A 56699-nucleotide genomic window follows, 5' to 3' on the forward strand; every position below is an offset into this window, starting at 1 on the left:
TTCGGCGGGGTCAGCGCGTGCTTCTTCCTGTTCTACAACGTGCCCGCCACCTGGCTCGGCATGCACGGGGACCCGTGGCCCGAGGACGTGCAGAAGCGCTCCTATTTCAACCCCGGAATCTGCGGGGAGGGAACCGACCGCCCCTGTCCGAACCCCGATCTTCCCCTGCCCACCAAGCATTCGGGATACATCAACCACGACGGCGAGCTCGTCCTGCCGGAAGGGGTGACGGTACCGCCGGTCGTACCGATCGAGGGAGCGAACAGCGGTGACGGCGAGTAGGTTCCGGCCTGTGGCCGAGACGAATTCACCGGCACCGTTCTACCGCGCCTCCGGCGGCGAGGTCGACGTGTTCCGGGCGGCCGCGCGGCGCGGGTCCCCGGTGCTGCTGAAGGGACCGACGGGGTGCGGCAAAACCCGTTTCGTCGAGGCCATGGCGCACGACCTGGGACGCGACCTCATCACCGTGGCCGGCCACGAGGACATGACGTCGGCTGACCTCGTCGGACGCTTTCTCCTCAAGGGCGGGGAAACCGTCTGGGTCGACGGACCTTTGACCCGCGCGGTGCGCGAGGGAGCCATCTGCTATCTCGACGAGATCGTCGAGGCCCGCCAGGATACGACGGTCGTCATCCATCCCCTCGCCGATCACCGCCGCGAGCTGCCGATCGACCGACTGGGGACGACTCTTGCCGCCGCACCGGGCTTTCAGCTGGTGATCTCCTACAACCCCGGATACCAGAGCATCTTGAAGAGCCTGAAAGAGTCGACCAGGCAGCGGTTCGTGGCCATTTCGCTCGGCTTCCCGCCCGCGGATGCCGAGGTGGAGGTGGTCGCGCGCGAGGCCGGCATCGACCTCTCCACCGCGCAGGCGCTCGTCAGGCTCGGCGCGGCCATCCGCGACCTCGACGGCTCGGCGCTCAACGAAGTGGCGTCGACCCGCATGCTGATCCTCGCCGGTGGTCTCGTCGCCGAAGGGTTGAGCCTGCGCGCGGCGGTGCAGTCCGCCGTCGTCGAGATCCTGTCCGACGATTTCGCCGTGACGCGCGCCCTCGGCGAACTGGCCGACGCCGTTCTGCCCCGGCCGTGAACTCCGAACACGCCGGCACAGAACGTTTTCGACTCCTTGCCGACTTCGCCGCCGGACGTGCGCTCGACGTCGCCGAGGCGCCGGCAGGCCAACCCGCCTACACGGACGGCAGCGTCGTGTTCGTCTCCGCCGGCGGCGACCTGGTTCGGCAGCGCCGGGAGGTGCTCGTGCAGTGCGCTCTGCTCCGGTGGGGCAGTCTTAGTCCCCGCGTGCTGAAGCGTCTGCGCGGTCGACCCTCGGTGACGCGACGCTACCTGGCCCTGGAGGGCTGCCGGGTGCTGACCGAGCTCGGGCGTTCGGTACCACTGGCAGCCGACCTGCGGCCCGGCCCGGCCTTGACTGCGGGCAGTGCCGAGTCTCTCGACATCGCCACGGGCAGAACGCCGCTCGACGACCCGCCCGACTGGTTCGGAACGATCAAGCCGGCCGCACTGCTGCGCTCCCCCGCGGCCCCTGGTGCTCGTGCGACCGAGGCCGATCTCCGGTTCGCCCTCGCTCAGGAGGATGAGCCGGACACCGACGACGGGGCGGACGAGGACGGCGATCCTCCGGAGAGAAGCCGGATCCTGAAGGTGTTCGAGGCCCCCCTCGGCGCCCAGGCCACCGCGAACTTCCTGCGCAAACTGTTCGGGAGCTCGCGCTCCGGTGACAACGAGGGCGCCGGCGGGGAGCTGCGCGTCGGATCGGTCCGCCGGACGCTCTACGCGGGTGCGCATGCCAGACCGGCGCCGACACCGATCCGATTCACCGGCGCGGACAAGCCCGGCAGCACCATCGGAGTCGGCGGAGCCCTCCATCCCGAATGGGACGGCCACCGCAACCGGTACCGCGAGGACTGGTGCCGGGTCGTCACCTTTCCGTTGACCACGACCGCCGACGTCGCCGCGGCCGGTGTGCCCACCGACGCCGTCCTGCGCCGGCGCCTGAGCCGGATCGGGCTCGGGCCCAGCGTCTTACGGGCGCGGCCCGACGGTGAGGATATCGACACCGAGGCCCTCATCGACCTCTTCGTGGATCTGCGTTCGGGATATTCACCGCTGGAGCACGTCTATACCGAGCACAGGCTGCTGGCACGCAATCTCGGCGTGCTGATACTGCTCGATGCGTCGGGGTCGGCGACGGACGCGGACACCGACGGTCTGGCGGTGCACGACCACCAGCGCCGGGCTGCTGCCACCCTGGCCGCGACCCTCGAGGAACTCGGCGATCGCGTCGCGGTGTACGCGTTTCGCTCACAGGGCCGCCAGGCCGTCCATCTGCCCGTCCTCAAGACCTTCGGGCAACGCTTCGATGCCGTGGGCCGTGCGCGGCTGGCGCAGCTTGCGCCGTCGGGGTACACCCGGCTGGGGGCCGGCATCAGGGCCGCGGGAGACATCCTGAAAAGGGAGGCCGGCACTCCCAACCGCTTACTGCTCGTGCTGTCCGACGGGTACCCGTATGACGACGGATACGAGGGCACCTACGCAGAGGCCGACTCCCGCAAGGCACTCGAGGAGCTGCGGGCCGACGGCGTGGGGTGCCTGTGCCTGACGATCGGGGCCACCACCGACGCCGACGCACTCGAGCGGGTCTTCGGTTCGGCATGCCATGCCGGCGGCGGCACTCTGGCCGAACTGAGCCCGCGGATGGACCAACTGTTCCTCGCGGCCCTGCGGGAACTCTCCGCTCCGAGGCCGTCGCGCGTATATGCTCCCCCCGGAATGCCAAGTAGTTGATATCCCGTCGGCGGAGGTGGCCAGATGCCCGAGGACGTACTGACTGCAGACGCGCACGAGCCGAACCTCGCCCAGCCGTGGGCCCCGCACCGACTGAGGATCTACACCTGGACCGGGATCTTCACCTTCGCGATGTTCCTGTTGGTGACCGTCGGTGTCAGCGTCGGATTCATCGCCCCGACGTTCACGACCGACGTCGTCGTCAACCTGATCTTCGGCATCCCGGTCATCCTGTTGCCGTTCGTGATCCTCTGGAACGCGCCCGGTGAGAGGCGCACCCGACTCGACAAAGCCGCCGAGCTGACGCTGTTCTACCTCCCCTACACGGCGGGCAGTCAGATCGGCTACGAGCTGATGTTCCTCATCGGACACCCGCTCGGGTTGTGGGCGCCCACCACCGACCCCGGGTGGAAATGGTTGTGGTGGCAGTACGGCCTCGCCGACACCCGTTACGTCAGCGGCAACCCGTGGATCTTCGCCCTTGAGGTCGTCGGCGTGCTGACCGGTGTCACCGTGTTCGTCATGTGGACCCGCCTCGTCCGCCCAGCCCTGTCGACGGAGTCGCGTATCCGCTGCCTGTGGATCACCTTCGCCGGGTGCGCCGTACTGATGAGCAGCACGGCGGTGTACTTCCTCGCCGAGGTCGGCGCCGGCTTCACCAACATCGGCCAGGGCGCGTTCGGGCTGGGCTTCAAGTTCATCGGCGAGAACATCCCGTTCATCGTGCTGCCACCGCTCGTGCTCTACTCGATCCATCTGCAGATCGACTATCTGACGCGACGCGCGGGCGCCCGGGCCGCGCTCAGCGGGCAGGCAACCCGAGGATCCGCTGCGCGATGATGTTGCGCTGGATCTCCGAGGTGCCCCCGGCGATGGTGCCTGCGAAACTACCGAGGTAGCGCGTGAACCAGCTCGCCGTGTACTGCTCCGGGGAGTAGGGGTTGTACGGACCCGTCGGGGCATTGCCGAGAAGGCCGTCGATTCCCGAAGCCTCCAGCATGTGGGCGTAGGCCTGCTGTTCGGCTTCGGAACCGAGCACTTTCAGGACCGACACCGCCGGGATGTCACGCTCCCCGCGCGCCGCCTGTCCCAGCGCGGCCGAGCCCAGCAGGCGCAGCGCCTGGAGATCCATGGCGATCGTCGCGATGCGGTCCCGGTCGAGCATCCCGTCGGGCCGATAGGTGACGAGCGCCTGTCCCATCCGGTCGGCGAACGACATCCACATCATGGTCCGCTCGTGGCCCAGAGATCCGTTGGCCACCGTCCATCCACCGTTCAGCGGCCCGACCAGGTTGGCCCCCGGCACCCGGACGTCGGTGAAGAACACCTCGTTGAAGTCGAGGTTGTGACGGTCGTGCACGCTGGCGAACGGTCTGCGCTCCAGGCCCGGCGTATCGGTCGGGATCAGTAACGCGCTGATTCCCTTGTGCCGCGGGGCATCCGGATCGGTGCGGACGAAGGCGAGGAGGACGTCGGCGTCGTGGGCGCCGGAGGTCCACACCTTCTGCCCGTTCACCACGAACTCGTCACCGGCCCGCACCGCGCGCGTCGCCAGCCCGGCCAGATCGGATCCGGCGCCGGGCTCACTCATACCCAGCGACGCCGTCAGCTCACCACGCAGGATCGGCACCGCCCAGCGCCGCTTCTGCTCCTCGGTGCCGAAGGAGAGCAGCGATGCCGCGATGATGCCGACACCCTGCGGATTGAAGCAGTGATAGATGCGGCGGCGGGCCAGCTCCTCGCGGTGGACGAACTGTTGCAGGACACCGGCATTGCGGCCCCCGTACTCGGGTGGATTCCCGGGCAGCAGCCACCCGTGGTCGAACTGTCGTCGCTGCCACCGGCGAGCCCACAGCGGCACATGAGCTGTCGAGCGGGACGCTTCACCGGCCGCCTCCGCCTCGTCGGGCAGATTGGCCTCAAGGAACGCGATGTACTCGGCGCGAAAAGCCTCCACATCGTCGTCGAAGGTCAGTCTCACCGGCTTCCCTCCCCTTCGGCGCGACCCGGCCGAAGATATCAAGTACTTAACATTATGCGCCTCGATGCGCTATGACTGAAGGGGCGAAGGGAGATCACGCATGCTGCAGGGCGAGAAGATCCTGATCACCGGCGCGACCGGGAAGATCGCGTATCCGATCGCGCGCGCCCTGGCACCCCACAACGACGTGTGGGGTGCGGCCAGGCTGCGCGACCCGGCGGACCGGGACAAGTTGGCCACGGCGGGCGTCACACCGCTGGCGCTGGATCTCAGTGCCGGCGATTTCTCTTCGTTGCCAGACGATTTCACCTACGTCTTCCACGCCGCCGTCGACCCGGGGCAGGGCGAGTGGCGGCGCGCGGTCGAGACCAACGCGCACAATTCCGGCGACCTGCTTCACCACTGCCGGGCGGCGAAGGGTTTCGTGCTCTGCTCGACCGGCTCCGTCTACGGATATCAGGGCCGGCGCCCACTCACCGAGGACGACCCACCCGGCGTTCCGCTGCGTGCCAATTACAGCTTCTCCAAGGTGGCCGCCGAAGCGGTGTGCACCTGGATCTCCCGGCACTACGGGATTCCGTTGACCATCATCAGGATCTGTTCGACCTACGGGCCCGAAGGCGGATCGCCGGCAGACCGACTCGAAGCGATCCTGGCGGGCAGGCCGATTCGGCTCCACCCCGACCGGCCGAACAATTACAACCCGGTCTACGAGGACGACTACGTCGAACTCGGCATCCGGGCGATGGAGGTGGCCAGCACACCTCCCGAGGTCGTGAACTGGGCGGGTAGCGAGACCGTCAGCGTCGAGGAGTACTGCGCCTACCTCGGCGACCTCGTCGGGATGGAGCCCGTGTTCGAATACAGTCCGGACGCGCACACCCCGTTGTGGCCCGACGTCACGCACATGCACGCAGTCCTGGGCCGGACGAAAGTCCCGTGGCGAGAAGGCTTTCGCCGGATGGTCAGCGCACGCCACCCCGAGCTCACACTTACCGACCACACGACGAGTTGAGGAATTCGATGGAGCTACCCGGAACGCCGTCCGACACCGTCGACGGTGTGCTGACCGCAGGCAGCGGCGACGTCAGCACGGTGTTCGTGTCCATGGCGACCCGCCATCCCGAGGGACTCGATGCCGACTACCTGCGTTGGCACACTCTGGACCACCGTCCCGAGCAGCACCGGCTCAGCGCCGTGCGGGCATCGCTTCGCCTGGTGTCCACCCCCGACTGCCGCGCCGCCCGTTGGCCCGGGGACGAACGGTTCGACGCCGTCGACCATGTGATGACGTACTTCTTCTCCGATCCCGCAGGATTGCAGACGTTCAACGAATTGTCCGTCGCCCTCGGCGATGCCGGTCGGAAATTGCCGCTGCTTCCGCCGGTCGAACGGGGTGTGTACACGGTGGGTGAAAAGTCGGCCGCACCCCGGGTGAAGGTCGGCGCGGACGTCCTGCCGTGGTGGCCCGTCCTGGGGGTGATTCTGCTTCTCGAACGCCACTCCGCCGCGGCCGACGGACTTCTGGAGATCGACGGGGTCGCCGGCGTCTGGACGACGTCCACGTCGGTGACGCACGGAGCGTTCGCCGGCGCGCCGCAGGGCCAGCACCTCACCTACTGTTTTCTCGACGACGACCCGGTGGCGACCGCCCACCGGATGGACGGGGCGTTGCGGGACCGCTGGACCGAGACCGGGCCGCTTCTGGCCGCGCCGTTCTACCCCGTGACCCCGCACCAGTGGGATCGCCGTGTGCCCTGACGAAGGAGACCCATGCGCATCGGCCTGATGGTCGGATCCGACAAAGAACGTGCGCGGCCCGACCGCCTGGCGGGTCTGCTCGCCGACGGGGCTGCCGCGGAAGCAGCGGGTTTCAGTTCGTTCTGGTTTCCGCAGGTGCCTGGCTATGTGGACGCGATGACCGCACTCGCACTGCTCGGCGCGGCGACCGAGAGTATCGAACTCGGCACCGCCGTGGTCCCGGTCCAGACGCGCCACCCCCTCATCCTCGCCCAGCAGGCCCTGACCACCCAGGCCGCCTGCCGGGGCCGGTTCACGCTGGGGCTCGGCCTTTCCCACGACTGGATCATCAAGGGACAGTTGGGCCTTCCCTACGAACGCCCCCTGACGACACTGCGCGGCCACCTCGACGTCCTCGCTGCGGCATTCGCCGGGCCCGGGCAGGTCGATGTCGACAACGACGTCTTCAGCGTCCACAGCCCGGTGGACGTCATCGATGTGGCGCCACCGGTGTTGCTCGCGGCACTGGGACCGAAGATGTTGCGGTTGGCCGGTGAGCAGGCTGACGGCACTGTCCTGTGGATGGCCGATGAGCGCGCGATCGGCGAGCACGTGGTTCCGCGCATCGTCGCCGCGGCCAGAGACGGGGGCCGCCCGGATCCCCGCATCGTCGCGGGGGTACCCGTTGCGCTGTGCGCGTCCGGTGAAGTCGACTCCGCCCGCGCCTACGCGAGCGAAGTGCTCGGACACGCGCACTTCTCGCCGAACTATGTGGCGCTGCTCGAACACGGGGACGCCGACGACGTCGGCGACACGATGGCGGCCGGCGACGAGGGGGCCGTCCTGGCGCGTCTGCGCAGCTACCGGGACGCCGGAGTCACCGATCTCGCTGCGCGCATCGTCGGAATCGGCGCCGACGCCGACGAGCGGCGTCGATCGCGCGACCGCACCGCTGCGTTCCTGGCATCGGCCATCTCCACCGTGTGATCGCGGCCGGTACCTCAGCGCCGGTTCCGCCACACCGCGGCGACGACGGCGACAGCCACGGAAACGCCGACCGCGCAGGCGAAGACACCGAGGACGAGATGGCGCGGCGATGCGCCGGACGCAAACGCCGCGAGTTGCAGGCCACCGGCCACAAGCGCCAGGCAGGCGAAGGCCGCCGCTGCAACCCTCAGTAGCGCCATGGATTCATTCTGCCGCGGCCTCGCCGCCCCCGCCGGCGGCGTAGCTGCCCATGAACTCCATGGGGACGCCACCGACCGTGCAGAAGAAGAGATCCACACCGGGTACGCCGGCGTCGAAGACGGTGACGTCGCGCGCATGTTTGTGCGCCTCGGCCTGGCTGCGCGCGAAGTCGTCGGTGAGGAAGGACAGCGCCGCCAGCCCTTCCGGGGCGACCTCCCGAAGATGTTCGGGAACGTCGAGCACCTCGATCAGTCCCGCCTCCCCGCTGCCCAGGATCGTCACGTCGGCGCCGTCGGACGGGGGCCAGCCGAGCGTCGTCTCCAGCACGGGACCGGGCACCCGCATCCGGTGGGCCACGGTCATCCCGACCACGTCGGTCAGGAATGCAATGAACTCGACCGCCGAATGGCTGCGCATCACGACGTGGTGGAGGTGGTTGGGCATGGCCGCAACGGTACTCATCGTCGATCGCACGGGAGGGCGATTGACGAACTTTAGTTGGACTGCGGTCAGCTATTGGATCGCCCCGTGTGAGCTGATAACTTCAGATCTGTGGCGGCAATCGAGTCGGGAGTAAGTGCTGACCGGGGTCAGCGCCGAGCATCGTTTCAGCGTGCCCGCTCCCACGAGACCAAGCGGATGCTGGTCCAGGCCGCCATGGCGCTGTGGCGCACACAGGGGTACGCCGCCACCACGGTCGCCGACATCTGCACGGCCGCCGGTGTCTCCAAGGCGCTGTTCTACTTCTATTTCCCCCGCAAAGAGGATGTGCTGTTCGAGGTGGGGGTGCTGTCCACGCAGTCGGCGCACCGCACGATTCACGATCTGATGACCAAGCCTTATGAGGTCGAGTCCGTGATCGCGGCGGCGCTGCGCGCGTTCGAGCGATCCATGGCCCGAAACCCCCGGGATCTCATCATCGAGACAATCCTGGAGGGGTACCGGCACGAACATCGCATCCTGGCCGAAGGCATCCCTGCCGATGTCGACGCCGACATGTTCACCGAACTCTTCACCCGCGCTCAGGCCGACGGGAAGTTGCCGGCCGCGGTCGATACCGGCCACCTGGCCTACCTCGCGCAGACAATGGTCAGCGAGGGCGTACGGCATTGGGCGGCAGGAGCTTTCGGGCAGCGGACTTTCGCCGCGGTCGTCACCGAGGACATCGCGGCGCTGCTCGACGGCGTGCGCCACCGCACCACCCGATAACGCCAAGGAGGCCGACATGTGGGACTTCGAGACAGACCCCGAGTACCAGAAGGTGCTGGACTGGGCCGACGAGTTCGTCCGCGAGGAGATCGAACCCCTCGACCTCGCCTTCCCGCACCAGCAGTTCGTGCCGCTGGAGGGGAAACGCCGGGCCGCGATCGACCCACTGAAGGACGAGGTGCGGCGCCGCGGGCTGTGGGCCACCCACCTGGGCGCCGATCTGGGCGGCCAGGGTTACGGGCAATTGAAACTCGCGCTGCTCAACGAGATCCTGGGCCGTTCCCAGTGGGCACCCATCATCTTCGGCTGCCAGGCCCCCGACACCGGCAACGCCGAGATCATCGCGCACTACGGCACCGAGGAACAGAAAAGACAGTACCTCCGCCCTCTCCTGGACGGTGAGCTGTTCTCCTGCTACTCGATGACCGAACCGCATGCCGGCGCCGACCCGACGATGTTCACCACCTCGGCGGTCCGGGACGGCGACCACTGGGTCATCAACGGCTGGAAGTTCTTCTCCTCCAACGCAGCAACCGCGTCGTTCCTCATCGTCATGGTGGTCACGAATCCCGACGTCAGTGCCTACCAGGGGATGTCGATGTTCCTGGTGCCCACCGACACCCCCGGCGTGAAGATCGAGCGCAACATCGGCCTCTACGGCGAACGCGCCGACGAGGGCTCGCACGCGCTGATCCACTACGACAACGTGCGCGTACCGGCCGAGGCGCTGCTGGGCGGTGAGGGACAGGCCTTCGCCATCGCCCAGACCCGGCTCGGCGGCGGCCGGATCCACCACGCGATGCGCACCATCGGGCTGTCCCGCAAGGCGCTCGACATGATGTGCGAGCGGGCACTGAGCCGCGAAACCCAGGGCAGCAGGCTCTCGGACAAACAGTTCGTCCAGGGCTACATCGCCGATTCCTACGCCCAGTTGCTGCAGTTCCGGCTGATGGTGCTCTACACCGCGTGGGAGATCGACAAATACAACGACTACAAGAAGGTTCGCAAGGACATCGCGGCGGTCAAGGTGGTCATGCCCACGGTGCTGCACGACATCGCCTGGCGCGCCATGCAGGTCCACGGTGCACTCGGCGTGACGAACGAGGTGCCGTTCCTCGGCATGGTGACCGGAGCGGCGGTGATGGGGCTGGCCGACGGCCCCACCGAAGTCCACAAGACCACCGTCGCCAAGCAGGTGCTCCGCGATCACCGTCCGGCCGAGGGGACCTGGCCGTCGGAGTGGATCCCCGCCAAACGCCAGGCAGCTCAGGCGAAGTACGCACGATTCCTCGGGGCCGCAATAGAAAATGAGGTCGGGAACCTGTGAGTGGCATCGACACCGAACGGCTCGCCGCCTGGATGGACCGGGCCGCACTGCCCGGCACGGGCGAGCCGCTGTCGGCCTGGTTCCTGTCCGGCGGAACGCAGAACGTCATCTTCGAGATCACCCGCGGCGAACACCGCTGCGTCCTGCGCATGCCGCCGGCGGGGGCCCCGCCCGACCGTGACAAGGGAATCCTGCGGGAGTGGCGGATCATCGAGGCGCTCGACGGTACCGACGTCCCGCACACGCCGGCGATCGGTGTCTGTGACGACCCGTCGGTGCTCGGACGTCCGTTCTATCTGATGGGGTTCGTCGACGGCTGGTCTCCGATGGACACCCATGGCCGATGGCCCGAACCGTTCGACAGCGACCCCTCCGCCAGGCCGGGGCTGAGCTACCAGCTGGCCGAGGGTATCGCGCTGCTGTCCAAGGTGGACTGGCGCGCGCGAGGCCTGCACGACCTGGGCCGGCCGGACGGGTTCCACGAACGACAGGTCGACCGGTGGATCGGCTTTCTCGAGCGGATCAAGAACCGTCCGCTGCCCGGTCTCGACGCAGCCACCGGGTGGCTCAAGGCGCACAAGCCGCTCGATTTCGTCCCCGGGCTGATGCACGGCGACTACCAGTTCGCCAACGTCATGTACCGCCACGGGGCGCCCGCGCAGATGGCCGCGATCGTGGACTGGGAGATGGGAACGGTCGGCGACCCGAAGCTCGACCTCGGATGGATGGTGCAGTCGTGGCCGAAAGACACGGCCCATCCCGAGGATTCGGACATGACCTACGTGGACATGCGCGGCATGCCGCCGCGCGACGACGTGGTCGCGCACTATGCGGAGGTTTCGGGCCGTCAGGTCGACGACCTCGACTACTACCTTGTGCTGGCCAGGTGGAAGCTGGCCATCGTGCTCGAACAGGGCTTCCAGCGCGCCGGTGAGGACGAGAAGCTCCTCGCGTTCGGACCCGTGGTCACCGGGCTGATGTCCTCGGCGGCGGACCTCGCGGAATCCACGGACTACCGGGGGTAGCGGGTCGTGCGCGCCGCCGTGTGCCCCGAATACGGCCCTCCTGATGTGGTGTGCATCGAGGAGCGGCCGGTCCCGGTGACAGGGCCGGGCCAGGTGGGGGTCCGGGTCGACGTGGCCGCGGTCAACTACCCCGACGTGCTGCTGATCGCCGGCCGGTATCAGGTCCGGGTACCGCCCCCGTTCGTGCCGGGAAGCGAGTTCGCCGGCGTGGTCTGCGAGATCGGGCCGTACGCGCAGGGTTTCGCGATCGGCGACCGGGTGACGGGAACCGGGATGACCGGTGCGTTCGCCGAGCGGGTCGTGGTGGATGCCCCCGTCCTCACTCCCGTTCCGGAGGGCGTCGACTCACGAACTGCGGCCGCGTTCGGTGTCGCACACCGCACGGCCCATCACGCGCTGCGGTCGGTGGCCCGGCTCGCGGCGGGTGACGAACTCGTCGTCCTCGGAGCCGGCGGGGGCGTCGGACTGGCCGCGGTGCAACTCGGTGTCGCGTTGGGCGCGCGTGTCACCGCCGTCGCATCGTCGCCCGAGAAGCTCGCCGCAGCAGACCTTTACGGCGCTCATCGGCTGATCAATCACAGGGAAAGCGATCTGCGGACCTCATTACGGGAGGCCCTGCCCGACGGCGCCGACGTGGTCATCGACCCGGTGGGCGGTGGCCTGAGCGAGCCCGCATTGCGATCACTGGGCAGAGGCGGCCGTTTCATCACGGTCGGCTACGCGTCCGGTGTGATTCCCCGCATTCCGTTGAACCTCGTACTGGTCAAGGGGATACACGTGCTGGGGTTTCAGTTCCAGGACGTTCCGGCCGACGAGTTCGCGCGCAACGAGGCCGAACTGCGCGAGTTGCTCGTGTCCGGCCGCGTACACCCTCACGTGGGGTCTGTGTATCCGCTCGATCAGACCGTCGCGGCGCTGCGTGACGTCGCGCAGGGCCGCGCCGTCGGCAAGGTGCTCCTCGACATGAGTTGACGGAGTGCGGGGTACGGGGTACGGGGTGGGCTGTCCCCCGTACCGACTCAGCTGGCCGGAACCAGGTCTGCGGCGACGGACAGCATCATGCCGCAACAGAAGGTCTCGGTCGGCGCGATCGGTTCGCCCGCGGCGCCCGCCGCGGCGAGGGCCTGCGCCTTGAACGCGCGCGCCGCGGCGCTCAGGCGGTGTTCGACGACCGACTCCACGCTCGTCCCCAGGTCACCGGGCAGCGGTGCGCCCCAGAGCGTCACCTCGGTGGCCCCCTGGTCGAGAGCACCGAGCACGCCACGCCGCACCCGGTCATCACACCCGAACAGGTCTCCGGCCACGGCCACCGTCTGCGGGTGGGGCCGCTGCTCCCAGGCTTCGAGAACCGCCTCCAGGTCGAGGGTGTCCGCGCCCAGAATCTGAAGCGGGCGAACATCTTCGTCGCTGCTCACCAGGACACTGACGTCCCAGCCGGCCATGACCCGGTCGTACACCCAGCCGCCCGCGTAGCGCACGGCGTCGAGCACCGTCGGTGACACGACGTCGAGGCGGTACCTCATGTCGGCCTGGACTGCGATGCCAGGTCGCGAGCCAGTGACTGCGCGTATCCCTTGAACACCTCGGTCAGCGGGATTGAAGGATCGAGCAACCATAATGTCTCCATTCCGTTGATGAAGGCGAGAATCTCCGTGGCCTTGGTGGCCGCGTCGAAGTCGGTGCGGTACAGCCCCTTCCGCTGACCGCTGGTGAGGTTTGCGCACAGGATGTCTGCCGCGTCGCGGTATCGCTTCTGGAGACGGTCGTGCAGGGGTGCATCGGGCGCGATGTTCTCGACCAGCAGCACAATGAACGTGCCGACGAGTTCCGGCGATCGCTCGAACCGTTCGGGGACGCGGGCGAGTTCGGTGACCAGATCGCCCGATCTGTCCGCGTGCATGTCGTCGTCGAGATCCCGCGCGTCGAGGACGGCGTTGAGCAGTTGCTCCTTCGACTCGAAGTGGTGCAGCAGCCCGGCCGGCGTGACGCCGGCTTCCCGCGCGATCTGCGCCAGCGAGGTGTTGCGCCAGCCGTTGCGCGCCAGGAGTCGCTCGGCCACAGCCAGGATCCGCTGCCTGCGGTCCTCGCCTTTGGCGAACAACGTCGCGTACGGCCGTCTGGGTGAACCCAGATCGGTCCCGGCGGATTCGGGGGCTGACACTCGACTCCTCAGGGCTTGCTAACCAACCTAGTGAACACACAGTAGGTAGGTTCGCGCCCTGTGACAAGGGTCTCAGCGCAAATGTGTTTGGGCAGCCGTCACATCCCTGACCAGCAGCAGGTCAGGGCATTTGTCCGATCAATCGCACTTACAAACCGAGCGATTTCGCGATCATGACCTTCATGACCTCGCTTGTTCCCGCGTAGATGCGCGCGACCCTGGCGTCGGTGTACAGCCGCGCGATTGGATACTCCATCATGTAGCCGTAGCCGCCGAAGAGCTGCAGGCACCGGTCCACCACCCGCTGCTGCATCTCGGTGCAGAACAGTTTCGTGCGGGCCGCATCCGCCCCCGACAGCTCGCCTTCGACGTGCAGCGAGACCGCGCGGTCCAGCATCGCCTGCGCGGCCTCCACCTCCGTCGAACATGCCGCAAGCTCGAACTTCGTGTTCTGGAAGGACGCCACGGGGGTGCCGAACGCTTTGCGGCTCTGGGTGTACTCGATGGCCGCGGCGATCGCCGAGCGGGCCTGGGCCACCGAACCCACCGCCACTGTGAGGCGCTCCTGGGCGAGGTTGTGGCCCAGGTAGCCGAACGCCTCGTCGACCTCACCCAGCACGTTGGCCGCCGGCACGCGCACGTCGACGAACGAGAGCTCCGCGGTGTCCTGCACCTTGCAGCCCATCTTCTCCAGCTCGCGGCCGCGGGTGAACCCGTCCATGCCGTCTTCCACGACCAGCAGCGTCAGCCCTTTGCGGCGGTTGTCCGGGTCGGTGGACGTGCGCGCGACGACGATGACGAGGTCGGCCTGCATACCGCCGGTGATGAAGGTCTTCGCGCCGTTGACGATGTAGTCGTCACCGTCACGCACCGCGGTGGTCCGCATGCCGGCGAGGTCGGACCCGGTACCGGGTTCGGTCATCGCGATCGCCGTCAGCAGCGTTCCGGCGGCCAGCCCCGGGAACCAGCGCTCACGCTGCTCGGCATTCGCGTAGTGCAGGAAGTACGGCAGGATCACCTCGAGCTGGGTCCGCACCGTCGACAGCGTCACCAGGGCCCGGGCCGCCTCCTCCTGCAGCACGACGTTGTAGCGGTAGTCGGGTTGTCCGCCACCGCCGTACTCCTCCGGGATGGCCACACCGAGAATCCCGAGCTCACCCATCTGCTCGAAGACCTCGCGCGGCATCCGGCCGCCCTTCTCCCACTGCGGATAGTGGGGCACGACCTCCTTCTCGACGAAGTCGCGGGCGAGTTCGCGGAAAGCCTCGTGGTCTTCGGTGAACAGATCTCTACGCATGGGACGGCTCCTGGTGCTGTGTGACGCGTTGTTTACTTGACGAGTTCGACCAACGTCGCGTTGGCGGTGCCGCCGCCTTCACACATGGTCTGCAGCCCGTAGCGAATCCCGTTGTCGCGCATGTGATGAATCATGCGGGTCATCAGCACCGCGCCGGAGGCGCCCAGCGGGTGACCGAGCGCGATGGCTCCGCCGAGCGGGTTCAGCCTGGCCTCGTCGGCGCCCGTGTCGGCCAGCCACGCCAGCGGAACAGGGGCGAACGCCTCGTTCACCTCGTACACGCCGACCTCGTCGATGCTCACGCCCGCCTTGTGCAACACCTTCTCGGTGGCCGGAATCGGACCCGTGAGCATCAGCTTGGGATCTGCTCCCGTCACCGCACCCGCCCGATAGCGCACCAGCGGTGCCAGGCCGAGGTTCACCGCGTTCTCGGCGGTGGTGACGAGCAACGCCGCTGCCCCGTCGGAGATCTGCGACGAGTTCCCGGCATGGATGACACCGTCCTCGGTGAAAGCGGGCTTCAGCCCGGCCAGCTTCTCGACCGTGGTGCCGCGACGGATGCCCTCGTCGTCGGTGACGGCACCGCCCTCGGTGAAGACGGGCACTATCTGGTCGCGAAAGGCCCCGGCGTCCTGTGCGGCGGCCGCTCGCTCGTGCGACTGGGCGGAGTACTCGTCGAGACGGGTGCGGGACAAGCCCCACTGCTGGGAGATCATCTCGGCCGAGATGCCCTGATTGAACGAGAAATCGTCATACCGCGCAAGCACTTTGGGCCCGTACGGCATTCCGGTGGAGCGCGCGGATCCGAGTGGCACCCGGCTCATCACCTCCACTCCCCCGGCCACCACCATGTCCTGCTGACCCGACATCACCGCCTGCACGGCGAAATCCAGCGCCTGCTGGCTGGACCCGCAGGCCCGGTTCACCGTCGTGCCGGGGATGTGTTCGGGCCATCCCGCGGCAAGTACCGCGTAGCGTCCGATGTTGCTGGACTGGTCGCCCACCTGGGAAACACAGCCCCAGACGACGTCGTCGATCACGTCGGTGTCCACACCGGTGCGCTCGACGAGTTCGTTGAGCACCAGCGCGGACAGATCGGCCGCATGCTGCTCGGAGAGTCCGCCGTTGCGCTTGCCGACAGGTGTGCGCACCGCCCCGACGATGACCGTTTCCCGCATTACCGCTGCTCCTCCGCTATGTCGTACAGGGCCCATGCCCCGGTGAATTCCGGATCGCGTTTGGCGGCGAACGCGGCGTACGCCTCGCCCGAGTCCGCGGTCGCGAAGTTACCGGGCTGCGCCCGCGCCTCGTTGGCCAACGCTTCGCGCAGCGTCGCGTTGGCCCCGTCGTTGAGCAGGGCCTTGCTCTGCGCCAGCGCGAAAGGTGGACCGGCAGCGAGGCGGCCGGCCACCTCGTCGACGAAATCGTCGATCTCCGCAGCGGGCTTCACCCACGTGACAAGACCGAGCGTGTGCGCTTCCTCGGCGCCGATCATGTCGGCGAGCAGGACCAGGCGCTTGGCCTGCTGCAGCCCGACGATCCTGGGCAGCAGCCAGGAGCCGCCGAGATCGACCGAAAGGCCGCGCCGAGAGAAGATCTGGCAGAACCGCGACTCCGGGGTGGCGACCACCAGGTCACATCCGAGCGCCAGATTCCAGCCCGCGCCGACGGCGACACCGGTCACCTTGGCCACTGTCGGCACCGCCAGCTCGTGCAGCGCCAGGGCGACGTCGGTGAGGCGGTCGAGCTTGTAGCGCGGGTGGATCTCCTCCCCCGTGCCGATGTCGGCGCCCGAGCAGAAGGCCCCGCCGGCGCCGGTCAGCACCAACGCCCGGATATCGCGGTCACGCTTGAGCGCCCGCAGCGCGTCGGCCAGCTCGAGCCACAGTTGTGCGTCCAGCGCGTTGCGGCGCTCGGGACGGTTCAGCGTCAGCGTGCGCACCCCGTCGCGGTCCTCACAAAGCAATGCCTCAGACATAGGCCGGCCCGATCGCGCCGTCGGCACGCAACTGCGCCAACTCGTCAGTCGTGAAGCCGATTTCGGTAAGCACGGCATCGGTGTGCTCGCCGAGGCCGGGCACCGCACCCATCGGTTGCTCGTAGTCGCTCAGGACCGGCGGCGGCCGCAGCGCCTGGATGTCACCGCGGGGCGTACCGACGGTGCGCCACCGGTCCCGGGCGCTCAACTGCGGGTGTCGCACGACCTCACTGGGTTTGTTGTAGCGGGAGTTGCCGATCCCGGCGTCGTCGGCCTTCTTTTGGATCTCCGCCAGATCGTGGCGGGCACACCAACTTCCGATCGCCTCCTCCAGGACGTCGCGGTGTGCGCAGCGGCCCGGGTTGGTCGCGAAGCGGGGATCCTCGGCAAGGTCGACACGGTCGATGATGTCGCGGGCGACTCGCTGCCATTCCCGGTCGTTGGTGGTGCCGAGCACCACGGTCTGCCCGTCCCGGGTCGGGAAAGCGCCGTAGGGCGCCACGGCCGGGGACCCGACGCCGAGGGGTTCCTGGTCGATGCCCGAGTGCTGGGTGTAGGTCAGGGCGTAACCCATCACGTCGGTCATGACGTCGAACAGGCTCAACTCGACGTGCGGCGCGGGCCCCGGATCCGGACGCACGGCCCGGCCGTACAGCAGGGCCATGATGGACATCGCCGCGTACAGGCCGGTGGTGAAGTCGGCCATCGCAGGACCCGGCTTCGCCGGCATCCCCGGATATCCCGTCACCGCACAGGAACCCGACTCTGCCTGCACGAGAAGGTCGTACGCTCGCTTGTGCGAGATCGGTCCGCCGGGCCCGTAACCGTCGATCTCGACCGGGATCACCCCGGGATGACGCACGGCGAGATCGGCGGGGGCCAGACCCAGGCGGGCCGTTGCGCCCGGGGCGAGGTTCGACACGAACGCATCGGCACGATCGAGCAGCCGGTGCAGCACCTCCATGCCCGCCGGGGACTTGGTGTTGAGCGTCACCGACTCCTTGCCGCGGTTGCACCACACGAAATGCGCGGCCAGACCGCCGGGTCCGTTGACGACGTCGTCGTAGGCGCGGGCGAAGTCGCCACCGTTGGGGTTCTCCACCTTGATGACCCGCGCTCCGAAATCCGCCAGCACCCGGGTGCACATCGGCGCCGCCACGGCCTGCTCCATCGCGACCACGGTGACACCGGCCAGGGGCGCCGCGCTCGCATCAGGTCTGCTCACGTGCTCACATAACCATGCCGCCGTCGACCGGCAGCACCTGCCCGGTGATGTACGACGCGGCGTCGGAGGCCATGAACACGAACGCCCCGGCGACCTCGCCCGGTTCCGCCCAGCGCTTCATCGGGATGCGGTTCATCATGTTGGCCGCGAATTTCTCGTTGGTGCGGATGGTCTCGGTCATCGGCGTGGCCGCCAGCGGGGCGAGGGCGTTGACCGAGATCGCCTTGGTGGCCAGTTCGCGGGCCAGTGACTTGGTGAACCCGATGATGCTCGCCTTGGCCGCCGAATAGTTGACCTGACCGAGCGTGCCGGTCAGGCCCGCCGCGGAGGTGACGTTGATGATGCGGCCCGTACCGTCGGTCGGGATGTGGCTCAGCGCGGCCTGGGTGACGTTGAAGGCGCCCATCACGTGGATGTCGAAGAGCAGCCGGAACGACTCCTGCGTGGTCTTGTCGAACATCGCAGGCTTGGTGACGCCGGCGTTGTTGACCAGGATGTGGAGCGCCCCGTCGGCCAGGGCGGCAGCCTGCGCGACCGCCGCATCCGCGGAGTCCCGGTCCGAGACGTCCAGGGCCGCGGCCTCCGCCCGACCTCCGCCGGCCGAGATGCGTTGCGCGACGGCCACTGCGGCATCCTTGTCGAGATCGGTGACCAGGACCGCAGCGCCCGCGTCGGCCAGCGCCGTCGCCACCGCCGAGCCGATGCCGCCCGCGGCGCCGGTGACCAGTGCCGAGCGGCCCGACAGATCGAAGTACCGGCGGGGCGGGAGCGCAGCGACCTGGGGGAACGGATCAGTCATCGGTGATTCTCCGGCATCAGTAACTGCGGGGCAGGCCGAGGACGTGCTCGCCGAGGAAGTTCAGGATCATCTCCTGACTCACCGGAGCGATCTTCATCAGCCGTGACTCACGGAAGTAGCGCGAGACGTGGTACTCCTCGGAGTAGCCCATGCCGCCGTGCAGCTGCAGCGCGCGGTCGGCGGCACCGAAGCCGGCGTCGGCACACAGGTACTTCGCGGTGTTGGCCTCGCGCCCACAGGGTTTCCCGTTGTCGTAGAGCCAGGTGGCCTTGCGCAGCACGAGTTCGGCGGCGTCGAGGCGGGCCAGCGAATCGGCGAGCGGAAACTGCAAGCCCTGGTTCATGCCGATCGGCCGGTCGAACACCACACGCTCGTTGCCGTACTTCACGGCCTTCTCCAGCGCGACGCGCCCGATGCCGAGGGCTTCGGCGGCGATGAGCATCCGCTCGGGGTTCAGGCCGTCGAGGATGTACTTGAAGCCCTGGCCCTCCTCGCCGACCCGATCGCCCACCGGAACCATCAGGTCGTCGATGAACAGCTCGTTGGAGCTGACCGCGTTGCGCCCCATCTTGTTGATGGGACGGATGTCGACGTGGTCGCGGTCCAGATCGGTCATGAAGAGCGTCATGCCGTCGGTCTTCTTCGCCCCGCGCTCTTTCAGCTGGGCCGGTGTCTCGGTCCGGGTCAGCAAGAGAATCTTCTCGGATTCCAGCGCCTTGGAGATCCAGACCTTGCGGCCGTTGACCCGGTAGTGGTCGCCTTCGCGTTTGGCGAATGTCGTGATTCGCGAAGTATCAAGCCCCGCACCGGGTTCGGTGACACCGAAGCACACATGCAGGTCGCCGTCGACGATCCGCGGCAGCGTGGCGGCCTTCAGCTCGTCGGAGCCGTGCTTCACGACGGGCTGCATGCCGAAGATCGACAGGTGGATCGCGCTTGCCCCGTTCATCGCCGCGCCGGAGCGAGCCACCTCCTCCAGGAGCAGTGTGGCCTCGGTGATGCCCAGCCCGTGACCGCCGTACTCCTCGGGAATCGTCATCCCGAGCCACCCGCCCTTGGCGATGGCGTCGTAGAACTCCTGCGGGAACTCGTGTTTCTGGTCCTTCTCCAACCAGTAGTGGTCGTCGAACCTGCCCGCGAGCTCCGCGACGGACTTGCGGATCAGCTCCTGGTCCTCGCTCAGTTCGAAACTCATGCCCGTCATGTCACTCCTCCTTCGCCGCCGAAACTGCATTCCCGCAGAGTGCTTCTCGCACTTCTCCTGCGGGAATGCAGTTTCGACGCCAGATGATCAGTCCTTGTTGCCGCTCAGTTCCTTGGCGCTGGCCGCGAAATCGGCGAATGACGTGCCGGTCTTCTCCTTGTTCGACAGCGCCTGGATCGACACGTCGTGGCCCTCGGCGGCCTTGCGCAGCGCCCCGACGGTGGCCTGCTCCTTCGGGATGTGCGTGAAGGGATCGAAGTGGTACCAGCGCATCGCGTTCTCGAAGGTCATCTTGTTGATCTCGTCGTCGGGCACGTCGTTGGCCTTGAGGACCTCGTCGAGCTGCTCGGGGGCGCCGGGCCACATCGAGTCGCTGTGGGGGTAGTCGGCCTCCCAGCAGATGTTGTCCACGCCGATCGAATGGCGGGTCGTGACGCCGACCGGATCGGCGATGAAACACGTCAGGAAGTGGTCGCGGAAGACCTCGCTGGGCAGCTTGCCCTTGAAGTCCTGACCCGTCCACGTCGAGTGCATCTCGTAGGTGCGGTCCACCCGCTCCAGGAAGTACGGGATCCACCCGGTGCCGCCCTCACTGAGGGCGATCTTGAGGTCCGGGTACTCCTTGATCGGGCGCGACCACAGCAGGTCCGCCGCGGCCTGCACGATGTTCATCGGCTGCAGGGTGATCATCACGTCCATCGGCGCGTCCGGCGCGGTGATGGCCAGCCGGCCCGAGGAGCCGATGTGCACGTTCAGCACGGTGTCGGTGTCGACGAGCGCATCCCACATCGGCTTCCAGTGGTCGAAGTCGTGGAAGCTCGGGTAGCCCATCGCCGACGGATTCTCGGAGAAGGTCAGGGAGTGCACGCCCCGCTCGGCATTGCGCCGGATCTCCTTGGCGCACGCCTCCGGATCCCAGATCACCGGCAGCGTCATCGGGATGAAGCGCGCCGGATAGGCACCGCACCACTCCTCGACATGCCAGTCGTTGTAGGCCTGCACGAGGGCCAGGGAGAACTCCGGATCCTCGGTCGCGAACAGCCGACCGGCGAAACCGGGGAACGAGGGAAAGCACATCGAGCCGAGGATGCCGCCGGCGTTCATGTCCTTGACCCGCTCGTCGACCTGCCAACAGCCCGGCCGGATCTCGTCGAGGCCCTGCGGTTCGAGGCCGTACTCCTCCTTGGGGCGGCCGGCCACCGCGTTGAGGGCCACGTTCGGGATGACCACGTCACGGAACTGCCAGGTGTCGGAACCGTCGGGGTTGTGCACGAGGCGGGGCGCCTCGTCGAGGTACTTCTTCGATAGGTGGTTCTTGAACATGTCCGGCGGCTCGACGATGTGGTCGTCGACGCTGATCAGAATCATGTCGTCTTTGTTCATGGTGACGGTAGCTCCTCTCGTCCACACGCCGTGCGCATCGGCCGTGTGTGGTCGGGCTTTTGTTCTCCTACTGAGAAAACTAGCTTCTCCAACAGTGAGAATCAACGTTCGTAATCTACAACGGGCCTGGCAGGCAGCACGGATGGGGTCTTCGCGATCGGTCTCTGACCGGCGGTTCCGCGGCCTGGCGTTGACGATCTGACGGAAAAGTGGAAATCTATTGGCGAAATATGAGAATGTGATTCTCATGGCGGAGAGGAGACCGGCAGTGCGAGTGGCACCCCTGCCCGCAGACCAGTGGGGCGATGCCGTCGACGCCGCGCTGTCGGGGCTGATGCCGGCCGAACGGCGCAACCCGGAGGCGACCGGGAACCTCGTCGCCACGCTGGTTCGCCACCCGAAGCTGACCCGGGCGTTCCTGCGGTTCAACTTCCACCTGCTGTATGGCTCCACCCTGCCGGCACGGCTCCGCGAACTCGCCGTGCTGCGGGTCGCCCACCTCAGCCGGTGCGAATACGAATGGCAGCACCACGTCTCGATGGGACGCGACGCGGGCCTGTCCGACGACGACATCGACGGCATCTCCCGCGGCGAGCTCGCCGACGACCTCGACCGCGCCGTGCTGGCAGCCGTCGACGAACTGCACCACGACTCCGTCGTCTCCGACGCGACGTGGGCGGCCCTGGCGGGCCATCTCGACGAGCGCCAGCTCATGGACCTCGTCTTCACCATCGGTTGCTATGGCTCACTGGCCATGGCCATCAACACTTTTGGCGTAGAACCCGACTCCAACATGGAAGCAGAAAGGTAGCCACCGTGGCATTTTTCAAGAAGCCGGACGTCGGCAGCTGGACCGAGAACTGGCCCGAGCTCGGCACAGCCCCGGTCAACTACGAGGATTCGATCGATCCCGAGCAGTGGAAGCTGGAGCAGCAGGCCATCTTCCGCAAGACGTGGCTGCAGATGGGCCGCATCGAGCTGATCCCGAAGAAGGGCCGCTACATCACCCGTGAGCTCCCGTCCGTCGGTCCCGGCGTCTCGATCATCATCGTCAACGACGGCGAGCAGATCCGCGCCTTCTACAACCTGTGCCGCCACCGCGGCAACAAACTGGTGTGGAACGACTACCCCGGAGAGGAGACGTCCGGAACCTGCCGGCAATTCGTCTGCAAGTACCACGCCTGGCGGTACGACCTCAAGGGCGACCTGACCTTCGTCCAGCAGGAGCAGGAGTTCTTCGACCTCGACAAGGCCGACTACCCGCTCAAGTCGGTGCGCTGCGAGGTGTGGGAAGGCTTCATCTTCGTCAACTTCGACGACAACGCCGTCTCGCTCGAGGAGTACCTGGGCGAATTCGGCCAGGGCCTCAAGGGTTACCCGTTCCACGAGATGACCGAGCACTACAGCTACCGCTCGGAGATCAAGTCGAACTGGAAGCTGTTCATCGACGCGTTCGTCGAGTTCTACCACGCACCCATCCTGCACATGAAGCAGGCGGAGAAGGAGGAGGCCGAGAAGCTGGCCAAGTTCGGCTTCGAGGCGCTGCACTACGACATCAAGGGCGACCACTCGATGATCTCGTCCTGGGGCGGCATGAGCCCGCCGAAGGACCTGAACATGGTCAAGCCCATCGAGCGCATCCTGCACAGCGGCCTGTTCGGGCCGTGGGACCGCCCCGACATCAAGGGCATCCTGCCCGACGAGTTGCCGCCGGCCATCAATCCGGGCCGTCACAAGACCTGGGGCCAGGACTCGTTCGAGTTCTTCCCGAACTGGACCCTGCTCTTCTGGGTGCCGGGCTGGTATCTCACCTACAACTACTGGCCCACCGGCGTGGACTCCCACATCTTCCAGGCCGACCTGTACTTCGTGCCGCCGAAGAACCTGCGCGAGAGGCTGTCTCAGGAACTCGCCGCGGTGACCTTCAAGGAGTACGCGTTCCAGGACGCCAACACCCTGGAGGCCACCCAGACGCAGATCGGCACCCGTGCCGTGCTCGATTTCCCGCTGTGCGACCAGGAAGTGCTGCTGCGCCACCTGCACCACACCGCCCACCAGTACGTCGACCGGTACAAGGAGAGCCTCGCCAACGGCTCCTCGAACGGGGCAGGTTCCCCGAACGGCGCGGCAACCACGACGACCGAGAAGGAGTCCGCGAATGTCTAAGCTTCCGGAAGAATTCGCCGATCTGGAGCGGTTCAGCGACTGGTGCCTGCCCACCGAGGAGGAGCGCTACCAGAAGCGTCTGAACTCCACGATGGACGAGATGCAGGAACTGTACGATGCCGGAATGGCGCGGCTCGAGGACATCATGGTCTACGTCGATGCGCGATTCCCGCTCGCCAGCATGCCCGATGATGCGAAAGCGCTTGTGCATCTAGGGCAGTCGATCGTGATGGTCAGCTTCCCGATCGAGGTGTGGAAGCAGCCACGAGTGCTCGACAGCGGCGCCGCCTACATCAACCTGATCAAGGAGCCGGTGGTCTAAGGGTGCCCCCTCCACCGCCAGAGCCCAGCGCCCTTCGCGCAAGCGGTTCATCGACCACCCTCAAGGCCGCGGGCTACGTCGACGTCGACGCCGGCGAGATCGTCCGGCCCGCAGTCATCCACGTCGCCGACGGCCGGATAGTCGGCCTCGGCGGTGATACACCGGACGGCTCCACCGAGATCGATCTGGGCGACTCGATCCTGCTGCCCGGGCTGATGGACATGGAGGTCAACCTCCTGATGGGCGGGCGGGGCGAGAACCCCGGCCTGTCCCAGGTTCAGGACGATCCGGCCACCCGCGTGCTGCGCGCGGTGGGCAACGCGCGCCGTACCCTGCGCGCGGGGTTCACCACGGTGCGCAACCTCGGGTTGTTCGTCAAGACAGGCGGCTACCTGCTCGACGTCGCGCTCGGCAAGGCGATCGCGGCCGGCTGGATCGACGGCCCGCGGGTCATCCCGGCCGGGCACGCGATCACGCCGACCGGTGGGCACCTCGATCCGACGATGTTCGCCGCGTTCATGCCGGGCGCCCTTGAGCTGACGATCGAGGAGGGCATCGCCAACGGGGTCGACGAGATCCGCAAGGCGGTGCGCTACCAGATCAAGCACGGTGCCGAACTGATCAAGGTCTGCGTGTCCGGTGGCGTGATGTCGTTGACCGGAGAGGCTGGGGCGCAGCACTATTCGGACGAGGAGCTCAGGGCCATCGTCGACGAGGCGCACCGGCGGGGTCTGCGCGTCGCTGCGCACACGCACGGCGCCGAGGCGGTCAAGCACGCGGTGGCCTGCGGCATCGACTGCATCGAGCACGGCTTCCTGATGGATGACGAGGCCATCCAGATGCTCGTCGACAACGACCGGTTCCTGGTGACCACGCGACGCCTGGCAGAAGCCATGGATGTCTCGAAGGCACCGAAAGAGCTGCAGGACAAGGCCGCCGAGATGTTCCCCAAGGCGCGCACGTCGATCAAGGCGGCCTACGAGGCGGGGGTGAAGATCGCGGTCGGCACCGATGCGCCCGCCATCCCCCACGGGAAGAATGCCGACGAGCTGGTCACGCTCGTCGACTGGGGCATGCCACCGGCGGCCGTGCTGCGCGCGGCGACGGTCGTCGCCGCCGATCTGATCAACCGTTCCGATTCGCTCGGACGTCTGGCCGAGGGCTACATCGCCGACATCATCGCGGTGCCCGGCGACCCCCTCGCAGACATCGGCGTTACACGGGATGTCAACTTTGTAATGAAGGACGGTAAGGTCTTCAAGAATGACGCCAACGAGAACTGAGGACCTGGTCGAGATCCACCAGCTCCTCGCCAAGTACGCGGTCACGATCACCCAGGGTGACGTCGACGGGTTGGTCGAGGTGTTCACCCCGGACGGCACCTACAGCGCGTTCGGCGACACCTACACGCTCAACCGGTTCCCCGTGCTCGTCGACGCCGCACCCAAGGGACTGTTCATGACCGGGACCGCGCTCGTGGACCTGGTCGAAGGCGCAGACACCGCGACGGGGACCCAGCCGCTGTGCTTCATCGAGCATTCCCAGCACGACATGCGCATCGGTTACTACCGCGACACCTATCTGCGTACCGAGGGCGGCTGGCGGCTCAAGACCCGCGCGATGACGTTCATCCGGCGCAACGGCGATCACGACTCGGGCCGTCCGCACGCGATCGGGAGGCCTGAAGCCGGATGACCGACCTCTTCGAACCCGCGACGTTCCGCACCGCGCTGCGGACCTGGCTCGACGAGAACGACCTCACCCCACCCGACGATCACTCGCTGCAGGGTCACATGCAGCAGTTCGCCCGCGTGCAGCGTGCGCTCTACGACGGCGGATGGAGCCGGTACGGCTGGCCCGAGGAGGCCGGTGGACTCGGCGGACCCGCGATGCTGCGGGCCATCGTCGGCGAAGAAGTGGTCGGCCGCCGATTGGCCGAGCCAGGTCCGTACTCGATGCTCGAGGTGCTCACCCCGACGATGATCGACTACGCACAGCCCGAGCTCGCCGCCGAGATGGTGCCCAAGCTGCTGAGCGGTGAAGAGCAGTGGTGCCAAGGGTTCTCGGAGCCCGGGTCGGGCAGCGACCTGGCCTCGCTGTCGACGCGCGCCGTCCAGCGCGGCGACACGTGGGTGATCAACGGCCAGAAGGTGTGGACCAGCTTCGCCCAGTTCTCCCACCGGTGCGTGCTCCTGACCCGCACCGGCGATGCGGACACCCCTGACCACCAGGCCATCACGGCGTTCTTCGTCGACGTCGACACCCCCGGCATCAGCGTCCGTCCGCTGCGCACCATGCACGACGTCGACGAGTTCTGCGAGGTGTACTTCGACGACGTGGAGGTCGACTCCAGCCGGATGCTCGGAAAGCCTGGCGACGGTTGGCAATTGGCGATGGATCTACTCCCCTACGAGCGCTCCACCTGCTTCTGGCAACGGATCGCCTACCTCTACTCGCGATTCGACGGACTGGTCGACGAGGTCCGGGGCCGCGGCCAGGCGATCGATGTCGACATGGGTGAGGTGTATCTGGCTCTGCACACGCTGCGCTGCCGGTCCCGCGCCACCCAACATCGCCTCGCCGAGGGTCAGAAGCTCGGTGCCGACACCTCGATCGACAAGGTCTTGCTCGCCGGCGCCGAACAACGCCTCTACGACACCGTTCGCGATCTACTTCCCGGTGTCATCGAGCTCGACGACACCGAATGGCGCACGGAGTATCTGTATTCGCGGGCCGCCACCATCTACGGCGGCACCGCGGAGATACAGCGCAACATCATCGCCCGTCGCCTGCTCGACCTCGGCAAGGAGTGATCGTGGATCAACACTCTCTCGACATGCTCGAAGTCTCCCTGCGCAAGACCATGGAGTCGGCGTCGGGGCCGGAGCTCGACGCCGCGCTGGCCAACCTGGGGTGGGGCGACATGCTCACCGAGGTCCCGGAGCTCGCGCTGCCCCTGTACTTCCGGCTCCTGGGCGAAACCGGTGCGCACGCATCGATTCTCGTCGACGTCGTCCTGCACGCGACAGGCAACACCATCGGCGACACGGTCGAGTTGCCGCTGCCCTTCGCAGGCAACGCGTGGGTGGTGTGGGACCGCATCAGCCCCGAAAGCCTCGACCCGACGCTCGGCGGGCTCCCGCTGCGCCGCGAGGAGGAGGGCTACCCGATCCGCGTGGCCGAGGCGCGTGTCGCGGTGGGCTGGTGGCTCGTCGGCGCGGCACGAGCGATGCTGGCACTGGCCCGTCAGCACGCGCTGGACCGCGTGCAGTTCGGCAAGCCGATCGCCTCGTTCCAAGCGGTGCGGCACAGGTTGGCCGAGACCCTGGTGGCGATCGAGGGCGCCGAGGCGACGCTGACTCTGCCCGGCGTGGACAACCCCGACCTGACGGCGCTGCTGGCCAAGGCCGCGGCCGGAAAGGCCGCGCTGACGGCGGCCCGGAACTGCCAGCAGGTGCTCGGTGGTATCGGCTTCACCGAGGAGCACGCGCTCGCCCATCACGTGAAGCGCGTGCTCGTCCTCGACGGACTGCTGGGCAGCTCAAAGGAATTGACGAAGCGCGCCGGCGCGGGCCTGCGCGCCCGCGGCTCGGTCCCGCGCCTCGCCCAGCTGTAGAGCCCCCCGCACCGACCCCGCACCGCGAGCGCGCGTGTCTGCACCCCGACGCGCCGAGAAGACGTGGCATTCCGCGCACACTCGACGGCAACCGAGCGTGCGCCGGTGCCGCTACTTGATGTTGGCCTTCATCTCTTCGAGGTTCACCAGCACCGGCCATCCCCCGACGCTCAGCGCGTTGCCGTGGCCGGTCTGGTGCACGTCGAACACCGACTGGATGGCCGCGTAGAAACCTTGCACGTCCAACGTCTGGTTCACCGCGCGCTTGGCCTGGCGTAAGGCGAACGGCGGCATCTTGGCGATCTGCTCGGCCAGTGCCCGGGTTTCGCTGTCGAGCTGATCGCGCGGGACGACGCGGTTCACCATGCCGGTGCTCGCCACCTCGTCGGCGGTCATCGCCCGGCCCGTGAAGAGGATCTCTTTGGCCTTGCGCGGACCGAGTTCCCAGGTGTGACCGTGGTACTCGACGCCACCGATGCCCATCAGCACGACAGGGTCGGAGAACTGGGCGTCGTCGGCGGCGATGATCAGATCGCAGGGCCAGCACAGCAGCAGGCCACCGGAGATGCAGCGGCCCTGCACCGCGGCGATCGACGGCTTGGGGACGTTGCGCCAGCGCAGCGTGTATTCGAGATAGCGCTTGGCCTCGTGCTGGATGATGAACTCCAGGGTGATCTTGTCCGGGACCGGCCCTCCGCCCCGCAGGTCGTGACCGGCGGAGAAGTGCTTGCCGTTGGCGCGCAGCACGATCACCGATACCTCGTTGTCCTCGGCGGCGCGCGTCCACGCCGCGTCGAGTTCGTCGAGCAACTCCGGATTCTGCGCATTGGCAGCCTCGGGCCGGTTCAGCGTGATGGTGGCGATCCGGTCGGTCACGTCATAGTCGATGTACACGGCGGTTCCTCGGAGTCGGGTGACGGTCGGACAGTGGACGGAAGCTGGAATGAAAAAGACGACAGAAACGGTTGACGCTCCAGGAGGCCCACCGAACCCGATGGGCCGCGAGATATAGGCCTTCTGTTATCACCAAAATGAGAATACTATTCTCGTGATGAGGAAGTTACAATCTCTGACACGTGGGCCGAGAGGGGGTCGAGGACCGCTATGGCGAGGCGTTCTCCGGTACAGTCAGTTCATGTTCTCCCCAGTCGGCCGGCATCTGAGCCACCGGTGACCAGCCCCAGCGAAGAACCCGCCTGGAAGCAGCGGGCGGTCGAGCGCTCGATCAAGACCGCCAAACTCCGCGCCGCCCAGCGCGTGCAGCGGTTCCTCGACGCCGCGCAGGCCATCATCATCGAAAAGGGCAGCACCGACTTCACCGTCCAAGAGGTCGTCGACCGCTCGCGCCAGTCGCTGCGAAGCTTCTACCTGCAGTTCGATGGCAAACACGAACTTCTGCTTGCGCTCTTCGAAGACGCGTTGAGCCGCTCTGCCGAACAGATCCGCGCTGCCACCTCGGGCCAGGAAGCCCCCATCGATCGCCTCAAGGTGGCCATTCAGCTGCTCTTCGAGTCGTCGCGCCCGGATCCCGCGGCCAAGCGACCACTGTTCACCGACTTCGCCCCGCGGCTGCTCGTTTCGCATCCGTCCGAGGTCAAGGTGGCCCACGCGCCGCTTCTCGCCCTGCTCACGGAGCTGATGGAGGAAGCGAGCGAGGCCGGCCAACTCCGTGAGGGAATCAACCCCAAGCGCATGGCCGCGATGACGATGCAGACCGTCATGTTCGTGGCCCAGTCCAGCGGCGATTCCGACGAAAACGCAACTCACCCCATCACTGCGGACGAAGTCTGGGACTTCTGTGCGCATGGATTCTCCGCCGAATAGCCCGAGAATCACGCTCTAGCCCAGCTAGAATTCTCTTTTCCGCGCGGCCCGGTCGCGCTCTCGTTGCCGACTCGAGTTTCGTTGTGCTCAGCACACGAGAGGATTGTTCTTCTCAGAAGAGAGGAGTAATTGCACTGAGCGAGTCCGCCATTGACACTCGCGGCCCCGCGATGACACAGTTGTGAGACAAATTGCAGCCCGATGTCTTACGCAAGACTGATCCAGCGAGAGGGAACCCGTGACGATCAGCGCTGATAACTCCCACGTGCAGAACGCCGCACCTGAGGAGCTGTACTACGACACCTACAGCGTCGACCTCAACATGAATCCCTACCCGGTGTTCGCTCGCCTGCGTGAGGAAGCGCCGCTTTACTACAACGCCACGCATGACTTCTACGCGCTGAGCAGGTTCGAAGACGTCAACAAGGCGCTCATCGACCACGAGACGTTCATCTCCGGACGCGGCGCTCTCCTCGAGATCATCAAGTCCGGCATGGAGATCCCGCCCGGAACGCTGATCTTCGAGGATCCCCCGATCCACAACATCCACCGCAACCTGCTGTCGCGGATGTTCACGCCGCGCAAGGTCCTGGCGCTCGAACCCCAGATCCGGGAGTTCACCGCGCGGTGCCTCGACCCGCTCGTGGGCGCCGAGAAATTCGACTTCGTCAACGACCTCGGCGAGCAGATGCCGATGCGCGTCATCGGGATGCTGCTCGGCATCCCGGAGGCCGACCAGCGCCGCGTCACCGACCACGGCGAGGCCACGCTGCAGAGCAAGCAGGTCGACCTGATGGCCACCGGCGAGGTGTTCGCGGAGTTCATCGACTACCGCACCAAGCATCCGTCCGACGACATCATGACCGACTTGCTCAATGTCGAGTTCGAAGACGAGACGGGGACGGTTCGCCGGCTGCGCCGCGACGAACTGCTCATGTATCTGACCGTGGTCGCCACGGCCGGCGCCGAGACCACCACCCGCCTGATCGGTTGGGCGGGTAAGACTTTGGCGGAGTACCCGGATCAGCGGCGGGAACTGGCCGAGAACCCCGAATTGATCCCCGGGGCGATCGAGGAGATCCTGCGGTGGGAGCCGCCCGCCCTGCAGGTGGCCCGCTACGTCGCGCGCGACACCGAGTACTACGGCCAGAAGGTGCCCGCAGGCAGCGCCATCCTCCTGCTCATGGGTGCGGCCAACCGGGATCACCGCCGGTTCCCGCCCGACGGCGACGTCTTCGACATCCACCGGGAGCTCCGCTCGCACCTGACTTTCGGTGCGGGAACGCACTTCTGCATGGGGAACGCGCTGGCGCGTCTGGAAGGCCGCATCGCCCTCGAAGAAATCCTCAAACGCTTCCCGACGTGGGACGTGGACTGGCCCAACGCCGTTCCGTCCCAGACCACCGCAGTGCGCGGCTGGGAATCCATGCCCACCTTCGTTTCCTGAGAACACCACACCAACACCCCAAAGGACGCAGACACATGGCAGGACGTGTAGAAGGCAAGGTCGCTTTCATCACCGGAGCGGCGCGCGGACAGGGACGGGCGCACGCGGTGCGGCTGGCCCAGGAGGGCGCCGACATCATCGCTGTCGACATCTGCAAGCAGATCGACAGCGTCCTGATCCCGCTCTCCACCCCCGAAGATCTGGCCGAGACAGCGGATCTGGTGAAGAACGCCGGCGGACGCATCCACACCGCCGAGGTCGACGTCCGTGATTACGACGCGCTGAAGTCCGCCGTGGACGCCGGCGTCGAGGAATTCGGCAAGCTCGACATCATCGTCGCCAACGCCGGCATCGGCAACGGGGGCCAGACGCTGGACAAGACCGGCGAACCCGACTGGGACGACATGATCGGCGTCAACCTCTCGGGTGTGTGGAAGACCGTCAAGGCCGGCGTGCCGCACATCCTGGCCGGCGGTAACGGCGGTTCGATCATCCTCACCAGCTCGGTGGGCGGCTTGAAGGCCTATCCCCACACCGGGCACTATGTCGCCGCCAAGCACGGCGTCGTGGGCCTGATGCGGACCTTCGCCGTGGAACTGGGCGCGCAGAACGTCCGCGTCAACTCGGTGCACCCGACGAACGTGAACACTCCGCTGTTCATGAACGAGCCGACCATGAAGCTGTTCCGGCCCGACCTGGAGAACCCGGGCCCCGACGACATGAAGGTCATCGGCCAGCTCATGCACACCCTGCCGATCGGCTGGGTGGAGCCCGAGGACATCGCCAACGCGGTGCTGTTCCTGGCCTCCGACGAAGCCCGCTTCATCACCGGTGTGACGCTGCCGGTCGACGGCGGCAGCTGCCTGAAGTAGCCGGCCGCCCCCGGCATGACCACCGCCGGTGGCCTGATCCCGGGGCACCGGCACGAGTTCACCCCGCCTGGATGACTTCGGTTCCCGCGCACCATGTCCCGGGAGCCGAAGTCGGCCGGGCCGGCGCGGCACCCGACGACGTCACCTACCGGCGTGCGCGGGCGGTCTCTGTGCGCTCCGACGCCATCGTGTGCCGGGCCGACACCCACCCACCCGGCGATCGCCCCGAGATGCGCCGCGGCGTTCGCCGGTCCGCGGACCGGGGACCTTCCGGACGCCGCCGCGTGTTGACAGATTCAGGCCATTCTCCGGTGATCATCGGGCCCGAGTGGTTGCATGGTTCACCATGAAGCGGCTCAACGGCATGGACGCCATGCTGTTGTACAGCGAGACCCCCAATCTGCACACGCACACGCTGAAGGTGGCCGTCATCGACGCCGCCGGATACGACGGTGAGTACGGCTTCGACGCGTTTCGGCAGACGGTCGCGCGGCGGCTGCACCTGCTCGATCCGCTGCGATACCGGCTGATCGACATCCCGTGGCGGCTGCACCACCCGATGTGGCTGCAGGACTGCCCGGTCGACCTCGACTACCACCTTCGCCGCGTCCGGGTTCCGGCGCCGGGCGGGCGGCGTGAGCTCGACCGCGTGATCGGCGAGATCGCCAGCACGCCGCTGGACCGCAGCAGGCCCCTGTGGGAGTTCCACTTCGCCGAGGGGCTGGCCGACGACAGGTTCGCCTTGATCGGCAAGGTGCACCACACGCTGGCCGACGGCGTCGCGTCGGCGAATCTCCTTGCACGGCTGATGGATCTGGTCGACACGCCACAGGACGAGCGGGACGAACCCCCGCAGGCGTGTGCCGAGCCCACCGCCCGGGATCTGGTGTGGGGCGCACAGGTCGACCACTTCCAGAACATCACCGGGCTGCCCGGCCTGGTCGCCGACGCTGCCCGCGGGGTGAGCAGACTGCGTCGCAAGGCCAAGGAGCGCCGTGAGGTGCCCGACCTCGCCAAGCCCTTCAACGCTCCCCCGACGTTCCTCAACCATGTGGTGTCACCCGTCCGCACGTTCGCCACGGCGACGCTGGCGTTGGCGGAGGTCAAGGAGACCGCCAAACATCTCGGGGTGACGTTCAACGACGTGGTGCTGGCCGTGGCCGCCGGCGGACTGCGCGAGCTGCTGCTGAGGTACGACGGACGCGCCGACCGGCCCATCATGGCGACGGTGCCGGTGGCCACCGACAAGTCGTCGGAACGCATCACGGGCAACGAGATCGGCGGCATGATGGTGTCGCTACCCGTGCACATCGACGACCCGCTGCAACGCGTGGAGCTGACCTCGGTGGCGACCACCAGGGCCAAGGAGAACAACGACCTGCTGGGCCCGACCCTGCAGGGCAGGATGCTGGAATACCTCCCGCCGCCGCTGGCCCCGGCACTGTTCCGCGCGCAGGCCAAGCGGGCAGACCACAACCGGCTGATGAACGTCGCGATCTCCAACGTCCCGGGGCCGCGGCGCCGCGGACACATCGGTGGCGCGCCCGTGAGCGAGATCTATTCTGTCGGTGTGCTTTCGGCGGGAAGCGCGTTCAACATGACCGTGTGGAGCTATGTCGACCAACTCGACATCGCGATCCTGTCCGACGACGCAACCTTCAAGGACCCCCACGAATCGACCGACGCCATGGTGCACGCTTTCGACGAGCTTCGGCTCGCGTGCGGACTGACACGGGCAGCTGTCGTGGAGTCCGCCATGGCCCCGGCGACCGCCGGAGGCTGATCAGCCGCCGCGCAGCTCGTTACGCAGGATCTTGCCGGTACTTCCACGCGGCAGCTCGGGCAGGATCGAGATATCGCGGGGCACTTTGTAGTTGGCGAGATTGCCGCGCACGTGGGCTTTCAGGTCGTCGACGCCGAGGCTGCTGCCCTGGGTGAGTACGACGAACGCTGCCAGACGTTGCCCGTACTCGGCGTCGTCGACACCGAGGACCGCCGCTTCGGCCACCTCGGGGTGGGCGACGAGCGTCTTCTCCACTTCGATCGGATAGACGTTCTCGCCGCCGGAGACGATCATCTCGTCGTCTCGTCCGACGACGAACAGGCGGCCCGCGTCGTCGAGGTAACCCATGTCTCCGGAGGCCATGAAGCCGTCATGGAAGTCTTTGGTGGCACCGGAGGTGTAGCCGTCGAACAGCGTTCCGCTGCGCACGAAGATCTGCCCGACCTCGCCGGTGGGCACCTCGCGGTGTTCGGCGTCGAGGATGCGCAGCTCGGTGCCGTCGGCCGGCCTGCCCGCGGTGTCCGGGGCCGCCCGCAGGTCCTCGGGGGTGGCGGTGGCGATCATGCCCGCCTCGGTGGCGTTGTAGTTGTTGTAGATGACATCGCCGAACTGATCCATGAATGCGGTGACGACGTCGGGACGCATGCGTGAACCCGACGCGGTGGCGAATCGAAGAGACCTGCCGCTGTAGCGGTTTCGCACGTCGTCGGGAAGATCCATGATGCGGTCGAACATGACCGGGACCACCGCGAGCCCGGTGGCGCGGTGCCGGTCGATCAGGGCGAGGGTCGCGGCGGGGTCGAACTTGCGCCGGGTGACGATGGGACACGCCAGCAACGCGGCGAAGAGCAGCTGCGAAAATCCCCACGCGTGGAACATCGGGGCCGCGATCACGATCGGTTCCTCGGCGCGCCAGGGGGTGCGGTCGAGGACGGCCTTGAGGTCGCCCGCTCCCCCGCTGCCCGCGGACCGTTTGGCGCCTTTCGGACTCCCGGTGGTTCCCGAGGTCAGCAGGATGACGTCGCTCTTGCGGTTCGCCGGTGCCGGGCGCTCACCGAGGTGGGCGTCGATCAGGGATTCCAGCGTGGGGATGGTTGCGTCGTCGGAGTCGACCCAGGCCAGGATGCGGGTGGCCGCCGGCGCGCCCTCCAGTGCGCGGTCGACGGTTTCGGTGAACTCCTGGTCGTAGATGACGACGTCAGCACCCTCGCGTTCGATGACCTCGGCCATCGCCGGACCTGCGAACGACGTGTTCAGCAACAGGACGTCGGCCCCGATACGGTTGGCGCCGACGAGCGCCTCGACGAAGCCCCGGTGATTGCGGCACATCACGGCGACCGTCGGGGACGCGCCGGCCCGCGAGAGTGAATCGTGGTGCTGCAGAGCCACTCCGAGGGCGTCGCACCGATCGTCGAGTTCACGCCATGTCAGCGTGCCCAGCTCGTCGATGATGCCGGGACGGTCAGGGCAGCGCTGGGCGGCTGCGGCGAAGCCGACGGTTGCCGTCAGTCCTGCGCGGCGCATCGCCAGACCCATCCGCAGGTACCGGTCGGGACGCATCGGCGCGATCAGCCGGGCTCGCCACAGCGTCGACAGCATCCCGATCTGATCCGCCGCGGCGCTCATCCCAGCACCGGGAAACGTCGCTTGCGGGCCAGTTCGTCGAGCGCTGTCTGCATCACCGACCGCACGTACTGGTCGACCTCGTCGACATCCGGGTCCTCCCCGAATCTCTCGACGACGTCGATGGGTTCGAGGACCCTGGTGACGATCTTGGAGGGCAGGGGGAAGTTCGGCGGGAAGATGACCGACAGACCGAACGGGAATCCGATGCTGACGGGCAGGATCTCCATCCGCGCCTTGGTCAGACCGATCCGGCGGGCGATGGAATCACCGCGGGCGAGGAAGATCTGCGTCTCCTGCGCGCCGATGGACACCACCGGCACGATCGGCACGCCGGTTTCCAGCGCGGTGCGCACGTAGCCCGTGCGCCCCGCGAAGTCGACTTTGTTCGCCGTCAGGGTGGGCCGATAGGAGTCGTAGTCCCCACCGGGAAACACCAGTACCACCGCTCCCGAGCGCAGCGCGTCGGCGGCGTTCTCCCGGCTGGCTTCGATCACCCCGGCGCGGCGCAGGAGATCGCCGAGCGGTCCGATGAACACGCCGTAGTGGGCCAGGGTGTAGAGCGGACGGTCGAAGCCGTACTTCTCGTAGAACGCGGGGGCGAACACCATCACGTCGGGAGTCAGCATTCCGCCGGAGTGGTTGGACACCACCAGGGCGCCACCGGTCGCCGGCATGGAAGCCATGCCGCGAACCTCGGCGCGGAAGTATCGTCGGATCACCGGACCGACCCAGCCGGTGATCTGGCGGGTGAATCCGGGGTCCCACTTGGCCGTCTCGGCGCGCTCCTCGGACATGGTGACGAATATGCTACTCTCCGGTAAAGAGAATGTCATATCCGCAGCTAGGAGTCTTTGATGTCTGATGCGCGGGGCACCGTGCTGGTGACGGGCGGCTTCGGCCTCGTCGGTTCGGCAACGGTGCGGAGGCTGGCCGAACTCGGACGGACCGTCGTGGTCGCCGACCTCGGGACACCCGCCAACCGTACGGCGGCCGAGACGCTGTCGGCCGGTGTCTCGGTCCGCTGGGCCGATCTGACCGACGCCGATCAGACGTCGCAACTTGTCGCCGATGTCGCACCCGAGGCGATCATCCACCTGGCGGCGATCATTCCGCCCGCGATCTACAAGAACCGCGCGTTGGCCCGTCGCGTGAACGTCGACGCCACCAGGACCCTGGTCGGCGTCGCCGAGGCGCAGCCTTCTCCCCCGCGGTTCGTGCAGGCGTCCAGCAACGCGGTGTTCGGTGCGCGCAACCCGCACAAGGCGACCGGCCCGGTGACCGCGGACATGCCGATGAAGCATTCCGATCTGTACAGCGCGCACAAGGCCGAAGCCGAAGCGATCGTGCGGGCGTCGTCGCTGGAGTGGGTCGTGTTGCGACTCGGCGGTGTCCTGAGCGTGGATCCGAAGGCCATGCCCTTCAACGCCGACGCGTTGTACTTCGAGAGCGTTCTCCCGGCCGACGGCCGGCTGCACAGCGTCGACGTGCGCGACGTGGCATGGGCGTTCGCCGCGGCGACGACAGCCGACGTGGCCCGCGAGATCCTGCTGATCGCCGGTGACGACTCCCACCGCGTCGTACAGGGAGAGGTGGGGCGCGCGCTGGCCGAGTCCCGCGGCCTCAAGGGCGGCCTGGTCCCGGGCCGCAACGGTGACCCGAACAACGACGACGCGTGGTTCGTCACCGATTGGATGGACACCACCCGCGCACAGGAAGCCCTGCAGTTCCAACATCATTCCTGGCCCGACATGCTGGCTGAGGCGCGTCGGCGGGCGGGATGGACCCGATACCTGCTGGCACCGGCAGCACCCCTGATCCGGGCGGTGCTGAAGCGGCGCTCCGCCTACTGGAAGCAGCCAGGGCAGTACGCCGATCCGTGGAATGCGATCAAGCGCAAGATCGGCGATCCCTCCCCCGATTCACAGCCGGGGACCTGACCCGCAGGTTCACGCGGGGCCCAGTGTCGGCACACCGCTGTCCGGATGGAAATACCAGCCGCCGGCAGCGTGCGTCCCGCCGTCGACATGAATGGTCTGTCCCGTGATGTAGGCCGACATACCCGAGGCGAGGAATACCGCCGCGGAGGCGATCTCGTCGACGTGCCCCACCCGGCGCATCGGGATGCCGTCAGCCAGACCACCGGACAGGTCCCCGGTGGCGAGCTGCTGGAGACCTTCGGTCATGGTCAGGTCCGGCGCCACGGCGTTGACCCTGATGCCGTGCGGAGCAAGCTCGAAGGACGCGGTCTTGGTGTAGTTGACGACGCCGGCCTTCGCCGCGGCGTACGCCGCGTACCCAGGTGCTGCCCGGCTCCCCTCGATCGACGTCACGTTGACGACACTGCCGGGCATGCCGGTGTCGACCAGCCGCCGCGCCACTCGCTGGGTGCACAGGAAGACATGCCGAAGATTGCTGCGGTACAACGCGTCCCAGCCATTCTCCGTGGTGTCCAGCAGAGGTGAGTTGAAGGTCCCGCCGGCATTGTTGACCAGGATCGAGACCGTCCCCAGTTCACTCTCGGTGCGCGCCAGCGCCGCATCGACGGCAGCGGGGTCACGGACATCGGTCGGTACGCCGAGGGCGCCGATCTCACGCGCCGCATCAGCGCAGCTGCCCGGGTTGCGCTCCCAGATGGCGACCCTGGCGCCGAAAGCCTTCAGACCCGCGACGACTCCCCTCCCGATTCCCGCCCCTCCGCCGGTGACGACGGCGACCCGGTCGGTGAGCAGGATGTCGGACGGGTCGATCGCCATGATTCCTCCGGTCAGCAGGCCTGGACTCAGCGCGCGGGAGCGGTACCGATGACACCGTCGACTTCGAGGGCCCCGATCTCGTCGTCGGTGAGTCCGAGCTCCCGCAGGATCTCGTGGTTGTGCTGTCCCAGCAAGGGTGCAGGCGCGGTGTGGACGCGGTCGGGGCCGCGGCTGCTGCGGAAGGGCACCGTGCTGTGCGGCGTGGCCGGGTTGACCGGATGCTCGACCGTCTCGAAGAACGACCGGAACGCCAGCTGCGGGATCTCGGTCTGCCGATGTGGCTGCAGCACCTTGGCCACCGGAACCCCGTTGTCCCACAGCGCGTTCACGATGTCGTCGCGGCTGCGTTCGGCACACCACCGCGACAGATGACCGTCGATCAGATCGTGGTTGCTCCGCCGGCCCGCCGCGGTCGTCAGGTCCCCGGACATCGCCCACTCCGGACGCCCCATCGCCTCGCACAGCCCGAGCCACTGGGCGTCCGTGGTCACCGCGACCGCCACCCAGCTGTCCAGACGGCCGAACTCGTCGGTCTCGTTGCTCAGGTACACGTTCTGCGGCGCGGCGGTCGGCCCTCGATTGCCGTCGCGCTGCAGCACCGCCCCGTAGGCCGAGTACTCGATCACCTGCTCGGCGGCGACGTTGAGCGCGGCATCGACCATCGCAGCCTCCACCATCGACCCCTCACCGGTGCGGCGGCGGTGCTCCAGCGCCAGCAGGATGGCGTTCAGCGCGTGAATTCCCGCATTGGGATCGCCCACGGAGTACGGCTCGAACGGGTTGCGATCGGGATAGCCTGTGAGCCAACTGATCCCGGCAGCGGCTTCGATGACGTAGGCGAACGCCGGGTTGTCGCGCCACGGTCCGTCGAGACCGAAGCCCGGCATCCTGACCATCACGACGTCGGGCTTGATCTCCTTGACCGCGTCATAGGTCAGCCCCATGCTCTCCAGCACGCGCGGGGTGAAGTTCTCGACGACGACGTCGGCGGTCGCGATCAACCGCTTGAGCAGACCCCGGCCGGTGTCGCCGGCCAGGTTCAGGGTGAGCCCGCGCTTGTTGGTGTTGAGCCCGGAGAAGATCGGGGACTGCTCCCACCACTGCTCTTCGGTCACGGGGATGCCGGCGATGAGGCGGGTGCCGTCGGGATGGCGGGTCGACTCGACGTGGACGACGTCCGCGCCGAGCATCGCCAGCAGGTGCGTGCAACTGGGCCCCGCCCAGAAGGTCGTCATGTCGACGATGCGCAGACCGTCGAACGGCAGACCCTCCCGCCGCGGAACGGCCGTTTCGCGAGGCGGGGCGCCGTTGCGTGAGCGGTGATGCTCGGTGTGGTCGCCCAGGCGCGGTGCAGGCTCCGGGTGGCGCAGCATCGGTGTGGACATGCGGTAGGGCTGCACGGGCTGGGTGAAACCGTCTCGCGGGTTCACCTCGAAGGAGCCGCGCTCCACGAAATGGTCGAGCTTCTCGACGTTGGCCCCGTGGGCCACCGGGGCGTTCGGGATGCGGAAGGCAGTGGCCAGATCGCGGATCTCGTCGACGGTCTGGTCGGCCACCCAGGCGTACAGCTCGTCGGCTTTCTCGTTGGCCTGCTGGGTGATCGACAGCGGTGACTCCTCGTCGATCCATTCGACGTGGCCGGTCATCGCGCACAGGTCGAACCACTGCTGGGCCGTGCCACAGCCGATGTCGACGAGCCCGTCCTTGGCGCGCGCGATCCCGGGAACGGTCAGCCTGCGCGCGTCGCGCCACGGCCGGCCCAGCATCTCGTAGTAGCTGACCGGGTAGTAGGTCAGCCCGAGGATCGCGGTCTCGAGCATCGACAGGTCGATCAACTCCCCGCCCCCGCGCAGACGCGAGGCCAGCGTGGCCGCGCTGGCGTAGGCACCCGCGAGGTACTCGCCCACCTGTCCGCCGACGTAGACCGGCGCCCGGTCGGGGGCGCCGCGGCCCAGGCCCACGATCCCGCCCGACCACGCCTGCAGGGTGAATTCCGTTGCCGGACGGTCGCTCCACGGACCCTGTAGGCCGAACGGGGTGATGGCCGTGACCGTCAGGTGCGGGTGCCGTTCGCTGATGGCCGCGGGCGTGAACTCGGGCAGCCCCACCACACCCTCGCCGCGCGACCAGACCGCCGCGTCGGCCCGGGCGAGCAGGTCGTCGACGAACGCGACATCGACAGCGGGATCGGCGACCACGGACTGCTTCGAACACGCCAGGAACGAGAACAGCGCACCGTCGGTGCCCTCGATGATGTGGGCGCCGGAGGCCGACCATCTGCGCAGCGGATCCCCCTGCGGCGCTTCGACCTTGACGACCTCGGCTCCGCCGTCGGCGAGCAGCTTGGTGCAGTAGGCCCCGGCGATACCGCTGGACAGGTCGACCACGACATACCCGGACAGCGGCGGTTCAGGCACTGGAGGCACCGACGTCCTAGTCGTTCTTGGCTCGGTTGCGCTTGCTCAACCGGAACTCGGGCGGGAACTTGCTGTCGTTGTCGTTGACCGCGGCGGCCAGGCCGCTGTCGATCGACTCGAACATGTCGAGGTCCTCATCGCTGTCGTTGGCCACACCGTTGCCCATCGACTCGAAGAACGCACTGAGCAGGCTGCCCATGTATTCGCCCTGCTGCTGCTTGAACACCTCGAAGAACATCTTCTGCTGGAACACCGTGTCCACCGGCCGGTTCCGCGCGCACGCGGTCGCGTACTTGTCGACCTCGGCTTCCAATCGGTCGCGGGCCACCACCTTGTTCAGGAAGTTGCAGTCGTACATCTCGGCGGCCGTGAACGGGCGACCTGTGAACACCATCTCCTGGAACTTGCGCAGACCCATCATCTGCACCCAGGTCCACATCCGCGGGCCCCAGCCGTGGTACCGGAAGGACGGATGTCCGAACAGCGCGTCATCGGAGGAGATCACGAGGTCGGCGTCGGCGCACTGGTAGAAGTGCCATCCGTAGCAGTAACCCTTGGCTTCGACGATGCTGATCTTCTTGAAGTCCTGCAGCGCTCGATTGCCCGCCTGGGAGTTGGCATACCAGGCGCTGATCGTGGCTCCGTTGCGGAAGGTCCCCTTCGGTGGATAGGTGACCTCGCCGACGCCGTCATCCTCCAGGCGCAGTTCGGCCAACCGTACCGCGGGGTTGTCGTTGCCCTCCATGAACTCCGGGAGGTCAGCGCCGCTGCCGAGGTTGTCCCCGACCCCGCGGATGATGACCACCTTGACGTCGTTGTCCGCATTGGCGGCCCGCAGGATGTCGGCGTAGCGCAGTCGCGCCAGCGACGTCGGAGCGTTGAGGAACTCCGGCCTGTTGAACGTGATGGTCGCGATCTTGGTCTTCGGATCTTTCTCGTAGAGGATGATCTCCTCCGGGCTGGGCCGCTCAGCCATGGACTGCCTCCTCGTAAGCCGGAGCGGTGGAAAGGATTTCGGGACCGTCGGCGGTGATCAACACCGCGTCGCGGGTGAACACCGCACCCACCCCCTGCTCCCACACGTAGGCGGTGACTGCGAGCACCATGGACTCCTCGATCTTCTCGGCGTCGGCGGTCGCCCGCAGCTTCGGCGACACCACGGGCGGGTCGAACCCGAGCCCGAGGCCGTGTGCCACGGGCATCGCCGGCAGCGGCTCACCCGCCTGCTGGTAGGCATCGAGCAGGCCGCTGGCGGGCAGGCCGGGCCGACAGGCCTCGAGCAGCCTGTCCCACAGGTCGTCTCGGCGCCGGTACACCGCGCGCACCGCGTCGGACGGCTCCCCGACACAGAGTGTGCGGGCCACCTCGGCGACATATCCGTCGGCGAGCACCCCGGCCGACAGGGCCACCAGGTCACCGTCACGCACGCGTCCGTCACCGTCGGCGCGCCGCCACGGATGCTCTTTCGACGTCACCCAGGCGGCATCCTGGGTGGCCGGGGTGCTGACCCCGCCGGCGGCTTCGGCTTCGAGCACGGCGCCGACGAGTGCCTGCTCCGTCGTCCCGGGCCCCAGCGCGGCCACGCCCGCGGCCAGACCCTCCTCGGCGACGGTCAGCGCACGACGCAGCGCCTGCACCTCCTCCGGTGTCTTGATCCGGCGGGCAGCCTGCATGGCCTGCTCGGCGTCGATCAGCTCCGCATTCGGGAAGGCCATCGGCAGCAGCTTGGCGAATGTCGGTGTCAGAGCGTCTGTTCCGACCCTGCGCATCGACTCGGCTCCCTCGATGTTCTTCAGGATGCCGACCAGGGTCATCGGGTTCCAGGCGAATCCGTACAGGTTCTCGTGCGGGATCTCGTCCGGAATCCCCTCATCCCACGTGCTGTTGAGGTGGATCTCCCCGGTGGCCCGCACGAATTCACAGATGGGCCCGAACGGACGGGTTCCCACCACCCACAGCTGCGGGGCGCCCGAGATGTAGCGGACGTTGGCCTGCCGTCCGAGCACGAGCATGTCCAGGTCGTGTGCTTCCATCTGCGCCAGCGCACGTTCCCGGCGGCTGTAGCGCAGCGCCCGGTCGTCGGCCTCGATCTCAGTTCCCACTGGGCACCTCGTAGGGGTCGTACGGATAATCGGTCAGCGGCATCCAGCCGTCCTCGGTGACCACCACGATCTCCTCACCGCGGTAGCCCCCGGTGCCGTCCTCCCAGACCACGGGCTCGAACACCAGCAGCATCCCGGCCGGGAAGACGAAGTTGTCGTCCCACTGTTGGCCGAGATCGGTGCCGATCATCGGCATCTCGGCCGCGCTCGTCCCGATGCCGTGCCCCAGATAGAAGTGGGGCAGCCAGGGCTTCTCGCCGCCTGCGGCCGCGGTCGCCGCGCGCCCCAGGTCGCCGCACGTCGCACCGGCCTTGGTCACCGACAGCACCGCGTCGACGATGCCGGCCCACTTCGCGAACTGCCTCTGCTGGGCGGGGGTCGGTTCCTGTCCGACGATCCAGGTGCGCCCGTGATCGGAGCAGTAACCCTGGTAGGCGATGGACACATCGGTCCACAGCACATCGCCCTGCTGGATCTCCCGTTCGGTCGTCAGCAGAGGTAGCGCCAGGTCGCCGGTCGTGGTCCAGGTGCCGTCGGCCTTGGACGCGGGCATCACCTGCCAGATGGAGTCGAACATGTTGGTGGTGGCGCCGAGTTCGAAGGTGCGGCGCACGAATTCGGCGGACAGGTCGATCTGCCGTGCACCCGGCGCGAGCGATTTCTGGATCTCGGCGATGGCCTGTTCGGTGATCTGACAGGCCCGTCGGACGCATGCGATCTGGTCGATCGTCTTGACCAGCTTCGCCGCGCCGACCACGGCCGCGGCATCCACCGGCGCGCTGGGGAACAACGCACTGCCGGCCCGCCGCATCGCCCCGGTCAGTTCATCGGTGGCGATCGAGGCGCCGGCGGGGATCAGGCGGGCCAGAATGGCCGCGAATTCCGCGACGCCCTCGTCGAACTCCAGATAGACCGGGCCGTGCAGGTGGTCATCGGGCACACCCGACTCCATGGCCGCACCTTCGCGGAAGGGCAGGAAGAGATGCGGGTGTTCGTCGTCGGCCAGGACGACCGCCACCGGCCGCTCCACATGCGACAGGCCCGCGTCGGCCAGCGGCCAACTGATGCCGGTGGCGTACATGACGTTTCCGTTGCCCAGCAACACGAGGGCATCGACGCCCTGCTCGGCCATCGCGGCGTGCAGGCGCGCGCCTGCCTCCCTGCGCATCCGGTCCAGATCGGGTTCGGCGGGGATGTCCAACCACGTGTACCCGGTCCGCGCGATCCGCGTGACGCCGGGTTGGGTGGATGTGGTCATGCGATTCCCAGGAATTTCTTGACGTTGTTGCTGACGATCTTCTCGGCAGCCTCCGGGCCGACGGCCTCGACGACCGAGGCCAGCGACTTCTCCGAGTAGCCGAACGTGCTCTCGTTGTGGGGGTAGTCCGACGACCACATCACGTTGTCGACACCGATGCGGTCGATCAGCTGCAGGCCCAGCGGGTCCACCATGAACGAGGCGCTCATGTGGTTGGCCCAGTAGTGCCGCACGTCGTGCTGGAGCTCGTGGTTGAACATGTGCCGGTAGGAAGCCAGCATGTGCTCGGCGTCCTGCAGTGCGGTCGGCACCCAGGCGATCCCGCCTTCGAACCAGCCCACCTTCAGTGACGGGTGCCGGTCCAGGATCCCGGAGAACACATACTTGGCGAATTGTTCGCGGAACGAGTCGACGTTGACCATCATGCCGACCACGACGCTGTTGTTCTGGCACGGCGTCTTCGGCGGTGTCTCCCCGATGTGGTGGCTCACGGGGATGCCGGATGCCTCGATCTCGTCCCAGACGGCGTCCATCGCGGTGCTGCCGTAGTCGTAGATGTTGCCGTCGTCGTCCTTCCCGGGATTGAGCGGCAGCAGGAATGTCTTGAGACCCAGCGACTTCAGCTCTTCGAGGGTGCTGCGGGTGCCCTTGGGGTCCCACCAGTTGATCAGCCCGACGCCGTAGAAGTGTCCTTTGGAACGCTCCTGCAGGTCGGCGATGTGCTCGTTGTAGATGCGGAACACCCGCTCGCGCAGGCTCTTGTCCGGATAGTGGAACAGGGCCAGCACGGCGTTGGGGAACGCCAGCTCCTTGTCGATGCCGTCCTCTTTGAGCTCCCGGATCCGGGCCTCGATGTTGTTGGAGGCGGCACCTGCCAGGTCGTCGTACTGCATCAGCACGCGCCCGAAATCCCCGCCGGTCCAGGCCTTCCCCTTCATCCCCACCATGTACGCGCCGTCCTCGTACCAGATGCGCGGGGCCGCGCCTTTGAGCTCCTCGGGGAAGCGCTCGTAGAAGATGTCCTCGGCGACCGAGATGTGGTTGTCGGCCGAGAAGATCTCGGTGTCCTCGGGAAGCCCGGCGACCCCGCCGGTCGAGTGGCCCTGCCGGTTTTTCGGCGCACCGAATCCCTCGGGCGGATACAGGGTGGCTGTTGCAGTGGACATGTCGGTCTCCAATCGGGCTGTACGACGTGAGGTTCGGGCTGCTACCAGGTGACGGGAAGTTCGTAGACGCCGTAGGCGAGACGGTCGTGTTTGAACGGGACCTCGTCGAACGGGATCGCGAGTTTCATGGTGGGGATGCGTCGCAGCAGCGTGTGGAACACGATCTGCAATTCGGCGCGGGCCAGTTGCTGCCCGACGCATTGGTGGCGGCCGTAGCCGAACCCGAGCTGCTGGCCGGCGTCGCGGGTCAGGTCCAGTTTGTCGGGCTGCGGGTAGGCGGCGGCATCCCAGTTGGCCGGTGCCAGGTCCAGGATGATGCCCTCGCCGGCCCGGATGGTTTCGCCGGCGATCTCGATGTCCTCGATCGCGACCCGCCGCTGTCCGTTCTGGATGATCGACAGGTACCGCATGAGCTCTTCGACAGCATTGGCGATGAACTTCGGATCATCGGAATCCCGCAGCAGCGCAGCCTGATCGGGGTTCTCCAGGAGGGCACAGATCCCGATGCCGATCATGTTGGCGGTCGTCTCGTGCCCGGCGATCAGCAATCCGGTGCCCAGCTGGGCGGCCTCTTTGACGCTGATCTCGCCGGCGTTGACGCGTTCGGCGAGGTCGGACACCGCATCCTCGGCCGGGTTCTGCATCTTCTGCTCGACGAGGTTGATCAGATATTGGTGCAGGCTCATCGCACCCTTCTGACCGTCCTCGGCGGTGGCGTACCGCGCGAGACCCACGTTGGCGTGGTGCTGGAAGAACTCGTGGTCCTCGTAGGGCACGCCGAGCATGTCGCTGATCACGCGGGTGGGTACCGGCAGCGCGAGTTTGGCGACCATGTCGGCCGGCTGGGGACCGGCCAGGATCTCGTCGATGCACTCGTTGGTGACCTCCTGGATCACCGGCCGCAGGGCCTCGACGCGGCGGAACGTGAACGGCTTCGACAGCATCCTGCGGAACCGGGTGTGCTCCTCGGCATCGGAGGTGAACACCGAGCGCGGTCGCTTGTTCACCGTCGAGAGCATGTGTTCGTTCCAGTGCGGGAAGCCGTCGCGGCGGTCGTCGACGCTGACCCGGGGATCGGCGAACAGGGTCCGCGCGACCTCGTGGCCGGTGATCAGCCACGGGGTCGTCCCGTTCCAGATCCGCACCCGCGACAGGGGTTTGGTCTCGTTCATCTCCAGCATGCGGCGCGGCGGGGCGAACGGGCAGCCGGATTCGCGCTCCATCGGATATTCGGGTGCGGCCGAGACGGCCTGTTCTGCAAGCGTGTCAGTCATGACGTGCCATCACTCCTCGATGTGGATTGCCAGGGCGGGGCAGGCGGCCGCAGCGTTTCGGGTCTCCTGGGCGTACTCGGGCCCAGGCTCGGGATTGAGCAGTTCGACGACGCCGTCGTCGTCGCGCTGGTCGAACACCTCCATGGCGTTCAGTACGCACTGCCCGGAGGACACACATTTGTCCTGATCGACGGTGACCTTCATGTCAGGGCAGCTCCGTGACCGGAGCCTGCCAGAGTCCCATGATGGCGTCGATCAAGCCGGATCCGACTGCGCTCCAACTTGTCCGAGGCAGATCGGCGCCGTCGGCGAAGGCGCGTTCGAAGTCGGCGCAGGTGTGCACCAGGAGGTTACGGGCCATGATGTTGCGCTCGGTGACGACGGCCATCGGCAGGTCGGGCAGGCACCGGGTGATGCCGTCGACCACCCGCACCAGCGATGGCGATGCGAGCGCGTCCTTCACCACCACCCTCTGATAGGCGGGGTCGGCGAGAGCCTGGGCGGCGAACCGCGCGTACCACGTCGGGTTGCCGAGCTGCGCGAGGTGCTCGGTGAGCGAACACACCAGGCAGGTGATCCAATCCCGCAGCTCTGCCGAGTCGCCGGTGGCAGCCACCATGCGCTCCTGCAGGAGTTCGATGGACGCGCGGTGCTTCTGTTCGATCGCGCGGACCAGATCGGTCTTGGTGCCGAAGTGGTAGCCGACCGCGGCGTTGTTCCCCTGGCCGGCAGCCTCACTCACCTGCCGGTTCGATACGGCGTACACACCATGCTCGGCGTACAGCCGCTCGGCGGCCTTCAGGATCGCCTCTTGGGTCGTGGTGGCGCGGTCGGCGCGGACCGTCCTGGCAGTCATCACCTCCATAGTGAAGCCCGTCACACGCCCTAAGTCAAGCGACTGATTTAAAAAGGTCACCGCGAGGGGTCGTCCGTCGTGGACTTCCGGACGATCACCTTGCCCGCGGTGGTGCCGCCGTCGATCGGCAGCACAGTGCCGGTGACATAGCGCGAGCGGTCGGTGGCGAGGTAGAGCGCCGCCTCGGCGACGTCGTCGGCGGTGCCCTCCCGCTTCAAGGGCCGGTCGTCGCGCATCTGCTGGCGGATCCTCGCCTCGAACCGCTCGAGCTTCTCGCGGTCCTCGTCGGTGGCCGAGGACGCCAGGATCGGAGTCGGGATGTTGCCCGGGGCAAGGCAGTTGACCCGTACCTCGTAGTGGGCGAGTTCGATCGCCGCGCATTTGGTGAAATGGATGATGGCAGCCTTGGACGCGCGGTAGGTCGAGACGCCTCCGCCCGCCTGGATGCCCCCGATCGACCCGAGATTGATGATCGAACCGCCGCCGTGTTCGGACATGTGACGGGCGGCATCCCGGGTGCCGGCCATGACGCCGAGGAGATTGACACGCATGACACGGTCGAACTCCTCAAGGTCCTCGTGGAACAGGCCCTTGCGTAGCGGGCTGGAGATGCCGGCGTTGTTCACCATCACGTCCAGGCCCCCGAAGGTGGCGACCGCGGTGTCCACGAGTTCGGCCACCTCGGACTGTACGCCGACGTCGGTGTGTCGGTAGATCGTCTTGGCGCCCGCCGAGTTCAGTTCCGCGGCAAACGCTTCGCCGAGGTCGTCACGCACGTCGGCGATCACGACCCGGGCACCCTCGGCGGCGAACCGCGCGGCGATGCCGCGCCCGATTCCGGACGAGCCGCCGGTGACGATGGCGACTTTGCCGTCGAGTTCGGTCATGGGGCGATCCCTTCGAAGAAGTCCAGCAACAGAGTGTTGACGGCGTCGGGCTGCTCGATCTGCGGGCAGTGGCCTGCGCCGGCGATGACCGCCGATCGACCGTGGGGTATCCGGCCCGCGATCTCGGCGGCCCAGCCGTCGGGCAGCAGCTTGTCGGCGTCGCCCTCGACGACCAGCGTCGGCGCGGTGATGCGGTCGTAGGCGCGCGCACTGCTGGGCGACGCAGGCGGCTCGAGTCCGGGTCGGCGAAAACGCGCCGCGGCCAACGACTCCCACGCCCCCGGGGCAATGCTCGACTCATACCGGCGCTGGACGTACGCCTCGTCGGCCGGATACGACGGGTCGGCGAACAACGCGGTGACGATCCGCCGCATCCCGTCGAGGGTCGCGTCGTAGTCGTACAGCGCGTCGACGTGCTCGTTGCGCTGGATCTCGCCGCCACCGCAGATCGTGACCAGACTGCGCACCGGGAGTACCGGGGCCGTCGAGGTCTGGTCGACCAGCAGGTTGATCGCCCCCATCGAATTCCCGACGAAATGCGCGGCCTCCACGCCCATCACCTCGCAGAAGCGCGCGATGTGCCGGATCCGCATGCCGCGCCCGTCGGTGAAATCCACCACTTTGGCCGAATCCCCGAAGCCGAGCATGTCGGGGGCGAGCACGCGGTGGCGGCCGGCGAGCGCGTCGATGGTGTTCTCCCAGCCGATGCGGGCACTGGCACCGAACTCGCCGCCGTGCAGCAGCACCACCGGATCGCCCTGGCCCGTTTCGAGATAGCCGGTGACAAGGCCGTCGACCCGCACGGTCTTGGCTTCTGGCACCACTGCCCTACCTCGTGCCGGCGCAAATCACGCCGTTTCCCTGTTCGTCTGGGCGAAAGCCAGCACCTGGGTGGCCAGCAGTTCGAGCTGATTGGCCACCGCCTTGCCCTGATCTGTGTCGGCGAGCTCCCCGGACGGGTCCCAGATCGGGTCGGCAGAGTTGATGGCCACGCCCAGGGGTGTGGGCCACGCGCGCAGCGCGTGCCCGATGCTGCGTAACTGCGTGAGTGTCCCCACCGCCGCCTGCCATCCGTACGCGCAGCTGATACACCCCCACGGGGTGTTGTCGAGATAGACCCGCGGATCTTCGCGCAGATCCTCGATGTAGTCGAGGGCGTTCTTGACCAGACCCGAGACCGCACCGTGGTAACCCGGGGATCCGACGACGACGGCGTCGGCGTCGCGCAGGGTCTTGACGAGTTCGAGCGCGCGCGGGGTCCGCTCCAGCTCGTGGGGGGCGTACATCGGCAGGTCGATGTCCTCGGCGGCGAACAGCCGGGTGCGGCCACCCTGTTTCTCGACCGCTGTCAGGCAGTAGCGCAACGCGCGCTCGGTCGAGGAGTTCGCACGCAGGGTACCGCCGAGGCCGACGATGAACGGTTGTCGGGTACTGGTCACTTCACCACTCACTTGATCGCAATCGGACTGACAGGTGCGCCGACCGCACCGACCACCTTCAACGGCGGTGCGACGAGCTGAAATTCGTAGATGCCGTCGGCCGCGCAATCCGCGGCCAGCGGCCCGAGGTCCCAGTACTCACCGAGCATCAGACCCATGTCACGCAGGCACAGCATGTGCATGGGCAGGAAGGTTCCTTCGACGCCGTGGGCGGGGTCCGGGTCCTCCACCATCAAGTTGTCGGCCGCGACCGCGGCGACCTCGTGGTGGTGCAGCCAGGAGGCGCACGTCCAGTGCAGTCCGGAGCCGGCTTCGGCCCCGTCGCCGGTGGCCAGGAACCGGGTCCACCACCCGGTGTGCACCACGACGACGTCGCCCGAACGGATCTCGACGTTCTGGCGGGTGACGATCTCGTCGAGTTCGTCGGGGGTGATCGGGGTTCCGGGTTCACAGAACATGTCGGCGCCCCGGTGGGCCACCACATCGAGCAGCACGCCGCGGGAGGTGATTCCCTTGGAAGCGACCTTCTCGATTCCGAGATGGAACGCGCCGAAGCTCGTCACCGAGTCGGCCGGGAAACCGTTGTACAGCTTGTCCTCGTAGTAGACATGCGACATCGCATCCCACTGGGTGGCGGCCTGCAGCGGCATGACGATCAGGTCGTCGTTGAATCGGAAGATGTTGTCGGCGAAGAAGGCACTCACATCGGAGGCCACCGCGTTGCGCAACCATCGCGGGCCGTACTCGACGAGCGTGGACGCGTCACCGCCGTCCACGGTCATCACGTGCACGGGGTTCTGCCGGAACTTGAACGCCCCCTGCGGGCCGCCCGCGCTGAAGTCACCCCCCAGGGAGATGACCTTCCCCTGGGTGACCAGGCGGGCCGCCTCGGCGACCTTCTCGGCAGTGATGAAATTCAGTGTGCCGAGCTCGTCGGCGTCACCCCACCGTCCCCAGTTGCGGACCTCTTCGGCGGCATTGCGGAAGTCTTCCATGGTGCCGGTCATGATGTGGAGCTCCTCTCACTTCCCGTGCGAGACGTTGTCGAGCACCTCGGCGGCGATCCGCTGCGCGAGGATCCCGCCGTCGGTCCACAACACCTGGCCGGTGACATACCCTGCCGCCGCACTGCCGAGGAAGACGAGTGTCGCCGCCTGTTCCTCGGCGTTCGACACCCGGCCGAGGGGCGCGGTGAAGGAATCCAGGTACTGCTGACCGTACTTCGACCGCAGCTGATCGAGGATGGGCGTCTCGGTGACCCCCGGTGCGGTGCAGTTGATCCGGATGCCCCGGGCGCCCAGGTCCGCGGCCCGGTTCATGCCGTAGAGGATGATCGCCTCCTTGGACTGTCGGTAGCCACCGTCGGCGAGCGCCTCGGGATGATCGGCGCACCAACGCAGTCCGTCCTCCACCGAGGTGGTGGCGAGCAGCCCCGCGGTGGTGCGGGCGTTCTCCCGATAACCCGACGCCGCCAGGGACGACACGTTCGTGATCGAGCCACCCGGCGTGACCTTCTCGATCAACGATTCGGTGAACTGCCGCGTCCCGAGGAAGTTGATCCGCATCACGAGCACGGGATCGCCGATGCCGGAGGACACGCCCGCGACGTTGAACACCGCGTCGACGTCGCCGCCGACGCCCCGGGCCGCCGCATCGACGCTGTGCGGGTCGGCCAGGTCGATCTCGAGGAACCCGCCCAGAAACGACGTGTCCTGAGGGGCTCGCACATCCAGCCCTGTGACCCGGGCGCCCAGCTGGTGCAGCTGACGCGCCGCCTGCGCGCCGATTCCCGAGGCACAGCCGGTGACCACGACATGCCTGCCGTCGTAGCGCACCAACTCGTCGAGTGCGCTCACGTTAGCCCGAAGCTTCTTTGACCGCCTTGGCCTGCTTCTCCTGCTGCGCGGCTTTCACGCGTCCCTCATTGATCTCGGCCATGGCCTCGGGGATCTCGCCCGCGGTGAACTTGCCGCCGCGGCCCGTCGGAAGTCCGCCGAAGGAGTACGTCTCGTCGAACAGCGGTGCGTCCCAGGACTGGCGCCGCGCCTCGACCTTCTCGATGACCGGCTCCAGTCGCTTGGCCTTGTCCTTGACCGCTTTCTGGTCGCGCTCGATGAACTCGGGCAGGATCTCCTTGCCCATGATCTCGATCGACTCCATGGTGCCCTCGTGGCTGCGCGGGTTGAGCAGCAGGATGATCTCGTCGACACCGCTGGCCTCGTAGCCGCGCAGGAACTCCCGGACCGTGTCCGGCGACCCGATGGCGCCGCGGCCGGGGCCGTACGCAAGGGTGGGGTCTTCCTTGACGGCCTTCTCGTAGAGTTCCCACACGCCGGTGCGGCCCGGGGTGTGCATACCCGTCAGGTAGTAGTGCATGATCCCGAAGGAGAAGAAGCCGCCGCCGATCCCGAGCCGCTTGAGCGCCTCCTCGTCGGACTTCGCGACCATCATCGACAGGTCGCCGCCGATGGCGAGCAGATTCGGGTTGATCGCCGGGGTGATCGGCGTGCCCTTCTCCTCGAACTCCCGGTAGTAGCCGTCCACACGGTCCTTCAACGCTTCGGGACCGGTGTAGGCGAAACTCAGTGCGCCGATGGCCTTCTGGGCCGCCATCTGCACCGAGGACGGCCTGGTGCACGCGACCCACACGGGCGGGTGCGGCTGCTGCAGGGGCTTGGGGATCACGTTGCGGGCGGGCATTTCGACGTGCTCGCCTTTGAAGCCGGTGAACGGCGCCTCGGTCATGCAGCGGATCGAGACCTCAAGCGCCTCCTCCCACTGCGCGCGCTTGTCCGCCGGATCGATGTTGAAGCCGCCCAGCTCCGCGACCGAAGACCCCTCGCCGGTGCCGAACTCCACGCGGCCGTTGGACAGGTGATCGAGGGTGGCCACCCGCTCCGCGATACGCGCGGGGTGGTTGATCGGCGGCGGCAGGTGCATGACACCGAACCCGAGCCGAATGTCCTTGGTGCGCTGGCTTGCCGCGGCCAGGAACATCTCCGGGGCGGTGGAGTGGCAGTACTCCTCCAGGAAGTGGTGCTCGGTGAGCCACACCGTGGAGAAGCCGGCCTTGTCGGCCGCCTCGACCTCGTCGAGTCCGTGCTGGAACAACTGGTGTTCGTCGTCCTCCGACCACGGCCGTGGCAACGGGAATTCGTAGAACAGAGAAATCTTCACTGCTTTACCTCCTTGAAGATCCGGGGCTTTCGATGGCTGATGAGTGGTTGTCCGTCGAGGTCATCTCGGCGATGTGGCGTGCGGCGACGTAACCGAAGGCCATGGCCGGGCCGATGGTCGCGCCCGCACCGGCGTAGCTGCGGCCCATCACGGCGGCCGACGCGTTGCCGACCGCATAGAGACCGTCGATCACGGTGTCGTCCGCGCGCAGCACCTGGGCGAACTCGTCGGTGCGCAGACCGCCCGACGTGCCGAGGTCACCCAGGATGATCTGGAACGCGTAATACGGCGGCTTGCCCAGGGGGTACAGGTTGGGGTTGGGCAGCGTCTGATCGCCGTAGTAGTTGTCGTAAGCACTGTCGCCGCGGTCGAAGTCATCGTCGTGGCCGGTCCGGGCCAGTTCGTTGAACCGCTCCGCAGTGTGGCGCAGCGCGGCGCCGGGCACGCCGATCTCGCGGGCGAGTTCCTCCCACGTCTGACCGGTCTTGACCACGCCCGACTCCAGCCACGCCGCCGGCACCTTCCCGCCTGTCGGCACCGGGGCGAACGGCACCTTCGGTATCGGCAGGTGCCCGCCCACGACGTAGCGGTGGAAGGAACGGATGTCGGTGATCAGCCAGCACGGAATGTGTCTCACCCCGGTGCGCTCGCCCTCGATCATGGCGTGCGCGAAGTCCATGTACGGCGCTGCCTCGTTGATGAACCGCTTGCCCTCGCCGTTGACGATGAACTGCGCCGGCATCATCCGTTCGTTGAGCATGAACTGAAGCCGCCCGTCGGGCCAGCAGATCGCCGGGAACCACCACGCTTCGTCGAGCAATTCGGTGGCCGCCCCGACTTTTTCGCCGGCCCTGATGCCATCCCCGGTCGCCGCCGGGTTGCCGAAACTCCAGTCCTTGTCCGGCCCGGAGAGCTCCCGCACCCGCGCGAGCTCGGGAAGGTGCTGCAACCGCCACTGCATGTCATGGTCGAAGCCGCCACTGGCCAGGATGACGCCGCCGCGGGCCCCGATGCGGACCGCGCGGCCGTCCTTCTCGACGACGGCGCCGATCACGCGCCCGTCGGGGCCGTCGGTGTCGGTGATCAGCTCGGTCATCGGCGCATCCAGCCAGAGCGGGATGTCCTGTTCCTTCATCGCCAACCGGAGCCTGGCTGCCAGGGACTGCCCGATCGCGGCCATCCGGTCACCGAACACCCGGGCCCGGAACATCCGCCAGATCAGCTTCAGCAGAACGGCTTTGCCACGCCACGATTGCCGAACCTGGTAGAACAACCGCAGGTCCTTCGGCGCGAACCAGATTCCCTTGGGCGCGAGCGCGAGCGGAGCCAGTAGGTTCTGCTCCTCCTCGCCGAGAGCGCGCAGGTCGATCTCCGGCACATTGATGGTGCTTCCCAGCGCGGACCCGCCCGGCAGCTCCGGGTAGTAGTCCGCATAGCCGGGTTTCCACACGAATTCCAGCCAGCGACTCCGCTTTTCCAGGAAGTCCATCATCTCCGGCGCGGCGTCGACGTACGTGCGCAGGCGTGCGTCACTGACCAGACCGTCGGTGATCTGCTTGAGATAGGTGAAGACCTCGTCAGGGTCGGGGACGTGCCCCTCCCTGCGCTGTGACGGCGCACCCGGCACCCAGATCCCGCCGCCGGACAGCGCCGTCGAGCCACCGAACCGGGCCGACTTCTCGACCACCAGGGTGTCCAGACCTGCCGCGTCGGCGGCCAGCGCCGCCGTCATCCCGCCGCCGCCGGAGCCGATGACCAGGACATCGGTGACGTGGTCGAAGGGTTGATCAGTCGGGGACGTCACGTACACACCGCCGTTCGGACGGCGAAACCGGCGATCAACTCAGGTGCGGCACGGTAGAACCGGCTGCCGGTTTCATAGCTGCCCTGAGCGGCCAGCGCCGCGAAGGCGGCCACCCAGGTTCTGACCTCGTGCGCGGAATTACCGGCCTGCTGCGCGACCCACTCGTTGTCCCAGGCGTCGACCTCGGCGAGCCTGCCGGTGTCGACCATGTCGAGGAACGCGCGGTCCCACTCGGGGTTCAGCGGCGCGAGTCTGCCCTGGCCGGTGGCGAACTCACGGGCGGCCTCGATCACCGCCGTCTGGCGGGCCTGCCGCTGTTCCGTGGTCATCGGCACACCCCGCACGATGCGGTCCAGTGCCGCGGGCGGCGCTGTTGCCAGTGTCGGCACGGGCGGGTCGTGCGAGAGCCCGCCCGAGCCGATGACGAGGACCCGCTTGCCCAGCGTGGCCAGATAGGCGCCGACGGCGGCGCCGAGCCCGCGGACCCGACGCATCGGTCCCAGCGGCGTGGCGACCGAATTGATGAAGATCGGGATGACCGGCTTGGCCGTGGCCTCCCCGAAGAGGTTCTGCAACGGCTGAACGGTGCCGTGGTCGACGTCCATCGCGGCCGAGATGGCCACGTCGATGTCGGAGTCGAGGACCGCGCGCGCACACTCGGTGGCGAGGTCTGCCGGCACGTCGAGCGGGCCCTGATGGGTGCCGTAGTCGCCGACCCCGTCGGCCGCGGTACCGATGCAGAACGGCGGCATCGCCCGGTAGAAGAACCCGTTGTAGTGATCGGGTGAAAACGTCACGACCAGTTCGGGATCGAAGTCGGCGACGAAATCCCTCGCGTCCGTCAGAGCCCGGTCGATGTCGTCAAGAAGTTCCCGCGACGGTCCCGGAAGGTTCAGCAGCGGGCTGTGCGACATGCAGCACAGCGCTATCTGGCTGTCGGCCATGAGAATCCGATCCTCCTTCCTCGAAGGTCGAGACGATGTGCAGCGCGTCGAAGAGCGCCGACGACACCTCGGGGGCGCGCTGGGCGATGCACGCCCCGGCGATGCAGCGGTCGGGGCGCACGAAGACCACGGAGTCGGTGTGGACGTCGAACCACGACTTGAGGGCACCGGTCCGGTCGCCGACCACGACGACATCCGGGTCGTCGTGCCCGGGCCAGCTCAGCTGCGTCATCGGCCGCGCCTCGACGAACTTGGCGCCCAATGCCTTCCAGCGATCGAACACCTCGTCACCCAGGACCGCGCGCAGGTTGTTGCTCCAGCACAGCACGGCGAAGCCGGTTCCGAGGACCTCGTCGAGGAGTACGTTCTGGGCATCGCGAGTGTCCACGCGGGGCTGGATGAACAGTGTTCCCGTCGGCGAGTTCGCCGCGGCCCCCTCGCCGTGGTGCACCGCACCCTGCTGATAGCGCGGCATCGGCTTGAACCGCATCTCCAGCACATACCGTTTCAGGGAGGGCACCACCGACGCGGCGTGGATCACCCGGTCCCGGAGCGCGGCCACCCGCCTGTTGGTCGGAGAGATGACGCGGCCGACCATCGTCGACAGGTCGATCATGGCCCGCGCGTGCTTGCGCCGTTCCACGTCGTAGGTGTCCAGTAGGGCGTCACCGGCCTTGCCGGTGACCACAGCGGCCAGCTTCCAGCCGAGGTTGGCCGCATCGCGGATTCCGCTGTTGTAGCCCTGGCCCTGCCAGACGGGCATCAGGTGCGCGGCGTCGCCGGCCAGCAGGAAACGGCCCTCGCGGAACGACCCGGCGATCCTGGAGTGGTGGGTGTAGACCCGGTGCCGGATCATGTCGACGCGTTCGGGATACGGAATGAGTTGCGAGAGCATCCTTCGCACGAAAGCCGGGTCGTCGGCCTCTTCGTCGGACTCGTCGGGGTGGATCATGAACTCGAATCGCCGGATGCCGTGGGCGATGGAGATGGAGACGTAGGGCCGCCGCGGATCTGCGCCGACCTCGCTGTTCGGGTGCCCCAGCGGGTCGTTGGCGATGTCGACCACCAGCCAGCGCGTCGAGGAGGTCGTCCCGTCGAACGAGACGCCCATCAGCCGTCGCGTCGCGCTGCGTCCGCCGTCGCAGCCGACCACGTAGCGGGCCGAGACCGCGGCCTGGCCGCCGTCGAACTCGACGACGACACCGTCCCCGGACTCGGTACACGTGTGCATCCGGTGACCGAACCGCACCTCGACATTGTCGAATCGGTCCAGCCCGCCGAAGAGTTCGGCGTCGACCATGGGTTGGACGAAGCCGTTGCGCTTCGGCCAGCCGAACCGCGCGTCCGGCGGCGCCATCTCGGCGAGGAGGTTCCGCTTGGCATCGAAGAAGCGCAGGATCTGGTTCGGCACCGTGTGCGGCAGGACGCGGTCGACCAGGCCGATCGACTGGAACGTGCGCAGCGATTCGTCGTCCAGGCCGACCCCGCGCGGGTAGTCGATGAGCTTGTCGCGCTCGTCGACCACCAGCGTCGAGACACCTTGCAGGCCAAGGATGTTCGCCAGAGTCAGACCGGCGGGCCCGGCGCCGACGATGACCACGTCATAGGCGTCCCGAGCGCCGGGGTCGGCTTTGGCAGCGTCGT

The 56699-nt window shown here is 67.4% G+C and carries 56 protein-coding genes (2 of these 56 cut by a window edge); 23 read left to right on the plus strand and 33 right to left on the minus strand.

All coding sequences use genetic code 11. The features are described 5' to 3' along the window. The 4 genes in view from FHR72_RS16685 to FHR72_RS16700 are tightly spaced (at most 24 nt apart) and all read left to right on the plus strand, a layout consistent with a single transcriptional unit that may run on beyond the window. Positions 1–282, plus strand: the final stretch of a protein-coding gene (locus FHR72_RS16685; RefSeq protein WP_183469993.1) for a spirocyclase AveC family protein. The gene continues 897 nt to the left of window position 1, outside the view; 282 of the gene's 1179 nt are visible here — the last part of the coding sequence; its start codon lies beyond the left edge, outside the window; it ends in the stop codon at positions 280–282. A 10-nt stretch (positions 283–292) separates the two neighbouring features. Next, positions 293–1090 (plus strand): CbbQ/NirQ/NorQ/GpvN family protein, encoded by a 798-nt coding sequence (locus tag FHR72_RS16690; RefSeq protein WP_311736171.1) that lies wholly within the window; start codon positions 293–295, stop codon positions 1088–1090. Next, complete coding sequence (locus FHR72_RS16695) at positions 1087–2805, plus strand: nitric oxide reductase activation protein NorD (protein ID WP_183469997.1); 1719 nt, start codon at positions 1087–1089, stop codon at positions 2803–2805. The genes FHR72_RS16690 and FHR72_RS16695 overlap by 4 nt, the downstream gene beginning before the upstream one ends. A 24-nt stretch (positions 2806–2829) precedes the next feature. Beyond that, positions 2830–3645: an emopamil-binding protein gene (locus tag FHR72_RS16700; protein WP_183469999.1), complete on the plus strand. Its 816-nt coding sequence runs from the start codon at positions 2830–2832 to the stop codon at positions 3643–3645. Here the strand turns inward: FHR72_RS16700 and FHR72_RS16705 are convergent. After that, positions 3608–4786, minus strand: a complete 1179-nt coding sequence (locus FHR72_RS16705; protein WP_183470001.1) for an acyl-CoA dehydrogenase family protein — start codon at positions 4784–4786, stop codon at positions 3608–3610. The two genes, FHR72_RS16700 and FHR72_RS16705, sit on opposite strands and share 38 nt — an antisense overlap. A gap of 100 nt (positions 4787–4886) precedes the next feature. On the opposite strand from FHR72_RS16705, the gene FHR72_RS16710 reads away from it, so the two are divergent. The 3 genes from FHR72_RS16710 to FHR72_RS16720 are packed head-to-tail and all read left to right on the plus strand — an operon-like array spanning position 4887 to position 7513. After that, positions 4887–5801, plus strand: a complete 915-nt coding sequence (locus tag FHR72_RS16710) for an NAD-dependent epimerase/dehydratase family protein (protein WP_183470003.1) — start codon at positions 4887–4889, stop codon at positions 5799–5801. A gap of 8 nt (positions 5802–5809) precedes the next feature. After that, positions 5810–6547 (plus strand): hypothetical protein, encoded by a 738-nt coding sequence (locus FHR72_RS16715; protein ID WP_183470005.1) that lies wholly within the window; start codon positions 5810–5812, stop codon positions 6545–6547. A 12-nt stretch (positions 6548–6559) separates the two neighbouring features. Continuing rightward, on the plus strand, positions 6560–7513 hold the full coding sequence (locus FHR72_RS16720) for a TIGR03564 family F420-dependent LLM class oxidoreductase (RefSeq protein WP_183470007.1): 954 nt from the start codon (positions 6560–6562) through the stop codon (positions 7511–7513). Between the two features lie 14 nt (positions 7514–7527). Here FHR72_RS16720 and FHR72_RS16725 read toward each other — a convergent pair whose 3' ends face one another. Both FHR72_RS16725 and FHR72_RS16730 read right to left on the minus strand, forming a co-directional pair. Next, on the minus strand, positions 7528–7713 hold the full coding sequence (locus FHR72_RS16725) for a hypothetical protein (RefSeq protein WP_183470009.1): 186 nt from the start codon (positions 7711–7713) through the stop codon (positions 7528–7530). 4 nt (positions 7714–7717) lie between these two features. Then, a complete protein-coding gene (locus FHR72_RS16730) occupies positions 7718–8158 on the minus strand; it encodes a VOC family protein (protein WP_183470011.1) in 441 nt (146 codons plus the stop codon). A gap of 195 nt (positions 8159–8353) precedes the next feature. On the opposite strand from FHR72_RS16730, the gene FHR72_RS16735 reads away from it, so the two are divergent. Genes FHR72_RS16735 through FHR72_RS16750 form a run of 4 tightly spaced genes read left to right on the plus strand, consistent with a single transcriptional unit; the run spans position 8354 to position 12247 of the window. Further along, positions 8354–8923: a TetR/AcrR family transcriptional regulator gene (locus FHR72_RS16735; RefSeq protein WP_183470251.1), complete on the plus strand. Its 570-nt coding sequence runs from the start codon at positions 8354–8356 to the stop codon at positions 8921–8923. A gap of 16 nt (positions 8924–8939) precedes the next feature. Then, positions 8940–10250 (plus strand): acyl-CoA dehydrogenase family protein, encoded by a 1311-nt coding sequence (locus FHR72_RS16740; protein ID WP_183470013.1) that lies wholly within the window; start codon positions 8940–8942, stop codon positions 10248–10250. Between the two features lie 32 nt (positions 10251–10282). Next, a complete protein-coding gene (locus FHR72_RS16745) occupies positions 10283–11275 on the plus strand; it encodes a phosphotransferase family protein (protein ID WP_183470253.1) in 993 nt (330 codons plus the stop codon). A 6-nt stretch (positions 11276–11281) separates the two neighbouring features. After that, positions 11282–12247, plus strand: a complete 966-nt coding sequence (locus FHR72_RS16750) for an NADPH:quinone oxidoreductase family protein (RefSeq protein ID WP_183470016.1) — start codon at positions 11282–11284, stop codon at positions 12245–12247. A 47-nt stretch (positions 12248–12294) separates the two neighbouring features. Here FHR72_RS16750 and FHR72_RS16755 read toward each other — a convergent pair whose 3' ends face one another. The 9 genes from FHR72_RS16755 to FHR72_RS16795 all read right to left on the minus strand — a co-directional run bounded on the left by FHR72_RS16755 (position 12295) and on the right by FHR72_RS16795 (position 21322). Next, complete coding sequence (locus tag FHR72_RS16755) at positions 12295–12798, minus strand: hypothetical protein (protein WP_183470018.1); 504 nt, start codon at positions 12796–12798, stop codon at positions 12295–12297. Next, positions 12795–13436, minus strand: a complete 642-nt coding sequence (locus FHR72_RS16760) for a TetR/AcrR family transcriptional regulator (protein ID WP_183470020.1) — start codon at positions 13434–13436, stop codon at positions 12795–12797. The genes FHR72_RS16755 and FHR72_RS16760 overlap by 4 nt, the downstream gene beginning before the upstream one ends. A 148-nt stretch (positions 13437–13584) precedes the next feature. Then, on the minus strand, positions 13585–14733 hold the full coding sequence (locus FHR72_RS16765) for an acyl-CoA dehydrogenase family protein (protein WP_183470022.1): 1149 nt from the start codon (positions 14731–14733) through the stop codon (positions 13585–13587). A 32-nt stretch (positions 14734–14765) separates the two neighbouring features. Continuing rightward, positions 14766–15911, minus strand: coding sequence for a thiolase family protein (locus FHR72_RS16770; RefSeq protein WP_183470024.1), 1146 nt, complete (start codon positions 15909–15911; stop codon positions 14766–14768). Then, a complete protein-coding gene (locus tag FHR72_RS16775) occupies positions 15911–16711 on the minus strand; it encodes an enoyl-CoA hydratase/isomerase family protein (protein WP_183470026.1) in 801 nt (266 codons plus the stop codon). Before FHR72_RS16775 ends, FHR72_RS16770 begins: the two co-directional genes overlap by 1 nt. Continuing rightward, on the minus strand, positions 16704–17936 hold the full coding sequence (locus FHR72_RS16780; protein WP_183470028.1) for a CaiB/BaiF CoA transferase family protein: 1233 nt from the start codon (positions 17934–17936) through the stop codon (positions 16704–16706). The genes FHR72_RS16775 and FHR72_RS16780 overlap by 8 nt, the downstream gene beginning before the upstream one ends. A gap of 4 nt (positions 17937–17940) precedes the next feature. Further along, positions 17941–18735 carry an SDR family NAD(P)-dependent oxidoreductase gene (locus FHR72_RS16785; protein ID WP_183470030.1) on the minus strand — a complete coding sequence of 265 codons (795 nt, stop codon included), beginning with the start codon at positions 18733–18735 and terminating at the stop codon, positions 17941–17943. A 16-nt stretch (positions 18736–18751) separates the two neighbouring features. Continuing rightward, a complete protein-coding gene (locus FHR72_RS16790) occupies positions 18752–19930 on the minus strand; it encodes an acyl-CoA dehydrogenase family protein (protein ID WP_183470255.1) in 1179 nt (392 codons plus the stop codon). A 96-nt stretch (positions 19931–20026) separates the two neighbouring features. Continuing rightward, complete coding sequence (locus FHR72_RS16795) at positions 20027–21322, minus strand: amidohydrolase family protein (RefSeq protein WP_183470032.1); 1296 nt, start codon at positions 21320–21322, stop codon at positions 20027–20029. A 268-nt stretch (positions 21323–21590) separates the two neighbouring features. Between FHR72_RS16795 and FHR72_RS16800 the strand changes: the two genes are divergently transcribed. The 7 genes from FHR72_RS16800 to FHR72_RS16830 are packed head-to-tail and all read left to right on the plus strand — an operon-like array spanning position 21591 to position 27426. Continuing rightward, positions 21591–22133 (plus strand): carboxymuconolactone decarboxylase family protein, encoded by a 543-nt coding sequence (locus FHR72_RS16800; RefSeq protein WP_183470034.1) that lies wholly within the window; start codon positions 21591–21593, stop codon positions 22131–22133. A gap of 5 nt (positions 22134–22138) precedes the next feature. Further along, complete coding sequence (locus FHR72_RS16805) at positions 22139–23488, plus strand: aromatic ring-hydroxylating oxygenase subunit alpha (protein ID WP_183470036.1); 1350 nt, start codon at positions 22139–22141, stop codon at positions 23486–23488. After that, positions 23481–23810 carry a hypothetical protein gene (locus tag FHR72_RS16810; RefSeq protein ID WP_183470038.1) on the plus strand — a complete coding sequence of 110 codons (330 nt, stop codon included), beginning with the start codon at positions 23481–23483 and terminating at the stop codon, positions 23808–23810. Before FHR72_RS16805 ends, FHR72_RS16810 begins: the two co-directional genes overlap by 8 nt. A gap of 2 nt (positions 23811–23812) precedes the next feature. Further along, positions 23813–25093, plus strand: coding sequence for a metal-dependent hydrolase family protein (locus tag FHR72_RS16815; protein WP_183470040.1), 1281 nt, complete (start codon positions 23813–23815; stop codon positions 25091–25093). Next, the gene (locus tag FHR72_RS16820) at positions 25074–25505 is read left to right on the plus strand and encodes a nuclear transport factor 2 family protein (protein ID WP_183470042.1); all 432 of its coding nucleotides are present in this window, start codon (positions 25074–25076) and stop codon (positions 25503–25505) included. The genes FHR72_RS16815 and FHR72_RS16820 overlap by 20 nt, the downstream gene beginning before the upstream one ends. Next, positions 25502–26623, plus strand: coding sequence for an acyl-CoA dehydrogenase family protein (locus FHR72_RS16825; protein ID WP_183470044.1), 1122 nt, complete (start codon positions 25502–25504; stop codon positions 26621–26623). Before FHR72_RS16820 ends, FHR72_RS16825 begins: the two co-directional genes overlap by 4 nt. 23 nt (positions 26624–26646) lie before the next feature. After that, positions 26647–27426, plus strand: coding sequence for an acyl-CoA dehydrogenase family protein (locus FHR72_RS16830; protein ID WP_183470257.1), 780 nt, complete (start codon positions 26647–26649; stop codon positions 27424–27426). A 111-nt stretch (positions 27427–27537) separates the two neighbouring features. Here FHR72_RS16830 and FHR72_RS16835 read toward each other — a convergent pair whose 3' ends face one another. Next, positions 27538–28320 (minus strand): enoyl-CoA hydratase, encoded by a 783-nt coding sequence (locus FHR72_RS16835; RefSeq protein WP_183470046.1) that lies wholly within the window; start codon positions 28318–28320, stop codon positions 27538–27540. A gap of 210 nt (positions 28321–28530) precedes the next feature. On the opposite strand from FHR72_RS16835, the gene FHR72_RS16840 reads away from it, so the two are divergent. The 4 genes from FHR72_RS16840 (at position 28531) to FHR72_RS16855 (ending at position 33352) form a co-directional block, all read left to right on the plus strand. Continuing rightward, complete coding sequence (locus tag FHR72_RS16840) at positions 28531–29250, plus strand: TetR/AcrR family transcriptional regulator (protein WP_183470048.1); 720 nt, start codon at positions 28531–28533, stop codon at positions 29248–29250. Between the two features lie 238 nt (positions 29251–29488). Continuing rightward, a complete protein-coding gene (locus FHR72_RS16845; protein ID WP_311736173.1) occupies positions 29489–30697 on the plus strand; it encodes a cytochrome P450 in 1209 nt (402 codons plus the stop codon). Between the two features lie 35 nt (positions 30698–30732). Continuing rightward, positions 30733–31569 (plus strand): mycofactocin-coupled SDR family oxidoreductase, encoded by an 837-nt coding sequence (locus FHR72_RS16850; RefSeq protein WP_183470050.1) that lies wholly within the window; start codon positions 30733–30735, stop codon positions 31567–31569. A gap of 346 nt (positions 31570–31915) precedes the next feature. Then, positions 31916–33352: a WS/DGAT/MGAT family O-acyltransferase gene (locus FHR72_RS16855; RefSeq protein ID WP_183470053.1), complete on the plus strand. Its 1437-nt coding sequence runs from the start codon at positions 31916–31918 to the stop codon at positions 33350–33352. Here the strand turns inward: FHR72_RS16855 and fadD12 are convergent, their stop codons facing one another. Together fadD12 and FHR72_RS16865 are read right to left on the minus strand one after the other, a co-directional pair. Beyond that, positions 33353–34978 carry an acyl-CoA ligase FadD12 gene (gene fadD12, locus FHR72_RS16860; RefSeq protein ID WP_183470055.1) on the minus strand — a complete coding sequence of 542 codons (1626 nt, stop codon included), beginning with the start codon at positions 34976–34978 and terminating at the stop codon, positions 33353–33355. Next, positions 34975–35811: a lysophospholipid acyltransferase family protein gene (locus FHR72_RS16865; protein WP_183470057.1), complete on the minus strand. Its 837-nt coding sequence runs from the start codon at positions 35809–35811 to the stop codon at positions 34975–34977. Before FHR72_RS16865 ends, fadD12 begins: the two co-directional genes overlap by 4 nt. 21 nt (positions 35812–35832) lie before the next feature. Here FHR72_RS16865 and FHR72_RS16870 point away from each other — a divergent pair, with 21 nt between their 5' ends. Next, the gene (locus FHR72_RS16870; RefSeq protein WP_183470059.1) at positions 35833–36915 is read left to right on the plus strand and encodes an NAD-dependent epimerase/dehydratase family protein; all 1083 of its coding nucleotides are present in this window, start codon (positions 35833–35835) and stop codon (positions 36913–36915) included. A gap of 9 nt (positions 36916–36924) precedes the next feature. Here FHR72_RS16870 and FHR72_RS16875 read toward each other — a convergent pair whose 3' ends face one another. The 18 genes from FHR72_RS16875 to FHR72_RS16960 all read right to left on the minus strand — a co-directional run. Continuing rightward, a complete protein-coding gene (locus FHR72_RS16875) occupies positions 36925–37731 on the minus strand; it encodes an SDR family NAD(P)-dependent oxidoreductase (protein ID WP_183470061.1) in 807 nt (268 codons plus the stop codon). 26 nt (positions 37732–37757) lie between these two features. Next, the gene (locus tag FHR72_RS16880) at positions 37758–40157 is read right to left on the minus strand and encodes a CaiB/BaiF CoA-transferase family protein (protein ID WP_183470063.1); all 2400 of its coding nucleotides are present in this window, start codon (positions 40155–40157) and stop codon (positions 37758–37760) included. 7 nt (positions 40158–40164) lie between these two features. After that, a complete protein-coding gene (locus FHR72_RS16885) occupies positions 40165–41124 on the minus strand; it encodes an enoyl-CoA hydratase/isomerase family protein (protein ID WP_183470065.1) in 960 nt (319 codons plus the stop codon). Next, the gene (locus FHR72_RS16890; RefSeq protein ID WP_183470067.1) at positions 41117–42250 is read right to left on the minus strand and encodes a M24 family metallopeptidase; all 1134 of its coding nucleotides are present in this window, start codon (positions 42248–42250) and stop codon (positions 41117–41119) included. The genes FHR72_RS16885 and FHR72_RS16890 overlap by 8 nt, the downstream gene beginning before the upstream one ends. Then, a complete protein-coding gene (locus tag FHR72_RS16895; RefSeq protein WP_183470069.1) occupies positions 42240–43508 on the minus strand; it encodes a M24 family metallopeptidase in 1269 nt (422 codons plus the stop codon). Before FHR72_RS16895 ends, FHR72_RS16890 begins: the two co-directional genes overlap by 11 nt. Continuing rightward, on the minus strand, positions 43505–44674 hold the full coding sequence (locus FHR72_RS16900; RefSeq protein WP_183470071.1) for an amidohydrolase family protein: 1170 nt from the start codon (positions 44672–44674) through the stop codon (positions 43505–43507). Before FHR72_RS16900 ends, FHR72_RS16895 begins: the two co-directional genes overlap by 4 nt. Positions 44675–44715: 41 nt before the next feature. Then, positions 44716–45948 (minus strand): cytochrome P450, encoded by a 1233-nt coding sequence (locus tag FHR72_RS16905; RefSeq protein WP_183470073.1) that lies wholly within the window; start codon positions 45946–45948, stop codon positions 44716–44718. Between the two features lie 9 nt (positions 45949–45957). Further along, positions 45958–46152 carry a ferredoxin gene (locus tag FHR72_RS16910; RefSeq protein WP_183470075.1) on the minus strand — a complete coding sequence of 65 codons (195 nt, stop codon included), beginning with the start codon at positions 46150–46152 and terminating at the stop codon, positions 45958–45960. A gap of 1 nt (position 46153) precedes the next feature. Next, positions 46154–46804 carry a TetR/AcrR family transcriptional regulator gene (locus FHR72_RS16915; protein WP_260156064.1) on the minus strand — a complete coding sequence of 217 codons (651 nt, stop codon included), beginning with the start codon at positions 46802–46804 and terminating at the stop codon, positions 46154–46156. A 56-nt stretch (positions 46805–46860) separates the two neighbouring features. Beyond that, on the minus strand, positions 46861–47691 hold the full coding sequence (locus FHR72_RS16920; protein WP_183470077.1) for an SDR family NAD(P)-dependent oxidoreductase: 831 nt from the start codon (positions 47689–47691) through the stop codon (positions 46861–46863). Next, a complete protein-coding gene (locus FHR72_RS16925) occupies positions 47688–48512 on the minus strand; it encodes an alpha/beta fold hydrolase (protein ID WP_183470079.1) in 825 nt (274 codons plus the stop codon). Before FHR72_RS16925 ends, FHR72_RS16920 begins: the two co-directional genes overlap by 4 nt. A 27-nt stretch (positions 48513–48539) precedes the next feature. Further along, positions 48540–49130 carry an NADPH-dependent FMN reductase gene (locus tag FHR72_RS16930; RefSeq protein ID WP_183470080.1) on the minus strand — a complete coding sequence of 197 codons (591 nt, stop codon included), beginning with the start codon at positions 49128–49130 and terminating at the stop codon, positions 48540–48542. Between the two features lie 8 nt (positions 49131–49138). Next, entirely contained in the window at positions 49139–50137 is a 999-nt protein-coding gene (locus tag FHR72_RS16935) for a cyclase family protein (RefSeq protein ID WP_183470082.1), read from the minus strand. 15 nt (positions 50138–50152) lie between these two features. Continuing rightward, entirely contained in the window at positions 50153–50986 is an 834-nt protein-coding gene (locus tag FHR72_RS16940; RefSeq protein WP_183470084.1) for a coniferyl-alcohol dehydrogenase, read from the minus strand. A gap of 1 nt (position 50987) precedes the next feature. Next, complete coding sequence (locus FHR72_RS16945; RefSeq protein WP_183470086.1) at positions 50988–52307, minus strand: LLM class flavin-dependent oxidoreductase; 1320 nt, start codon at positions 52305–52307, stop codon at positions 50988–50990. A gap of 4 nt (positions 52308–52311) precedes the next feature. Next, complete coding sequence (locus FHR72_RS16950) at positions 52312–54039, minus strand: FAD-binding protein (RefSeq protein ID WP_260156079.1); 1728 nt, start codon at positions 54037–54039, stop codon at positions 52312–52314. Positions 54040–54107: 68 nt separating this feature from the next. Continuing rightward, positions 54108–55025, minus strand: coding sequence for a 3-carboxyethylcatechol 2,3-dioxygenase (locus tag FHR72_RS16955; protein ID WP_260156065.1), 918 nt, complete (start codon positions 55023–55025; stop codon positions 54108–54110). After that, positions 54973–56699: the 3' portion of a bifunctional 3-(3-hydroxy-phenyl)propionate/3-hydroxycinnamic acid hydroxylase gene (locus FHR72_RS16960; protein ID WP_183470092.1), read on the minus strand. The gene runs 40 nt beyond the window's last position; the window shows 1727 of its 1767 coding nt (coding positions 41–1767); the start codon falls outside the window, past its right edge; its stop codon occupies positions 54973–54975. The genes FHR72_RS16955 and FHR72_RS16960 overlap by 53 nt, the downstream gene beginning before the upstream one ends.

This window comes from Mycolicibacterium iranicum, assembly GCF_014190915.1.
GTDB lineage: Bacteria > Actinomycetota > Actinomycetes > Mycobacteriales > Mycobacteriaceae > Mycobacterium > Mycobacterium iranicum_B.

Coding starts and splice junctions, on each gene's coding strand:
- FHR72_RS16825 (WP_183470044.1), top strand. CDS start 25,502: ATGACCGACCTCTTCGAACCCGCGACGTTCCGCACCGCGCTGCGGACC.
- FHR72_RS16790 (WP_183470255.1), bottom strand. CDS start 19,930: ATGAGTTTCGAACTGAGCGAGGACCAGGAGCTGATCCGCAAGTCCGTC.
- FHR72_RS16740 (WP_183470013.1), top strand. CDS start 8,940: ATGTGGGACTTCGAGACAGACCCCGAGTACCAGAAGGTGCTGGACTGG.
- FHR72_RS16785 (WP_183470030.1), bottom strand. CDS start 18,735: ATGACTGATCCGTTCCCCCAGGTCGCTGCGCTCCCGCCCCGCCGGTAC.
- FHR72_RS16715 (WP_183470005.1), top strand. CDS start 5,810: ATGGAGCTACCCGGAACGCCGTCCGACACCGTCGACGGTGTGCTGACC.
- FHR72_RS16830 (WP_183470257.1), top strand. CDS start 26,647: ATGCTCGAAGTCTCCCTGCGCAAGACCATGGAGTCGGCGTCGGGGCCG.
- FHR72_RS16875 (WP_183470061.1), bottom strand. CDS start 37,731: ATGGCGATCGACCCGTCCGACATCCTGCTCACCGACCGGGTCGCCGTC.
- FHR72_RS16955 (WP_260156065.1), bottom strand. CDS start 55,025: ATGTCGCACAGCCCGCTGCTGAACCTTCCGGGACCGTCGCGGGAACTT.
- FHR72_RS16745 (WP_183470253.1), top strand. CDS start 10,283: ATGGACCGGGCCGCACTGCCCGGCACGGGCGAGCCGCTGTCGGCCTGG.
- FHR72_RS16810 (WP_183470038.1), top strand. CDS start 23,481: ATGTCTAAGCTTCCGGAAGAATTCGCCGATCTGGAGCGGTTCAGCGAC.
- FHR72_RS16700 (WP_183469999.1), top strand. CDS start 2,830: ATGCCCGAGGACGTACTGACTGCAGACGCGCACGAGCCGAACCTCGCC.
- FHR72_RS16755 (WP_183470018.1), bottom strand. CDS start 12,798: ATGAGGTACCGCCTCGACGTCGTGTCACCGACGGTGCTCGACGCCGTG.
- FHR72_RS16820 (WP_183470042.1), top strand. CDS start 25,074: ATGACGCCAACGAGAACTGAGGACCTGGTCGAGATCCACCAGCTCCTC.
- FHR72_RS16730 (WP_183470011.1), bottom strand. CDS start 8,158: ATGCCCAACCACCTCCACCACGTCGTGATGCGCAGCCATTCGGCGGTC.
- FHR72_RS16710 (WP_183470003.1), top strand. CDS start 4,887: ATGCTGCAGGGCGAGAAGATCCTGATCACCGGCGCGACCGGGAAGATC.
- FHR72_RS16910 (WP_183470075.1), bottom strand. CDS start 46,152: ATGAAGGTCACCGTCGATCAGGACAAATGTGTGTCCTCCGGGCAGTGC.
- FHR72_RS16920 (WP_183470077.1), bottom strand. CDS start 47,691: ATGACCGAACTCGACGGCAAAGTCGCCATCGTCACCGGCGGCTCGTCC.
- FHR72_RS16870 (WP_183470059.1), top strand. CDS start 35,833: ATGTCTGATGCGCGGGGCACCGTGCTGGTGACGGGCGGCTTCGGCCTC.
- FHR72_RS16765 (WP_183470022.1), bottom strand. CDS start 14,733: ATGCGTAGAGATCTGTTCACCGAAGACCACGAGGCTTTCCGCGAACTC.
- FHR72_RS16905 (WP_183470073.1), bottom strand. CDS start 45,948: ATGACTGACACGCTTGCAGAACAGGCCGTCTCGGCCGCACCCGAATAT.
- FHR72_RS16795 (WP_183470032.1), bottom strand. CDS start 21,322: ATGAACAAAGACGACATGATTCTGATCAGCGTCGACGACCACATCGTC.
- FHR72_RS16895 (WP_183470069.1), bottom strand. CDS start 43,508: ATGACCACATCCACCCAACCCGGCGTCACGCGGATCGCGCGGACCGGG.
- FHR72_RS16735 (WP_183470251.1), top strand. CDS start 8,354: ATGCTGGTCCAGGCCGCCATGGCGCTGTGGCGCACACAGGGGTACGCC.
- FHR72_RS16850 (WP_183470050.1), top strand. CDS start 30,733: ATGGCAGGACGTGTAGAAGGCAAGGTCGCTTTCATCACCGGAGCGGCG.
- FHR72_RS16865 (WP_183470057.1), bottom strand. CDS start 35,811: ATGACATTCTCTTTACCGGAGAGTAGCATATTCGTCACCATGTCCGAG.
- FHR72_RS16725 (WP_183470009.1), bottom strand. CDS start 7,713: ATGGCGCTACTGAGGGTTGCAGCGGCGGCCTTCGCCTGCCTGGCGCTT.
- FHR72_RS16775 (WP_183470026.1), bottom strand. CDS start 16,711: ATGTCTGAGGCATTGCTTTGTGAGGACCGCGACGGGGTGCGCACGCTG.
- FHR72_RS16915 (WP_260156064.1), bottom strand. CDS start 46,804: ATGACTGCCAGGACGGTCCGCGCCGACCGCGCCACCACGACCCAAGAG.
- FHR72_RS16935 (WP_183470082.1), bottom strand. CDS start 50,137: ATGACCGGCACCATGGAAGACTTCCGCAATGCCGCCGAAGAGGTCCGC.
- FHR72_RS16855 (WP_183470053.1), top strand. CDS start 31,916: ATGAAGCGGCTCAACGGCATGGACGCCATGCTGTTGTACAGCGAGACC.
- FHR72_RS16900 (WP_183470071.1), bottom strand. CDS start 44,674: ATGTCCACTGCAACAGCCACCCTGTATCCGCCCGAGGGATTCGGTGCG.
- FHR72_RS16840 (WP_183470048.1), top strand. CDS start 28,531: ATGGCGAGGCGTTCTCCGGTACAGTCAGTTCATGTTCTCCCCAGTCGG.
- FHR72_RS16950 (WP_260156079.1), bottom strand. CDS start 54,039: ATGACGGCGGCGCTGGCCGCCGACGCGGCAGGTCTGGACACCCTGGTG.
- FHR72_RS16770 (WP_183470024.1), bottom strand. CDS start 15,911: ATGCGGGAAACGGTCATCGTCGGGGCGGTGCGCACACCTGTCGGCAAG.
- FHR72_RS16885 (WP_183470065.1), bottom strand. CDS start 41,124: ATGGCTGAGCGGCCCAGCCCGGAGGAGATCATCCTCTACGAGAAAGAT.
- FHR72_RS16720 (WP_183470007.1), top strand. CDS start 6,560: ATGCGCATCGGCCTGATGGTCGGATCCGACAAAGAACGTGCGCGGCCC.
- fadD12 (WP_183470055.1), bottom strand. CDS start 34,978: ATGAGCGCCGCGGCGGATCAGATCGGGATGCTGTCGACGCTGTGGCGA.